Genomic DNA, 57,671 nt, shown 5'->3' with positions numbered 1-57,671 from the left:
AGGGGTTGTTGACGCCGCAATAACATCCGGCCGGGCTTGGAAGGTTAGAAGTGTGTTCCATACACTCGAGCCTAGACCCGGGCACTGACACTCACAGAACACCGGGGCTAGGAGGCTGGCTGTAGAGGCCTTCCACAATGTGGCTGGCCCGGCTGGTAAATGCGCTGCGCTTGAGCTTCATGGTGGGGGTTACGAATCCGTTGGCCTCACTCAGGTCGGTCAGCAACAAGACGAACCGGCGCACTTGCTCGGAGCGGGCGATTTTTGCGTTGGCAGCACTGACGGACTGCCCAATGACCGCGAGGAGACGGGCGTCGTCTATTTGGACTGCACCGCCGTCGTCCGGAATACGAAGTCCTTTGAGACCGGCAAGTCCCTCGCGCTCCGCCCAGGCCGCCAGGGACTCCGGATCCAGCAGCACCAGCCCGCCCAGATACGGCTTCCCCTCCCCCACCATCACGGCGTGGGCCACCAGGGGATCGCCTTCAACATAGCCCTCCCAGATGGACGGGGAGATGGTCTTTCCACCCGCGGTAACAATGACGTCCTTAATACGCCCCTTCAGGGTGAGCCGGCCGCTGTGGTCCAATTCGCCGAGGTCACCGGTTCGGAAATAACCGTCCACAAAGGCTTCCGCGTCATCGGCCGGCCTGCGGTAACCCGCAAAAACGCCCACACCCCGGGCCAGCACTTCGCCCTGGTCCGAAAGCCGCACACTGGTTCCGGGCATGGGGACTCCAACCGAGCCGGAAGTGATGGACCCCGGAAGGTTTCCCGTGAGCGGTGCCGTGGTTTCGGTGAGGCCGTAGCCCTCGATCACAGGAAGCCCAAGGCCCCGAAAGAAAAGGGACAGCTCGGCATCAAGAGCGCCGGCACCGGACAACAGGTAATCCAGGCGTCCACCCACCAACTGCCGCAGCCGCGAGTAAAAGAGACGATCGAACAATGCCCGCCTGAAGCGAAGGCCGGCCGAGGCACGCAGGCGGGGATCGGCGTCGTGCGCTTCAGCAAAACGGCCCCACTCCACAGCTGTGCGTTGCGCCGAAGCCCACACGCGTCCCAAGCGTTTCTGAGCTGCGGCAGCGGCCGCCGACGCCTGAATCTTCTGCAACACGCGCGGGACCACCACCAGGAACGTGGGTTTCAAGGCGCCCAGGGCCGGCACCACGTCGCGGGGATCGGACAGGTGGGCGATCCTCATGCCGTTTGCCAAGCAGATCAGCTGCAACCCACGGGCCAACACATGGGCCATGGGGAGGAAGATGATGGTGTTACCGCCTTCACGCACAACCTCGGTGTATGCCGCCGCCACGTTAAGGACCTGTCCCACAAAGTTGCCGTGCGTGATCAGCGCCCCCTTCGGAGCGGCCGTGGTTCCGGAGGTATAAACGATGGTGACTACAGAATCGAGGGTGGCCAGCAGACGGCGCTCCTCCACCGCACTGTCCGGAATCAGGGTTCCCTTTTCCACAAGATCAGCCAGGTCGGCGCCCGGCCGCGCATCAAGGGTCCAGACCCCCAATGCCGCCAACCCTGCGAGCGCGAAGCCTTGTTCCAGCAAGACCGCGTGTTCAGCGCTGCCGCCGATTGCGAGCCGGACATCGGCGTCGGCAAGAATGGCCGTCACCTGCGGTGCCGCTGAGGTTTCATAAACGGGAACCACGACGGCGCCGGCGAACCACGCCGCCATGTCCGTCAAGGCCCACTCGTACCGTGTAGGGGACATGATGGCCAACGACTCGCCCGGCTGGATTCCTGCAGCGATGAACCCCTTGGCCAGTGCCCGCACTTCATCAGCGAAGACGGCCGTGCTGACCTCGCGCCATGGATCGGTTACGGCACCACCAGGGGTTCTGACATCAAAAGCCGCATGATCCGGATTGCTGCGCACACGCTGCATAAGCAAATCCGTGGCGTTGCGGTGTGTGGAGGCCTCCACCAGCGGCGGTGAAGTGAACTCCCTCAACGGGCACCCTCTGCCGAAAGTGAATTCAAGTGGTCCTGCATGAGGTTCACCACGGAACCAAGGAAATCCGCGACGACGAGCTGATGGTCAGGCTCCAATGCATCCAATTGCGCTGCGGCGGCGGCGGCAAGAGGTTGCAGCAGCTCCTTCACCCTCGCCGATGCAGCCTCGGTTACGTTGACGTGCACCTGGCGCCTGTCTTCGGTACTGCGGGCACGCTCCACACATCCGTGCATCTCCAAGCGACCAACTATGGCCGTGGTAGTGGCAGCGGTGGCCCTGAGCTTCTCCGCCAAGGCTCCGACGGTGAGAGGGCCTGATTCCGAGAGGACAGTGAAAGCGCGGTAGTCAGTGAGGTTGAGTTCCAGGGCCCTGGCAACTTCGCGCTCAGTCTCATTGGCCAAGCCGAAGAGGGCCCGCAAGGTACTGGAAGCCGGGTGCTCCGGCACTCCAATGGCCTTTTCATGGTTTTGCATGGTTATATAGTAATCAAATTAATTTGAACATCAAACAGACTAGGTAAATCATGAAGGATACAGACAGGAAGGGCCTCATCGCTCTTCCGGTAGTAGTGGCGATGGGCGCTCTCATAGCGCTCGCAGGCAGCCACCACGGGGCAACACTGGGCGGCTTTCCGATTTTCGCGTCGGCAGTGGCAGCGGCGTTCCTCATTCAGTGGCTCGTGTTCATCCCGTCCTTCAAAGCGCAAACAGAGAAGTTCTTCGATCTCACCGGGTCCCTCACCTACGTGGCGATCACGGTGATGCTGGTGGCATTGACCCCCGGGGTAGACGCCCGAGGACTCCTGCTTGCCGGATTGGTGGCCGTTTGGGCCCTGCGCCTGGGCACGTTCCTCTCCCGCCGCATCAGCAAATCCGGCAAGGACGACCGCTTCGACGACATCAAACCTTCCTTTGTCCGCTTCCTCAACGTGTGGACAGTCCAAGGGCTCTGGGTAGTCTTCACAGCAGCTGCAGCCTGGATTGCCATCAGCAGTTCACGGCGCGTGGAACTCGACTGGTCGGCGCTGCTGGGCCTCCTGCTCTGGGCTGCAGGGTTTGGCATTGAGGTGCTGGCGGACCTGCAAAAGAGCCGTTTCAAGGCCGACCCCGCCAACAAGGGAAACTTCATCTCCACCGGATTGTGGTCCAAGTCCCGGCACCCGAACTACTTCGGCGAGATCCTCCTGTGGATCGGCGTCGCGGTCATTGCAGCGCCCGTGCTCCAAGGCTGGCAGTGGGTGGCCATGATCTCGCCTGTGTTCGTGGCGTTGCTGCTCATCAAAGTCAGCGGCATCCCTCTCCTCGAGAAAAAGGCCGACACGTCCTGGGGTGGCCAGGCTGACTACGAGGCCTACAAGAAGAGCACCCCCGTCCTCATTCCCAAGCTCGGATAACTCGCAAGGCCACCCACTTGCGGGGCCCGCTCTGCGCCCCTGACCCCACGAATAACACGCAAAGCGGGCCCCGCAACGCAAGGCCACCCAACGCAAAACGGCGCGTGCCCCCTGAAGGAGGCACGCGCCGTCGGGCGTTTGAAGCGTTGAAGCGTCTAGCTGAACAACTCGCTCTTGGGCTCGTTGTTCTTGACCTTCTGCCAACCGAGCCACAGCACCAGTGCGAAGAACGGGATGGTGGCAAGGGTCCACAGGCCCAGCAGGAAGACCTCGCCGGTTTCCTTGTCCGTCATGGAATCGAACCCGATCAGCACGGTAATGGCCAGCAGGGCAATGAGGCCCAACCAGCTGGTCCACGGGGAACCGGGCATCGGCAAGCTGGAGACATTTCCGCGCTTCTTCCGCAGCGCGATCTGGCTGGCGAAGATGGATCCCCAAGTGAAGATCACGCCGATGGACGCAGTGTTGAGGGCGAGGTCGAAGGCGTGCGAACCGCCCAACCAGATGTTGAGCAGGATGCCCACGAGGTACACGCCACCGATCGCCAGGATGGCTGCATACGGCACGTGGCGTGTGGACATCTTGGTGAGCCACTGCGGGGCGTGGCCGTTGTTGGCCATGGTGCGGAAGATGCGGCCGATCGAGTACAGGCCGGAGTTGCAGGAGGAGAGCGCGGCGGTGATGACGATCATGTTCATGACGTCGCCCATCCAGCCCAGGCCCATCTGACCGAACACGGTAACGAACGGCGAGGTGCCTGCTACGTACTGGTCGGACGGAAGGAGCATGGCGAGCAGCGTCACCGAACCGACGTAGAAGACCACAATACGGATCACGACGGCGCGGATCGCCTTGGGAACTTCGCGCTCCGGGTTCTCCATCTCACCGGCGGTGATACCAACGAGCTCGATGGCGTTGTAGGCGAAGATCACGGCGTTGAGGACCAGGATCATCACCAGGCCGCCCTTGGGGAACATGCCGCCGTCTTCGTGGAAGAGGTTGGCCACAGACGCATGGCCGTCGCCCACCTTGGCGTTGGTAACAACCATGAACGTGCCAACAGCCAGGAAGATCAGGATTGCCGCAACCTTGAGGCAGGATGCCCAGAATTCGAACTCGCCGAACGCCTTGACGCTGAACAGGTTCACGGCCACCAGCAGCACCAATGCTGCGATGGCGGACAGTTCGATTGGCACGTTGGGGAAGAAGAACTGGAAGTACAGGCCGATCGCGATCAGCTCAGCAATGCCTGTCATGGCCCAGTTGATGAAGTACATCCAACCGGAGAGGAAGGCGCCCTTCTTGCCGAACATCTCGCCGGCGTAGCTCACGAACGAGCCGGAGGTCTGGCGGTACATGATGAGTTCGCCGAGCGCGCGCATCAGCAGGTAAGCGATGACGCCGGCAATGGCGTAGGAGAAAATCAACGCCGGGCCGGTGGAGGCCAGGCGGCCACCGGCACCCATGAAGAGGCCGACGCCGATTGCGCCGCCCATGGCGATCATGGTGACGTGGCGGCGGCTCAGGGTCTTCTGATATCCCTCGGCGCTGAGGTTGGAGTCCGAGGCTGCAGATGAGGCCTTGGAGCTCTGGAGATCTGTGGGAGTACTTTGCGGCACAGCTGTTCCTTGTGGGTTGGGGTGTTGCTGTAGGTGTTACGCCAGTGCCGGAACACGGGCGGCTTTGGCACACATAATTCGAGCTTTTCCTCTTTGGAGGTCCTGAAGTGTGACAAAGAACGCAGAACGCCGAAGCTTCGCGCAACCCGTCTATCTTACGGGATTAACCGGAATGCCCGTGACGCAGGCAACAGCCTCGAACAACGCGGGGTCACTTGATGCCCTCATTTTCCGCCGGAAGGGGCCAGAAGTGACCCCGCGTTGCTGTGGGGAATGGTCCTGGTTCCCAAGTACATGGAACCGCGATCCGAGCCCGTGATGTGGTCAGCCAGCACAGCTGCCTGCTCCCACAACGGTGCCACCATCCCGTACACCTCGCCCCGGTGCTGGGCACACTCGCCCACGGCGTATACGTCTTCTTCGTCCATCACCCTCAGGTGGTCGTCCACCACGATTCCGCGCTCCACAGCCAAACCGCTGACGACGGCGAGGTCAACGTTTGGTCGGCTGCCTGCGGTAAGCACCACCATGTGGCAGTCCCTGTCAGCTTGGGTGCTTACGCTCACCCCGGTGATGGGGTCCGTCCCCAGGATCGCAGCGCCCCGGATACCGCTGAGAACCTCCACCTCCAAACCTTGTGCCCGCAGGCCCCGGGCCGCCTCCTGAGCCAACGAATCCCCACCGAAAACCACTGCACGGCGGATATGCTCCTGCCGGGCGAACACGATCATCCTGCGGGCATCATCCAAGGTGCGGAACGTGAAGACTCCGCGTCGGATGGTTCCACTGGGAGTGTAGAGCCCCTCCATGGGTGGCAGGAACGGGTGGCTGCCCGTGGCGATGATCAGCTGGTCATACTGGACCACCCGGCCGTCGGACGCGAAAACGTGGTGGCTGAACTTGTCCACCCGTTCCACCCGCACCCCGGCATGCAGGGTGATGTTGTTCTCCCTGAACCAACTCAGGGCATTGAGGAAGATGTCCTCCTCGCTGTCCTCCCCGGACAGGACGCGGCCGAGCCTGGTCCGGTTGTAGTTCCCGTGCGGCTCGTCGCCGAACACGGTGATGTCCAAACCGATGGAACCACCCTTGGCGAGGATCTCCTCCACGGCCCGGGCACCGGCCATTCCGTTGCCGATCACCACCAGCCGCTTCTTTACCTGCGGCTTCATCAGTGCTCCACCATCCCCAGATCCACCACCACGTATCCCCTGTTTCCGACCGGCGCAACGATGAAAAGCTCAAGTACCGATCCGCCGTCGGTGTCCTCCACTACCCTCAGCGGAATATGGACATCGCTCTTGGCTCCGATGGGGAAATATCGCATGGGGATGCGATCACGCATCAGCATCACCGTGACCAGCTCGGAGCTCGAATTGCCTCCGCGGAAGTACAGGGTCTGATTTATCACGCCGTCGGGTACGAAGTGGGCGAGCTCGGCATGGAGAGGAACCGGCTTATCCAGCCCTGCTCCTTCAAAGTGGTAGATGCCCTGCAGGAAGAGGTTCTGAATGATCACGGGAAATGTCCTTTCGGCAAGCTCCCTTCCCATGGTGCGCCGCCGTTGTTTCAGGACACTCGATTCCCTGTTGCCGGCTGCAGGCCACGGGGTAACGATCACTTTGCCAACAGCTCACCGGCATCAGGCCGGGGCGAGCCCTACACCACTTCGCCGCCCTGCATCCCGTGCCGTACCCATGCCCCCGGGGCGTTGCGCGAAGCAGTCTGATCGAACCACTCCCCTAGCGCACGGTCGTGGCTCACAATCACCACCGTCCCCTCAAATGAGGCAAGCGCTGCTTCCAGCTGCTCCACCAGCACCGGCGCCAGATGGTTGGTGGGCTCGTCCACGATCATGGTGGAGTAGCCACCCAGGAGGAGCCGGGCAAGGGCGAGCCGGCGCTGTTGACCTGCGGACAAGCCGCCCACCGGGACGTGGAACTCGGCCGGCCGGAACAGCCCAAGACGCAGCAAGCCCTCAGCATGTTCATCAATGTTTCCGCCCAGCCCGGCGGCAAAGGCGGGCAGCAGGCGCAGTCCCGGCCGGGCGGGCACTTGGAGTTCCTGCTGCAAATATCCCACGTTGCCGCTAACGCTTACCGTCCCGGCAGCTGGCTCCAGCGCCCCGGCAAGGACGGACAGCAGGGTGGATTTTCCCGCACCGTTGGGCCCGGTGATGAGAACTTTTTGTCCGGTTTCCACCCTAAGATCGGTGGGCTGCAGCCGGCCGGGGACGCTCACGCCGACGGCTTCCAGCGCAGGAGCTGACGCCACCTCCGCCACAGCCCCGGGCCGGGATGGTGCTGCCAGCTTCAAGGGAACCGGCGGCCGATCCACCGGGTTGTCCTCCAGCCTCCGCAGGCGCTCCTGGGCGTTGCGGACCTTGCTGGCCGCCGCGCTTTGCCAGGTTCCGGTCTTGAACCCGAAAGCCATCTTGTCGTTGTCCCGCTTACGGCCATAGCCCATGCCATCTGCCACCGTGGCAGCCTGGAGACGTTCGGCAGCCATGGCGTCAAGCCATTGATCGTATTCCTGGATCCAGCGGGCACGCTCAGCCGCCTTCTCACGAAGGTAGCCTTCATAGCCGTTCCCGTACCGGTTCACGGATCGCCGGTCGGCATCCACTTCGATGATGGTTGTGGCAACCCTGCGCAACAGCACGCGGTCGTGCGAGACCACCACCACGGTCCCCCGGTGCGCTGCCAACCTCGACTCAAGCCATGCCGTGCCGTTGGCATCCAAGTGGTTGGTGGGCTCGTCCAGCAGCAACGCTTCGGCCGGATCGGCCAGCAGGCAGGCCAGCGCTACCCGCTCCTGCTCGCCACCGGACAAAGACCCAAGCGCTCGACGCCGGTCCAAGCCTCCCAGCCCCAGCTTGTCCAGCGCTGATTCCACCCGGGATTCGGCTGCGTAGCCCTCACGGAGTTGATATTCGGTGTGCAGGCTTCCGTAGAGCTCCAGGTCCTCTGCGTCAGCGTCAGCCAGGCCGGATTCCAGCTCGGCAATGCGCGCCTCAAGGGAACGCAGCGAAGCCAGCGAAGTATCAATGGCGTCTCCTACGGTCTCAGCTTCGGAGAACCCGTGGGTTTGCGCGAGGTAACCCACGCGGTAGCCGGGGTTACCGGACAAACCCGCCGTGCCGTCGTCGGGCGTCTCAACACCGGCCAGCAAGCGCAGCATGGTGGATTTGCCGGCGCCGTTTTCGCCCACAATAGCCACGTGTTCGCCGTGGTGGATGGTGAGGTCAACGGTTGTCAGGAGTTGGCGGTCCCCGTAGCCATGGGAAACGCCGGAAAGGTGCAGGTGGTCAGTCAAGAGGAATCCTCGCAAGTCCGCAGTGGGTGGCAGAAAGCCATGTGGGTACTGGGGATGCAGCCGCAAAGAGGGGGCTGCGCTCAAGACTTCATTGCTCCAGCCTGACGGCGGATAAGGGATGCGTCAAGTTGCGGGCTTGGAAGCAAGGCGTCATAAATCGACCGGACCGCCTAAGTAAAACTTTTCGGCATGCCTAAATTTGGGTATTCTCGTACGTAGTGCCCCCAACGACGAGGAACCCTGATGGCTACCCCCACCCTGGAAACACGTGCCACCACCGGCAAAGTATGGTCCCGGCTGCTGCTGCTAGGGCCGGCATTCGTTGCAGCGATCGCCTACGTGGACCCGGGAAATGTTGCCGCGAACCTCACAGCAGGGGCCAACTACGGTTATTTGTTGGTCTGGGTACTGGTAGTGGCAAATGCCATGGCAGTCTTGGTGCAGTACCAATCGGCCAAGCTCGGCCTCGCCACCGGAATGAGCCTCCCGGAGATTCTTGGCAAGCGGCTGGGCAACAAGCGGCGTCGGCTGTACTGGGTCCAAGCTGAAGTTGTTGCCGGAGCTACGGATATGGCAGAGGTCATTGGTGGTGCCGTTGCCCTGAACCTGCTTTTCGGGCTTCCCCTGTTGGCCGGCGGGGTCATTGTTGGCATCGCTTCGATGATGTTGCTGGCGCTGCAGTCCCGGCGGGGACAGAGGTCGTTCGAGTACGCCATCCTGGTGTTGCTGGGGGTGATCGCGGTGGGCTTTGTCTCCGGACTGTTCGTCAATCCGCCGGATGCTGCCGGCGCCCTGGGTGGGTTGGTACCGCGATTCGAGGGCACGGACACCGTCCTTTTGGCGGCAAGCATGCTGGGAGCCACAGTGATGCCCCATGCCATCTACCTGCACTCCGCCCTGGCCCGCGACAGACACGGTTTCTCCCCCGATCCCTTGGTCCGGTCCCGGCTGATACGGGCAACCCGCGTGGACGTTGCTGGCGCCCTCCTCCTGGCCGGAGTGGTGAACATATCCATGCTCCTTCTTGCAGCCTCAAGCCTTCGTGGCATTGAAGGCACTGACACCATTGCGGGCGCTCACGCGGCAGTGACCTCCGCCCTTGGCCCTGCAATAGGAGTGATCTTCGCAATCGGACTGCTGGCTTCGGGACTGGCATCCACGTCCGTGGGTTGCTATGCCGGCGCCACCATCATGGGCGGCCTGCTCAAGATCCGGATTCCCTTGCTCACACGTCGGGTCATCACCCTGATTCCTGCGTTGATAGTCCTGGGGGCAGGCATTGAGCCAACACTTGCCCTGGTACTCAGCCAGGTCCTCCTCAGTTTCGGCATCCCGTTTGCCTTGATCCCGCTGATCCGCTTGACCGGCAAAAGGGACGTGATGGGTGTCCACAGGGACTCCATGCCGCTACGCATTGCCGGTTGGACCAGTGCCGTGCTGATCGTCGGCCTGAACTGCGTCCTCATCACATTGACCCTGGTTGGTCAGTCCTGACGACGGCCGCCCGTACGGATTGTTCGTGATCCAAAGGCGTCTGACCCGGGCGCCGGCAAAGCTAGGCTTGTCATATGGGCACTCTTTCCACCAAGGCATCTTTGTACAGATTCACTGCCTTGGACGGCGTCGCCGTTGCCGTATATGTAGGCTTCACCGCTTATTTCCTGCTGGCTGGCCAGACGCTCAACCACCTGATGCTCCAGCTTTTTACCAACCCGGCCACAGCGTCCTACGCCGTCAATGCGATCTTTTATGCCGGCGTCGGAATATTCGCTGTGGCTTCTGCCTGGCGAGTGGCCGGCCGGGACTTCAAAATTCTGGGGACCAGGCCGTGGTTCACGCTTGGCATGGTTCCGCTGGCCATCGTGGTGATGCTGATTCTCACGGCGCTGCTGGTGGCGGCCTTCGGGAGCGCCCAAAGCTCTGAGAACCAGTTGGGCATTCAGGGCATGCTGCAACAGGTACCGGCATGGTTGATGGTGCCGCTGCTGGTGATCATTGGTCCGTTCGTGGAGGAGTACCTTTTCCGGCACCTCCTGATCGGCAAATTGTCGCAATACCTGAACATTTGGATCTGCTGCGTCATCTCGGTGGTGGTCTTCGCGTCAATCCATGTGGTGGGTCGCGAGGGACTCGCTTTACCCGCGTTGGCTCCGTACTTGGGGATGGCCGTGGTGCTGGTGGGCGTTTATGTATGGACGGGCAAGAATTTGATGTTCTCCTACTTTGTCCATGCCGCAAAGAACCTCATGGCAGTTGTCCTCATTTACGCCGTCCCGCCCGAACTCCTACCCAACTAAGGGACAGCAAACGTTCCACCGGACCCCCATTGCGACATTTGCTGTCCCCTAGTTGGGGAACCCGGACGCAAGGTGACCGCGACCCACTACCCAGCCACCCGCCGTCGGAATAGTTTGAGGGCATGACGCTGAACATTCAGGTAGTAGTGGACTGCAAGAAGCCGCACGAACTCGCCGACTGGTGGGCAGAAACCCTCGAATGGACGGTAGAGCCCCAGGACGAGGCCTTCATCCGGTCCATGATCGAGCAGGGACATGCCACTGAAGACCAGACCATCACCCACAACGGCAAGCTGGTGTGGGCGGAAGGCTGCGCCATTGTGCCCGCCGAGGACACGGACACCAAGACCGGCAGGCGAATCCTGTTCCAAACCGATCCCAACCAAAAGACCGTCAAAAACCGGGTGCACTGGGACGTCCGGCTGGACGGCCGGGACAAGGATGACGTGCGGAAACAGCTGGAATCACGCGGGGCAAAACACCTGTGGACCGCCAATCAGGGTCCTCACGAATGGCACACCATGGCCGACCCCGAGGGCAACGAGTTCTGCATCAGCTAAGGCCATTACTAGACTCAGAGGGTGAACAACCAACTCCCTGCCAAGGTTTCCGACGTCTTTGACCCCTCACGCTGGCGCACAGTTTCCGGCTTTGACGACTTCAAGGACATGACCTACCACCGGCAGGTTGAGCGTTCAACGGACGGCACAGTCAAGGACCTCCCCACGGTCCGCATCGCCTTCAACCGCCCCGAAGTGCGCAACGCCTTTCGGCCGGGCACCGTGGACGAGCTCTACCGCGCCATGGACCATGCACGCATGACGCCGGACGTCGCCACTGTCCTGCTCACGGGCAACGGCCCGTCGGAAAAAGACGGCGGACACTCCTTCTGCTCGGGCGGCGACCAACGGATCCGTGGGCGGGACGGGTATCGCTACCAAGTAGAAGGTGCTGCAGGTGATTCCGCTGAATTCATTGATCCCGCCCGCGCAGGGCGCCTCCACATTCTTGAGGTCCAGCGGCTCATGCGCACCATGCCCAAGGTGGTCATCGCGGTGGTCAACGGTTGGGCGGCCGGCGGTGGCCACTCGCTGCACGTGGTCAGCGACCTCACCATCGCCTCCCGCGAGCACGGCAAATTCAAGCAGACGGATGCAACGGTGGGAAGTTTCGACGCCGGATACGGCTCTGCGCTGCTGGCCCGCCAGATCGGCCAGAAGGCCGCGCGGGAAATCTTCTTCCTTGCACGCGAATATTCCGCAGAGGACATGGTGAAGATGGGCGCAGTCAACGAGGCCGTTGATCATTCGCGCCTCGAAGAAGTGGCGTTGGAGTACGCCACTGACATCGCCCGCCAGTCCCCGCAGGCCATCCGCATGCTCAAGTTCGCTTTCAACCTGGCCGACGACGGACTCGCCGGGCAGCAGGTCTTCGCCGGCGAAGCCACCCGCCTTGCCTACATGACGGACGAAGCCGTGGAGGGCAAAGAAGCGTTCCTCCAGAAGCGCGACCCCGACTGGTCCAACTTCCCGTACTACTTCTAGGACCACTGTGAACATCGATCCCATTCTTAAAGCACTGATGGCTGCCCTCCATGGCGAGGGCCCCGCCGTCGAAATCGTCCTTGATGACGACGGCCAGCCGCAGGCGGTTCCGGTGCAGACCGACGTCGAAGAGGCAGCCGTGGTGGTCCGCACCTCCGGATCCACGGGCACGCCCAAGGCAACCATCCTCACCGTTGACGCACTCGCGGCCTCCTCGGTGTCCACTGCCGTGGCCTTGCACGGCGAGGGTCAGTGGCTGCTGGCGCTCCCGCTGCAGTATGTGGCAGGCGTGCAGGTGCTGGTCCGCTCGCTCTATGCAGGCACGCGTCCTTGGGTGATGGACCAGTCGAACGGCTTTACTCCCGAGGCCTTCACCGCTGCCGCCGAGGAACTGACGGACAAGATCCGCTTCACCTCCTTAGTGCCCACGCAGCTCCAACGGTTGCTGGACTCCCCCGCCCCGGAAACCCTCGCCGCACTGCGGCGCTTCAACGCGATCCTGCTGGGCGGCGCGCCCGCGTCTGCTGAACTCCTTGCCGCCGCCCACGCCCAAGGACTCAAGGTTGTCACCACCTACGGCTCGGCCGAGACCTGCGGCGGGTGCGTTTACGACGGCGAACCGTTGGACGGCGTCGAGGTCCGGATTGGTGAGGGCGAGCTGGAAGGCCGCATCCTGCTGGGCGGCCACACGGTGGCGGCAGGCTATTTGGACGCTGCCCGGGCCTCAAAGGCAGCGTTCTTCGAAGAAGACGGGGTCCGCTGGTACATCACCGGCGACCTGGGGGAACTGTCCGACGACGGCAAACTCACCGTGCTGGGCCGTGCCGATGACGTGATCATCACCGGTGGGGTCAAAGCTTCCGCCGCGTATATCCAAAGCAAGCTGGAAGGGCTCGACGGCGTCACCGCAGCTTTCGTAACCGGCGTCCAGTCGCGGGAATGGGGCCAGGCCGTGGCGGCATATGTTGCAGTGTCTGATCCATCGCCCGAAGGTTTGAAGGGTTTCACTGCCCGCCGTGAGGAAGCACTGGGTGTCCTGGCTCCCAAGACCGTGCTGGCTGTCAAGGATTTGCCCATGCTTCCCAACGGAAAACCGGACCGCATGGCCATGATTGACATGCTTTCCAATCTGCATCAGGGACAATAGACACGGCCTTCCTCCCGAGCCTGACAAAGATCAACCGCGAAATACACGAGGTACTACACGTGGCGACAGCTGCACAATGGATTCAAGGAGCCCGGCTCCGCACACTGCCCGCGGCCATCGCGCCGGTCCTCATCGGTTCGGCAGCGGCGTACGAGCTCCAGGCTTTCCGGTTGCCGAACGCCATCCTGGCAGCACTTGTGGCGCTCCTGCTTCAAATCGGCGTGAACTACGCCAACGACTACTCCGACGGCATCCGCGGCACGGACGAGGACCGCGTTGGTCCCCTTCGCCTGGTTGGTTCCGGTGCCGCAAAACCGGAGCAGGTGAAATGGGCGGCGTTCGCGCTGTTCGGAGCTGCCATGATTTGCGGCCTGATCCTGGTGATCATCACCCAGACGTGGTGGCTGATCCTGGTAGGCATCGGCTGCGTTATGGCCGCCTGGGGATACACCGGCGGCAAGAACCCGTATGGCTACCTGGGCCTGGGTGATGTGTTTGTCTTCGTGTTCTTCGGCCTTGTGGCCACGCTCGGAACCACCTACACGCAGGCCGGACAGGTCAGCCTCGCAGCGGTTATAGGTGCGATCGGAACCGGGCTCATTGCCTGCGCATTGCTGATGGCCAACAACGTGCGGGACATCCCCACCGATACTGCCGCAGGAAAGCGAACCCTGGCCGTCCGCTTGGGTGACCGGCACGCCCGCGAAAGCTACGTGCTGATGCTGGCAGTGGCCATCCTTCTGGTGATCGTCCTGGCACCCACCAAGCCGTGGATGCTCATTGTCCTGCTGCTGATCCCGGCCTGCCTCATGCCGGCCTGGCTCATGGTGAACGGCAAGAAGCGCAAGAGCCTCATCCCGGTACTCAAGCAGACCGGGCTGATCAACCTCGGCTACAGCCTGCTGTTCTCCCTGGGGCTGATCCTGAGCCGCGGCTTCTGAGCCTTTCCGTCCGAGTTCTTGTACAGATAACGCCCCTAAGAAGTTCTCTTAGGGGCGTTATCCGTACAAAAACTTAAACAGTGCCCGGGCGTTTGTCGTTGTTCACGGCGATGTCCGGGTTCTTCTCTACCAAGCTGTCCTCGGCGGCGGCGTCTTCAACCTCACCTGCGGTGCGAATCGGCTTGGCCCGCCCGGAGAAACGTTCGCGCATGGCCGCAGTGGCGGCGTCGCGCTGTTTCTGGAAGAAGAGGTAGCTGATGGCGAACGCGATCAGCCCGGCGAAGACCACCGCCAGAATCCATCCAACCCCCAAAAAGGCGAACAGAACGAACAACGGCACAAACAGCGCCAGACGGATGAGGGAATACTTCAGGAAAGCCACCATCCAAGTTTAGCCGTCCGGATGGTTGCACTCTGATCACAGCCGAAAGAGGGCGTCCAGTGATTGGCTTGCGGCGACTAGACTTGGTGCATGCTCCGGGTTGTAGGCGTCGTTATTGTTCTAGTCATCTTCGTCTATGCCTTGGTGGACGTCATACGTACTGATCGCCACCAAACACGCGGGATTTCCAAGACCGCATGGATCATTGTGATGATCGTCCTGCCACTGCTTGGCGCGGTCCTCTGGTTCATCTTCGGCCGGCCCTATAACAAGCCCCAGGCCAAACCCGTCCGCCGCCAGCCCACCGCCCCGGATGACGACCCCGAATTCCTCCGCAACCTGGAAACCCGCCGCCGCAACCAGGCTGAAGATGATCGCCTGAAGAAGCTCAAAGCGGACCTGGAAGCGAAGGAACGCGCTCTTGATGAGAAGCCTGCCGATGGCAGCGGCGACGCCAAAAACAACGGATTCAAGCCCGGCGATGCCAAGCGCACCGAGCCGGATCCCCATGATACGGACGAGCTGAAGTAGGGAACATGGCCCAGCAAGCTGATGGATCACGGCAGACACCTTCCTCCACGCCATCAGTCAACGGGCCCGCGTCACCCTCGGCGCCACCACCACGTCCAGGCATCTCCCTCTCCACGCCGCCGCCCATAGCAGCAGTGGTCAAGCCTCCCGCACTCGCGCGAATCTCCCGTTCCCTGTGGGTGGCCAGCTTCGTGGCGGGAATCGCTGTTGTGGCAACGGGCTTTCTGGGCCGCGACTCACACTTCGAACGCCTGAAGGGAGTCATCGGGGGCCTGGTTCCCGACGGCGACACCAACTCTGTGGACGGGGCCACAGCCGTAGTCTTCCTGGGCAGCCTCACCATGCTTGCCTTGGTGGTAGCCATGGAAGCGATTTTGCTGGCGGTGCTGTTCAAGCGTCGCATTTGGGCCCGTTGGGCGTTGGCCCCTCTGGTCCTCCTGCATGCGGTGGTCACAGTCATTACCGCCGACTTCGTGGTGGAGCCGGGAGCCGATGGCGCACTGACAACGGTGCTGTTGGCGGCCCAATTCATCCTGGCCGCGGCGGGCCTGATCCTGCTGTTCTTCCCGGCTACCACCACCTGGTTACTCAGCGAACGGTCGCCTCGGGGACGGGTCCCTTAGCGGGCCGCGGGAATAGCGGCAAGCATCCCTTCGCAACTGCGGAGGACTACGCGGCAGGCGTCCAGCGCGGATGGTTCAGTGAGCGGGTTTTCTGCGATCAGGCGCCAACGATTCAGGCGTTCCCGTGCAGCCTCGATGATCTGCTCCGGGCTTGCCTCCGGTTCCAGTCCCAGTCTCCGTGGCGGAGCACTGCCGCGGCCCCCTACCAACTGCTCGGCTTCTGCGGACAGCTCCGGGCTCAGGCTTAAGCCACCGGTCCGCAATGCAGCGAGGAGTTTCAATTCCCGGAATTCGTGTGCGCCGGCCTGAAATTTCTCCATGCCGGCTTCCAGCAGCAACGCTTCCTCTCGCGGTGAACTGTCCAGCAGGGCTTCCAAACCCACGACGGCGGCACGGGCCTTGAGTGCGTCCGCCCGCGTTTGGAACAAGTAGCCAATGTTGTCGATCAGCTGGCCGAGCCCGCTGCGCCGTGCCAGCTCATGGGCCAGTTCCGTTGGATTGCTGATCCCGCCCCGGATCAGGGCAACCCCCAGCCGGATGCCGAACAGCCCGAACCTTTGCACCAGGGACGCCTTGGCTTCCTTACCCAGCCCTGTTGGCTCGGCGGCACGGACAAAGAGGTCCGCAGACAACAGCAGCCTCTCCCGCTGGTTCCTGTCCATCCGGCCCAACAGCTGCATGGCTTCGAAGTCCGTTTGGCGCATGGTCCGCGAGCTTTGCGCCAGCAGACCGGCAACCGGGACAACCCCCAAGGCAAGTGGCCTGAGGTTCTCGTCCCGGCTGTATCTGTCGGCAATCACTGCGGCGGAAATGAGGGAATCTATTCTGCCTGCCCCGATCTCATCGGCACGGGACAGGACGGCCAGGGCATTGACGGTCCCGGATTGACCGGCGGCCGTGTCCTTGAAGGACTCCAGGAACCTGACATCAGAGGCGTGAAGATGGCGCATGAGATAGATGACGGCATCGGCGGCCATGGGGGCGTCTTCGGGGAGGAGGAACTCCGTGGACCGCCCTGACACATCCTGTGACAAAGAGGCGATTCCCGGGGTATCAATCAACGTCAGCTCCCGCAGGCTCGCGGCCGGCCAATCCACCACCAGGCGTTCCACGTCCTCGGCGCGGACATCGCCCAGAGAGAAGACAAGCCGGCCATCCTGACGGGTCACCGGGAGCGCTTGCGGCTCTCCGATGATGGGATGGAGCGTGATCCTGGGTGTGTGACCGTAGCGGTACCAGGTGACTATCCGGGTGCATTCCCCGGCGTCAGTGGGCGCGATCTCCTCTCCGATGATCGCGTTGAGAAGAGTGGATTTGCCGGCCTTGACCATACCGGCCACTGCTATCCGTAAGGGCCCTTCCAGCCTGCTCTCGAGCTCATCCACCACCGCGAGCGCCGCTGCGTCATGCTGGAAGATTTCCCTTGCTTGCCGGAGCAGGTCTGAGGCTCCGGCGATGCCGGAGTCCATCATCCTGCCGGGACCGTGGACGTTGCAGTGCTGGACTGGGATGCAGAGCTGGATTGAGGTGAAGTGCTTGCGGGTGGATCCTGATTCAGCTGTTGGGCGGCCTTGGCCAGGGCGTCCACTCCCTTGAGCTGGTTCCGAATGTCTCTGATCCTCATGTCCCGCTCCGCGGCGTAGGTGGCTGCCGCTTTCTGTGCGGCCGCCACGGATTCCGTCAGGGAACGGTGGTGCTCCTCGGCGATTTCCGTGAAGTGGTCCCGGGTGGCCCGTTGGACCAGACGCAGCCTGTCCTTGAGCTGTTTGCCCACTTGGAATACAACATCGTCCACGTGTTTCCGGACCAGGATCTTGGCTTCGGCCTGCCGTTGTTTGAGCCGTGCCTCTTTGTCTTCCCTGTAAGCTTTTCGGCCCAGCATCAGGCCGGCGCCTACAGATAGCGGATTGATGAGGGCCATCCCAAAGAGGCCTGTGAGGAGACCAAACATGAGCACACCACCGTAGGAGCCACGCATTCCGATCAGCACCTTCTGCAGCGGCCCAAGGCGGCCGTTCTGCATTTCCTGGATGTCGGCTACGGGGTCCAGCACGCCGCCGGTGTCTGCCACTTTCAGGGCGGGTAGTGCCACCTCGTCTTCGGAGAAGTGGTCCGCCACCTGGGTGGCCAACCATTGCGCGCGTTCGCTGGTCCACACGAAGGTATCCGATACCGCGGCTGCTGTGCTCTGTTCCAGCCATTGTGTGAACTGCTCCCACGCGGGACCGGGGTCACCCTCATCAATGGCTGTTTCTGCCTCGCGTTGAATCCTGCGCATCCTGTCCCTCAGGTCATACTCCATGTCCGCGATCAGGTCACCTATGCCGTCGTTGAGTGTTATCTGCCAACGGGCCGAGCGTTTGCGCAGCGAGTCCGCGTCCTCCTTTGCCGCGTTCAGGCCGGCGATCATCTGTGGGGTTCCTGCCGGATTTTCCAGGGCTTCAAGTTCGGACTGGAGGGCGAGCCTGAGGTTTTCGGTGACTGAGAACAGATCATTGCTCACGGATCTGCGTTGAATTCTGGCCGCCCCGCCCACAATGTTGTTCCGCAGATAGCTGATGAGTGCCGGAAACCCTGATTCGGCATTCAGTTCGGGGTCCTGGAGCCGTGCCGCATGGAGTCGCAGCTCCGAGGACACCGGAAACAGCGGAATATCCGGTCCGACGCCAGCCAGGTGCGTTTGATCAAGCTCAGCGATCCGGCGCCAACTGGGATAGAGGTCAGTCTTGGACAAGACGCACAGAACGTTGGGGCTGATGCGCATCGCTTGCCGCAGGAACCGCATTTCCGGTTCCGTGTATTCCTGCGACGCATCCGAGACGAAAACCATGGCGTGAGCAGACGGCAGCGCCGTCAGTGTGGTGAGGGTGTGCGTGGAGCCCAGACCACCGACCCCAGGAGAATCGACAATTGTCAGACCGCCCGCCAGCAGTTTCCGGGGCAGTGAAACCTCCGCTGCCACAATGTTCCTGGTGTTGCCGGGATTGCCCTTTTCGGAGACGTACTCCGCGAGCTGATCAAGTTGAACAGGCTGCCGTTCCAGCCTGCTTTCCTGCCCGCCGGTCTCTGCCTCCGGCTCCGGCCCGTTGCCGGGCTGGCCGGGAACCAGAACAACCGCCGACGCCGGATCCCCCTGCCGTACCACCGTTGGGACGGAGGTGGCGATGTCGTCATCAACCGGGCAGACAGGTGCGTTCACCAGGGCGTTGATGAGCTGGCTCTTGCCTTGTTTGAACTCGCCCACCACGATCACGCGGACACTGGGATCGCTGAGGCGGTGGAGGGTGCTTTCAAGCCTTCGCCGGAGATCGTTCCGGTCCCCTGCCAGCGCCATGCCCTGCTCAATCAAGGTGGTCATGCGTCCTGTTTCGGTCAACGTCTGTCCTTTGCTCCGGCTGCCTCGGCGATGAGGCCACGAAGTGCCCGGCAAACGCTTTGGCGTCTGCCGGGCACTGCTGGGGGGAAATACGGGTTGTGGTTTGCTACGAGGCGGGATCGAATTCGGCGGTGTTCTCGACCTCCACGTCCACTTCGTTATCGGCCACCACAAGCGAATGGTTGGCATCGATATCGGTGTAGTCGACATCAAGCTCGTTGTCTGCCACTACGGTGTTGCCTTCAATGTTTGTGTAGTCCACATCAACGTCGCCTACTTCGACAGAGTTGTCTACTGAATTGTCGATCTCCAGCTCGTTGTCCTGGACCACGATGGAATCGTTGATGAGCTGGACATCTTCGACGTCCACATCCGTGGAGTTGTCATTGAAGGAGTCGTTGACGTTCACGGAGTTGTTGGAGTTGTCCGAATTGTCGTTGAACGAGTCAGTGAACTCGGCGTCGACATCAACATCAACGTCCGTGGGGTTGTCCGTGGAGTTGTCGTTGAACGAATCACTGACGGTGGTGGTGTTCGTGGAGTGGTCATCGTTGAACGAGTCCTCGATCTCCACGTCGACGTCCACGTCCGTGTTGTAGGAGTCCTCCGTGTTGTAGGAATCCTTGGTCACCGAGTGATCGGAATTGTCGTTGAACGAATCGTTGACCTCGATGTCCGTGTTGCCAACTTCAACGTCGCCGTCACCGGATTCGGTAATGTTCACCGAGTTGTCCGTTGAATGGTCATCGGTGTTGGTGGTGGTAGTAGTTGTGTTGCCCGAATTCGTGACGTCGTCGCCGGCAGCAATGGCGCCATCACCGGAAGCAACTACGGCATCCTGGTTAAAGAATTGCGTGACGTCGCCGTCTGCCCAGATGTTCTGGTTGACCGACTGATCGGTGATCGTGTCACGGTCGTCAATATTGGTGGTGTACGAGTAGTTATTCACCACGTGGATCAGCTGTTGAACGGCGTGTGCGTGGTCGTCCCAGTCTCCGCCACCCTGGCCGGCGCCGTCATGGCCACCGCCGCCGTGTCCGCCGCCGTCGTGATCATCGTCGTCATGGTCGCCGCCACCCCAGCCACCACCGCCACCGCCGTGGCCGTCGTGCTCGTGATCGTCATCGTCGTGGTCCGGGTAGCCCCCGCCGCCGCCGTGTCCGCCGCCGTCGTGTCCGCCGCCGTCGTGCTCGTGATCGTCATCATCGTGGTCCGGGTAGCCACCGCCCGTACCGCCGCCACCGTGGGGGCGATCATCGTCGTCGTGGCCGCCCCAAGCGGCGCCGCCACCAGTGGAAGCGTGGTTGCCGCCGGTGTTGTATTCGCGGTCGAACGAGGAACGGGCGTTGATGGGTGCGTAGTCGAGGACTACCGGGCGTACGGCGTCGACGTCGGCACACGAAACGTCGCGCAGACCCGCTGCAGCGAGCGCAGCCTCGGGATCCCGGACGAACTCTTCAGCGGCATCGGGATCGTTGAACAGGCTCATCAGGAACTGCACGAGCTGTTGTGCGAGTGTTGGCATTGGAGTGCTCCCTCAAATTCTGTGATGGATGGTGATTGGCCCGGCTCCTTTGCCGGGCTTGCATTCAAGGTATTGCCGCCGCTGGTAACCGGGCATCGGGGGTGGGCCCCCAACCGGCTCCTCCACCGTTAGGGGATGGTGGGTTTTCGCGTTAGGGGGTGGAGGGGGTTGCCCCTTACGGGGGCGGGTACCCCTCCCCCAACGCAAGCCGCAGCCGGACCAGGAGTTCCGAGCGGTTTTCCGCACCGAGGCGCCGCCGCATCCGTGCCACATGGTGTTCAGCTGTGCGGGGTGAGATGTAGATGGCCTCACCGATCTCCCGGTAGGTCTTGCCTTCCAGGATGAGCCGGCCCACCTCGCGTTCGCGGGCACTGAGCCCTGAGGAGTCAGGCGCGCCGGGGCCACCGCCGTCGTCCGTGACTGGTTGAGCGGTAGGGGCGGTTCGGGCATTGTCAGGCCGCTGGGAGGCCATGGTGGAGGGTGCCGCGCCTTGGGGATGAATATCCCTGGCACACGCCAACAGCTTCACCATGTCGCGTCGCTCATCGGCATGCGCGGCCGCATGCCCCGCCAAGCGGGCGCCTTCCCACGGCATCCCGACGGCGGCCAGCCCGCGGGCCGCCGTTTCGACGTCGAACGCTTCAAAGCGGCCCGCCAGAACGGAGACCCAAGCCTTGCCGCCGGTAGCGAGCACGGATGCCAGGTGACTGTGTTCAGAGGCTCGCACAAGTGCTGCCGCGTGCGGTGCGAGCCCGGCTGGGTCCTCGGACAACAAGGACGCCTGGACCGCCGCCCAGTGCAACGGCACCGACCACAAGGGCGGGTCTCCCAGCCTGCCCAGTAGGTCCCAGGCGTTTTCCAGATAATGCGCGACCCTCCTTGATTCCCGCAAACGGGCTGCGGTAATCATGAGTTCGCCCCAAGGAAGGAGGCTATAAAGATCCACGGACACGTGCATCATCGCTTCGCGGGCCCTCTCCCAAGCCAGCACCAGCTCGTGCACATCACTGCCACGCCGGGCAAGGCCCACTTCCAATGCCGCCAACAAGAACTCATCCCTGGGGGCCAAGGCCCAGTGATTGGCTTTGACGGCCTCATTGATGGCCAGGCGGGCGTCATCGGCGTTGTCCCGTTGCATGGCGGACCACGCCTGCAACAGGAACAGCCGGGGACGGGCTGCGTCCCCGCCCTGGCCGGCAACCACAGCTGCTTTGAGCAAGGTGTCCGCTAACTCCGGCTCCCCGCTGTGCAGGGCACATAAGGCGGCAAGGGCGCCGGGTGTTTCCGGCAAAGGAATGGAAGTGCCTGCCGCGTTCATCATGTCCGAGGCCCTGATGAGCTCAGGCAGTGCCAATTCCGGCGCAGGTCCCAAGGTTCGGCGGAGACCTTCCTGGGTCAGCGACAAGGCCACCGCCAGAAGCGTGGGGGAACCGCTGGGCGGCGCAGCTGCCAGAAGCTCCTCGGCGGCCCCTGAGTTTCCCGATCCGATCATGGCCACCGCAGCCAGGGGGGCTGAGCCGGCAATCCGGTCCGCGCCGAGCCAGCTGTAAGTTTCGGCGCTCCGGGACAGCATTCCACGCTGCGCCCAGACGGCCGCGGCTACGTCCACTCCCAAGCGAAGGTCCGGCGCCCCGGTTACCGCGAGGAGCCGGTCCACCATTCGGCCTGCCGCGTCCAAGTCACCGGTAGCCGCTGAAGCCTGGGCGCGCCGTGCAGCCTTGGCAATTTCATCTCCCCCGGCCAAAAGTGCTTCAGCATACAGCTCGGCTGCCAACTGTGGGTCGGCATCCAACGCATCATCCGCGCACTGCTCGAGCTCAGCCACAACACGGGGATCTTTGAACCCTGTCCGGGCGAGGTCCCGGGCCAGTTCCCCCAACGGCTGACCGCCTTGAACCGTCTTGTCCACCAGCTCCTTTTGCAGGGAACGGATGCGGGCAGGCGGGGCTTCCTTCAGCAAGGCGTACCGCGCAGTCCCCACCACTGTCCCGTCAGGCGAGACCAGCCCTGTGTCCTTGGCCTCGGCCATGAGCTGCTCCAGCCCCTGCGCGTTATGCCCGTCAACGTAGTCCCTCAAGCTGTCCGGCAGAAGGGATGGGACGGAGAAGCCCACGGACAAGGCAAGGAGCAGCTCGCGAACCGCCGCAGTGCGCTCAGCCTGATTGTCATGGCCCGTCATGGGTTAGACCGCCGAGAGCAGCGCTGGATCCGCAGTAGGGCTCGTTTCCGATGGTATTGGCGCTGGCTCAGGGACGGCTGGTGGCGTGGTCTCCGGAGCCAGAGTTGGTTCCGGTGACGGCGGTGGAGGGTCTTGGACCACCGTGGGCTCGGGCGCCGGCACGGTTGGTTCCGGCGATGGCGGTGGGATCACCGGATCGCCGGGCGTGGTGGGAGGGGTTGTCGGTTCGCTTACCGGAGGCGTTGTGGGCTGCCCTACCGGGGGTGTGGTGGGCTCCACCACCGGGGGTGTGGTGGGAGGCGGAGTGGAAGGATCAGGTGTGGGCCCGCTGGCGGCACCTCCTGTGGGATCGGGCGCAGGGGTTGTTGGCGGGGTCTGGGTGCCCGGGGTCTGAGTCCCCGGCGTCTGGGTGCCTGGCGTCTGGGTGCCTGGCGTCTGGGTGCCTGGCGTCTGGGTGCCTGGCGTGGTGGACGTTCCTGGCGCAGCGGGTGGCGTGGTTCCAGCTGCACCCGTCCCGGCAGCGGCCCCGGAGCCGGAACCTGCCGTGTTCCCGGTGCCAGTACCCGCGCTACCCGTGCCCGCGTTCGCTCCCCCCGTGTTGGCACCCTGCTTGGCCGGTGCCCGTCCGTTGGATCCAGCCCTGGTGACGCCGGCCTTGGCACTCGCCTCGAGCCCTCCGGCCGGGCCTCCCAGCACCGGGGTGGATCCTGCCGCGCCTCCAGCAATGTTGCCCTGCGCGCCGGAGGCCTGTGCGCCGCCGGCTTCAGCACCGCCGTCGCGCATGACGTCCGCTGCCTGGTTGCCGAACATGGTGGCCAGCAGTCCCGGGCCGTTGGGGCTCTGGGCCGCCGTGGCGGTGGCGATGGTCAGCGCGGTTGCAGCAACTGCGGCGGCAGCTGCCATCCGGACACGGGGGCGCGGGGCATGCCTACCCGGTGTGGATGGCCCGGTTTTGAGGTTACTGAGCGCCGGAGCTCTGCCCGGAACGTGCGGCCTTCCCGTTGCAACGGGCGCACTTGCTCCCGCAGATCCGGCCACCGCAGACCCGGCCAGCGCTGATGCGGCCGAGGCCGAGGCTGCTGAGGCCGAGGCTGCCGCGGCGTCCACTGCCTCCGCCCCCTGGGAGCGAAGGCCAGCAACGGTGGCACCAAGGCAGATGGATGATTTGGGATCCGCGTCAACGGCGATCGGCCGGTCCAGTTCCACGGAAATGAGCTCTGCCACGAGGGGAATCCGGGATGAGCCTCCAATCAGCAGCACCGCGCTGAGGTCTTGGGCTTCGAGGTTGATGCTTCGCAGGCTGCGTTCCAGGGCGTCCACGGTGTCCCTGACAGGGGCCTCGATCATCGCCTCGAACTCGGAGCGGACCAGTCGCACTGATAGCTGGGTGCCGGGCAGGGATACAGCCACGCTGGCTTCGCTGTCCAGGGACAGGGCTTCCTTGGCTTCCCGGCATTCTCGCCTCAGCCGGGAAAGGGCTGCGAAGGTTTCGGGAGAACCTGGGTCCATGGCCGGGGCGTCACCCAGGTGAGCCATGACGTGGCGCAGGACGGCGGCGTCGAAATCAGCGCCGCCCAGGGTTTCAATGCCGTCAGGACGGCCCAACAGCTCAAAGTTGCCGGCTCCGGCTTTGCGGAGGACAGCGGTGTCAAAGGTACCGCCACCGAGGTCATACACCGCGATGATGCTGCCGTCCTCCACCCGCGTTTGGGACGCATAGTGCAGTGCCGCCGCTTCAGGCTCACTGATCAGGGTGATGTCCTGCAGACCTGCCATGTTGAGCGCTGCGAGGACCAGCGATGTGCGGTGCTGCCCCCACGCTGCGGGGTGGGTCATGATGATCGACGACGGGGCGCTGCCCTCACGTTCCCGGGCCTTGTCCACCACCCACCGGGCCATGGTGGCGTACACGTCCTCGGGGGCAAGCCACCTCTCACCCACGGAGAGAGGAACGGAATCACCAATCCGTCGTTTGAATTCCCGCACCATGCGCCGGGGGTCATCCAGTCCACGGCGTTCGGCCACTTCGCCCACCAAAACCCGGCCGTCGTCGGCATAAAACAGCACCGAGGGCACGGCACTGCCATGCATTCCCAGCGCGAGGATTTCAGGCGCCGGAGTGGGTCCTTGATGGGGTTTGACTAGGGCTGCGGCGGTAAAACTTGTTCCGACGTCAATGGCGAGAACATAGCTCATGGTTACCTCGAAAAGGTCACGGCACAACGCTAGCGGGCTGCATCACAAGCGGGTTCTGAACAAGTTAGCACCTGCCCCGGAAGGGCAAAAGGCTTAGGCGCTTCACCAAATTGTCATTATTGCTACACCGAATTGTCATATCCTAAGACCACCTTGGGCGGGGGCGGGTAAAGCCCCTGCTCAGGCGGTTAAGGTGGCGGTGCTGCGGTTTAGAGACCCGAGTAGGAATGCAGGCCGTTGAAAACCGTGTTGACGAGTGTGAAGTTGATAATGACGCAGGCGTAGCCAACTATGGACAACCATGCGGCACGTGTTCCGGTCCAACCCCGTGTTGCACGTGCATGAAGGTAGCCGGCGTAAACCACCCAGATCACAAAGGTCCAGACTTCCTTGGGGTCCCAGCCCCAGAAGCGGCCCCACGCCTTTTCCGCCCAGATCGCGCCGAACATCAGGGTGAACGTCCAGCCGATGAAAGCGATCGCGTTGATCCGGTAGGAAAGGTTCTCCAAGCTCAGCGCATTGGGCACCAGACGCATGAAGCCCAGGTTGTCCTTGCGGCCGGCAGCAAGGTTCTTCTGCCGGTACGACTGCAGCAGCTGCAGCACCGACATGGCAAACGTCAGGGTGAAAAGCGCGGAGGAGAGCACCGCGATGGAAACGTGAATGATCAGCCAGTAGCTCTGCAACGCCGGAACCAGGTGGCCCACGGGAGTCCAGAAAGCAGCCGAAGCGGCCACGAGCATGATGATGGCCAGCCCGATCACGAATGTGCCCAGGAACCGCAGGTCGCGGCGAATGAGGACCACCAGGAAGACAGCCACGGCAACGAACGCACCGGTAGTGAGGAACTCGTACATGTTGCCCCACGGCACGCGGCCGGCTCCGAAGGCACGGGTCACCACGCCCGCACCGTGGATAAGAACACCCAGTACCGACAACGCCACGGCCACTCGGGCGGGCGCGCGGCGTTCGCCCGCATACTTCATGTCGCCGGCAGCGGTGCCGCCCTCAACGGTGAGGCCCGACGTCGGACGCTCAGCGCGCCCGGCCGGCCCACCGGCGTCGGCGCCTCCGAGGCCTGCCGCTACGCGACCTGCAGCAACCGTCACCTTGTGGTCTGTGGTGCTGGCCGCGGCCTTCTGGTCCACGGCCCGGAGCATTTTGCTGCTCTTGGCCAGGTCCCAGGCGAAGGCGATGAACGCCACGGTGTACGTGCCGGCGGCCAACAGCATGAACAGCTCGCTGTACTGACCCAGGGTTTCGTTGATGACGGGCATTACTGGTCCTTCGAGGTTGAGGAAGATCCTGCAGTTGTTGTAGCTGTGTCCGGCGTTTCCGGGATGTTCCATTCCCGGGCAAAGATTTCGCGAAGGGCTGCTGCTTCACCGGCAAGGCGGTGGTCTTCGCCGCGAGCCAGCAGGCCGTACTCCACCATGGTGCGGCCGTCGGAGTGTGTCCCGGTGCGGACCCAGACGCGGCGGCGGTTGATGTACAGAGACATGACCAAGCCGGCCACGGCGAGGAAACCGAAAATCAGGGCGTACAGCTGGCCGGGGTTGTGGTGGATGTCCACGCCGATGTACTTCTTGACGCCATCGAAGGTGATACTGCCCTTGCCCTCGGGCAAGTCCACGGTGGCGCCGGGTTTCAAGGTGATGCCGCCAGCCGCGAGGTCGCGGGCGTTAAGGGGCTTAAGGTCCTTGACGTCCAGTTCGAACACGTTCTGGGGCACGCCCTTGTCCAGGCCGAGGTCGCCGTAGAACGAGTTCAGGCTCAGCTGCGGGTTGAACAGTTCCGGAGAAGCACTGAAGGAAACGCCGTTCTCGGACGGGAAAGCCGTGGGAAGGAAGAAGCCCACAAAACCGAGCTGTTCCGGCTTGGCGTCCGGCACCTTGATCACCACGGAGGAGTAGTAGTTATCGCCCTGGACCTTGGCGGTCACAGGGCCCTGGAAAGAGACGTTGCCTTCGCCATCGCGGACCGTGACCATGGGCGCGTAGCCGTTTCCGGTGAGATAGAGGCTGGTCCCTCCGAGGGAAACGGGGTCATTGACCTTCAGGGTTTCCTTCTTGGCCGGTGCATCCGGGGTTTCCTTGGTGGTCACCTCAGCGGTGTAGTCGATTGGCTGGCCGGCTTTGCCAGGAGACTCTCCGCGATCAAACGTGGCGTCGAACTTGTCCAATTGCATGGAGTACGGCTGGAGCGAACTGCTTTGGAAGTTGGTTCCCGGAGTGAATTGGTCATAGCCCACCAGGGTGTTGACGAACGTGTCGCCCTCCACCAGGATCCGCTGGCCGCTGTAGCCGTACAGGCCACCAATGGCCACGGACACCAGCACCCCGATCAGCGAAGTGTGGAACACCAGGTTGCCCACTTCCTTCAGGAAGCCGCGCTCGGCACCCAAGGACGGCAGGGCGCCGTCGACGTCCCTGACCTCCACGCGATAGCCGCGTTTCTTCAGCAGCCCGGCGGCATCGTTGATGGCCTTCGACGCCGGGATCCCGGCGTCGGCGGGCAGCGCCAGGGTGCCGTACTCCGGCAGGCGCGAAAGGCGCTTGGGGGTACGCGGCGGCTGCGACTTCATGGCCTTGTAATGGGCGATGGCGCGCGGAGTGACACAGCCGATCAGCGAGATGAACAGCAGGATGTAAATGGCAGAGAACCAGGCCGAGGAGTACACATCGAACATCTGGAGGGCATCCAGGAACGGGCCGGTGGTGGGGTTGTTCTTGATCCAGTCGGTCACAGTAACCGGGTTGGCCGGCCGCTGCGGAAACAGCGAGCCCGGCACCGCGCCAACGGCAAGCAGGAGCAACAGGAACAGAGCCGTGCGCATGCTGGTCAGCTGGGTCCAGGACCACCGGAGCATGCCCTTGAAACCAAGCGCGGGCAGGGCTGCCTCGGACTTGGCCTGGTGGAGTTTTCCTTCCGCTGTTTCAGTGCTTTCAGCGGCTGGTGACTTCTTCTTGGCTTTCACGGACTCGCTCATCAGATTGGCAACTTCACATCGTTTTGGAACCAGTACTGCAACTCGGTCACCCAGGTTCCCCACACGCCGGTGGCCATGAGGATGCCGAGCAAAATCAGGATGCCCCCGCCGATCCGCTGGATGGCCAGCCGATGCTTCCGGAAGAAGGACATGACCCCCATGCCACGGCGCACAGCCAACGCAATCAGGAGGAACGGAATGCCAAGGCCAAGGCTGTAAACGAACGCCAGGAGGGCTCCCTTGGCCGCCGACGAACCGCCGGACAAGCTCAGCAACTGTACCGCGGAGTACGTCGGACCAATACAGGGCGCCCAGCCCAATCCGAACGTGAGTCCCAGCAGCGGCGCACCCCACAGGCCAGCCGGCGGTTTGGCGTGGATCTTCGCGTCCCGCTGCAACCAACCGAAACCGCCCATGAACACCACGCCCATGACCATCACCAGGATGCCCAGCAATTGAGTGATCCAGGCGTTTTGCGGGCCCGTCAGCAGTGTTCCGAGCTGTCCGAAAGCACCACCCAAGAGAACAAAAATCACCGAGAATCCCAGGACAAACAACCCGATTCCGGCCAGCATGCGGCCACGCCGCTGCTTCTGGAGGTCGACGCCGGTCAGTCCCGTGACGTAGCCAAGGTACCCGGGGACCAAGGGCAGCACGCAGGGAGACAGGAAAGAGACCAGCCCGGCCAGCAAGGCCACCGGCACAGCCAGCAGCAGCGATCCGTTGAGGATCGTCTCGGCGAATGGACTGTTCATGGGTGCTACTCGGCCACTGCGGAGGTGATGAGGGCCTTCAGGGTGCTCTTCTCAATCTCGCCGAGTACGCGGGAGGCAACTTTGCCTTCCTTATCCAGGACCAGGGTGGTGGGAACTGCACCCGGAGGCACAATGCCGGACACGGACAGCAGCACTGCCCCGTCCTTGTCATTGAAGCTCGGGTAGGTGATGTTGAAGGTCTTGTCGAAAGCCTCAGCGGTGGCTTGTTCGTCGCGCAGGTTCACCCCGAAGAACTGGACACCCTGGTCCTTGAAGTCCTGGTGCAGGGCTTCAAGCTGGGGGGCTTCGATGCGGCACGGAGCGCAGGCGGCAAACCAGAAGTTGAGCACCGTGACCTTGCCCTGCAGGTCCTCCGGCTTGACGGTTTCGCCGTTGAACAGGGTGCCCTTGAGCGCTACAGGAGCGGCACGGTCTGCCTTGGCGAACTCTGTCACCGAGCCATCGCCGGCCACGTAGTTCTTGTTATCGCCCGCCTTGGCCTGCTTGGCGAGGGAGTCTTCCTGGGCGCAGGCGGACAGGCCCATGGTCAGTCCTGCCAGGAGGACGCCACCGGCGGTCAGCACGCCGCGGCGTGAAAGATTGTTGTCCATGTTTCTATGCCCCCGGGGTGCTCGCCGCGCCGGGGAGCAGCACGGCAGCAGGTTCGGTGTATTCGACGCGGACGATCTTGCCGTCGTCGTCCAGAGTCAGGGATGTCAGGGAGGTGAGGGTGCACTCGCGCTTGCGGGGATCATGAGCCAGGCGGCGGCCCTCGGCGGTCAACCGTGTTGACCAGATGGGGAGTTGGTGGCTGACCAGGATGGCCTCGGCGCCGTCGCCACCGAGTTCGATTGCCTTCACCCGCGCATCTTCAACTGCTGCCAGCATCCGGAGTGCTTGTTCCTTGTACGGCTCGCCCCAGGAAGGCCGCAGAGGATTGCGGAAGTAGATCCAGTGCTTGGGCTTCAAGAACTCGCTCTTGGTAGGGTGCAGTCCCTCAAAGTGGTTCTCGGCTTCGATGATGCGTGGCTCTGTGGTGATCTCAAGGTTCAACGCCTCGGCCGTGGGCATGGCCGTCTCCTGGGCGCGGGTCAGCGGGGAAGCTACCAAATGCACAATCTTGGCACCTTGGCTGACGCGGGCGGTGAAGTGGTCCGCCAGCATCCGGGCCATCTCCCGGCCACGTTCAGAGAGGTGGAATTCCGGCAGCCGGCCGTAGAGGACGGCGTCGGGATTGTGGACCTCGCCATGGCGAAGCAGATGGACAGTTGCTTGGGGCATGTTTACCAGTTTCTCAAAGAAGCGGGGCGATCCGAAATCTTCTACCGCTAGTAGAACTCAAAGTTTTCCCGAAATGTTCCGTGGAGTTGGAATAAAAGATGCATATGCATGTTTATACTGGATACGAAGCTCGGTTGACGCTTCAAGCAATGAGCTCAACCGGGCAAGCAAGCAGTACCCACCACTCAATATAGGAGCAACACCATGATGACTCTCCCCGCTTCCGTCACCACCGGCACCTGGACCCTCGACGCCTCGCACAGCGAAATCGGCTTCACCGTCCGCCACGCAGGAATCAGCAAGGTCCGCGGCCAGTTCAAGGACGCCTCGGCCACTCTGGAAGTTGGCGAAACCCTCACCGATTCCAAGGTCACCGCCACCATCCAGACCGCCAGCTTCGACTCCGGCGACGTCAACCGCGATGGCCACGTCAAGGGCGAAGACTTCTTTGACGTAGAGAAGTTCCCGGAAATCACCTTCGTGTCCCGCCACGTCAAGGCCAACGGAAACAGCTTCGACCTCGTGGGCGATCTCACAATCAAGGGTGTCACCAGGGAAGTTTCCATCGAGACCGAATTCAACGGCGTAGCAGTGGATCCCTTCGGCAACACCCGCGCCGGCGTTTCCGGTGAAACCACCATCAGCCGCAAGGACTTCGGCCTCACCTGGAACGCCGTCCTCGAAGCCGGTGGAGTCCTGGTCAGCGACAAGGTAGTCATCAACCTCGAGCTCGCGTTCATCGCGCCGGCCGCCGCGTAGTCCTTCTACTCCCGGCTTGCGCTGGCGGGTCCCGCCTTTGTTCCTCGTCCCCACCGCACAACGCGGAGGAAGACCAACAAGAGGTTGATCTCCGGCCGAGCCCGCCAAACGGCGCCCTACACAGTTCACGCTGTGGGGGCGCCGTTTCGCATATGGAGAAGTCACCCCGCAATTGTTCGGCAAAAAGCCTGTATTTAGCTGCGTGTTAGCTCCGAATTTCCTATGCATCCTTCTACCCGCGGTCTACAGTGATGCCATGAGTACCCCGGACGAAACACCACAGCCACAGCAGCCCGGCGCCCAGCCTCCGCAGCCCGGCGATGTTCCTGCTGCGGGTCACCAAAATCCGCAACCCGGCAGCACCCCTCCCCCCGGTTACCAACCACCCCAGGGTTACCAGCCTCCGCAGGGCTACCAGCCGCCGTCGCAACCGGGCCAATATTCACAACCCGGCCCGGCACAACCGGCACCCGGCCAGCCTGGTTTCCACTTTGAAATGCCTACTGATGGACCGCGCAGCTTCAACGACGTCATGCCCCAAGGCGGATTCTCGGGAATGTTCAAAACCCAAGGCCTGCCAACGGAACTGAAGGTCTCCTACTTCATCTGGGTGATCTCCGGACTCCTGGGCCTCCTGTTTGGGCTCATCGGGTTCTTCGCCATCATCACCGTCTTTGCTTTTGCCCCTGGAATTGCAGCCATCCTGCTGATCATCCTCATCCTCACCCTTGCGGTGGCCGCAGCTCAGGTAGTCCTGGCCATGAAGATGAAAGAAGGGAAAGAGTGGGCGCGCCTTGCCCTCACCATCGTGGCCGGCATCTCCTTGGTCCTCACCATTTTCAGCGCCGCCAGTGCGGGCGGATCCAGCACGGGTCTTGGCAGCAATTGGTTCGGTTTCCTCGTCAGCGCCGTGGCGGTTGTCCTGATGTGGCTTCCGAATTCCCAGCTCTGGTTCAAGGCAGTCAAGGGCCACGCTTAACACTTACCCAACTGCCGTCGTCGAGCATTACCGGCGGAAATGAGGGCTGAAGGCCGCGGTTGAAACCTCCGGGTTCCCGCGGCCTTCATCATGAAGGCGTAAGCCCACATGATGATTTTTTCCGTCAGCTTGAAATACCTGCGTGGGATCGTCTGCAGTGTCGGACGTGAGAGGTACGGTGGAAGCAGAACCACGCTGGGGGCAGGGTCGATTTGCTGATCCCGGCGGCCGTACCAGCAGTCGAACAAGCAAAGGAATGCCATGAGCAACCCTCCGTACCCGCCGTCAAACCCGGGCGATACCAACCAGCCCGAGACCAACGGCTCCCAGCCCTCTGCGCCGCAGCCCCCGGCTCCGCAGTACGGCCAGCAGTCCCCCGCCGCGCCACAGTACGGCCAGCAATCCCCCGCCGCGCCGCAGTACGGCCAGCAATCTTCGCCTTACGGCCAGCCCGCCGCGCCGCAGTACGGCCAGCAATCTTCGCCTTACGGCCAGCCCGCCGCGCCGCAATACGGCCAGGGCAACAACTGGCCCAGCCAGCAGCCCGGACCCACCACCATCCCGCAGATGGTCAACATTGGCTTCTGGCTGATTGTTGGCGCCGGAGTAATCTGGCTCATCTCGCTGTTCATTTCCATGGCCAGCATCAGCGATCCTGCGATGCGATCCATGATTGAAGATCAGATGGCAGCCGGAGGCGCAGCTGATGTGAGGTTCGAAGACATACAAGCCTTCGTGGTAGGCACCATGGTGGTCATGGCTATCATCGGAGCTGCACTCTACGCTGTGGTGGCTCTCAACGTCCGCAAGGGACGCAACTGGGCCCGAATCCTGGGAACAGTGCTGGCAGCAATCTCCATCTTCATGCTGGTGCCGCTGAGCCTCGCTACGCTCGCCGCGCTACTGGGGATTGCCGGAATCGTCCTGCTGTACCTGCCGGCGTCGGCCCCGTACTTCCGTAAGGCGCAGCCGTTCGGCAACACGTATCAGAACCCCTACGGCCGCTAAACAAGCAGGCTTACACATACAAAACTCGGGCGCGGACCCGGCAAAGGCTAAACAGCCTGGCCCGGTGTCTGCGCCCGTTGTGCGTGGTAGGCCAGGATCTGGAGCTCGGTTGCCATGTCCACCTTGCGGAGGTTGACGTGCGGAGGGACCTGCAACAGGACAGGGGCGAAGCTGAGGATGCTCCGGATCCCGGCGGCAATGACGCGGTCGCACACTGCCTGGGCCACGGTAGCGGGAAGCGCCAGCACCACCATGTTGGTGTGAGTTCGCTCCAGCACCCGTTCGAGTTCGGCTGAGTCACTGACCCGCAGCCAGCCCACCTCATTACCGATCACCATGGGGTCGGCGTCGAAAATGGCTACTACGTCGAAGCCGCGGGACTCAAAACCGCCATACCTGGCAAGGGCCTTGCCGAGGTTACCGGCACCAACAATCGCAACCTTCCAGTCATGGGTCAACCCAAGGGCTGCGGCGATGTGGCGGCTCAGGTACTGGACCTCATATCCGACGCCGCGGGTCCCGTAAGAGCCGACGTAGGAGACGTCCTTGCGGAGCGTGGACGAGCTGACGCCCGAGGCTTCCGCCAAGGCCTCAGAGGAAACCCGTTCAACACCTTCAGCCAGAAGCGAGTTGAGCGCGCGCAAATAGAGGGTCATCCGGGCCACTGCCGCGGGCGGGATCTGCTTTGCGGCAGGCTCATTGTCTCCGGTTGTTGCTTCCGGGGACGGTTCCAGCGCAGTCACGGTATTCTCCATTGCGTCGCTTTGTTGTTCCACTCTATGACCCTCGGCCGGGCTCAACAAAAGCCGTTACTTGCGGGTAATTCCACCCTCAGCCCTCCAGGACTTTCTTCAAGGTCCGGGTAAGCCGCTCCTCGTCGATCTTCCAGAAATCGCGTTGGATGCCGTCCACCAGTACCACTGGGATCTCCTCAGCGAACCGCTCCTGCAGTTGGGGGTCGCCGTCAATCGTCTGCTCGGACCACTGGACGCCGAGACTTTTTGTGACGCGCTCGACGGCGGCACGCGCCTCCGTGCAGAGGTGGCAGTCAGCTTTGGTGAGGAGAACGACGTCGGGAATAGCCATGCCTCAAACTTACCGGCCCATCGCCCGCTCACATCCCACCCCCATCGGTGGCTCCGCCGTGCGTCCTCAACGCGTCTCTCCGCGATTGACTAGACTCAAGGCATGCCCGAGGAGAAGAACGCCGCCGTGGTCGCAGATGCCTTGGTGCAGCAGGACGCCGTGCAGAGGAGCGCGGCCAAGATGGACATCGCCCGGAAGTACGCCGGCGAAGCGGCTTTCTTCGACGTCGACAATACGTTGATGAAGGGTGCAAGCCTCTTCCATGTGGCTCGCAAAATGTACGAACGCAAAGCGTTCACTCTCTCCCAAGCAGCCGGATTCGCTTGGAAGCAGTTCAAGTTCGTCATGCGCGGCGAGAACATGGAAGATGTCCACTCGGTACGCGACTCCGCGCTGACACTTGCTGCAGGCATCACCGTGGACGACATCAAGGCCCTGGGCGAAGAGGTCTATGACGAAATGATCGAGTCACGGATCTGGCCTGGAACCAAGGCGCTTGCCGAGCAGCACCTTCGGGTCGGCCGGAAGGTGTGGCTCGTGACGGCCACGCCCATCGAAGTAGCCACAGTCATTTCCACTCGGCTAGGTCTTACGGGCGCTTTGGGCACTGTGGGTGAGGTGGACGAAGGCGTTTACACCGGAAAGCTGGTTGGCGACATCCTTCACGGTCCTGCCAAGGCAATCGCTGTCCAACTCGTGGCAGACCGCGAAGGGCTGGATCTGGACCATTGCTGGGCCTACAGCGATTCCGCCAACGACATCCCTCTGCTCACCATGGTGGGGCATCCTGTGGTCATCAACCCGGATGCAAAGTTGCGGCGCCATGCCCGTGAGAACAACTGGCCCGTTTACGATTTCCGTTCCGGACGCCGGGCCGCAACACTCGGGCTCAAGGCCGCTACCGTTGGCGGAGCCGTCTATGGCCTATGGCGCGGCTTCTCAAAGTTCCGCGGCCCCCGCATCTAACGCTCACTCACATCCCTCGGGCTTCAACCCGTCCCTCACTCACATCCCTCGGGCTTCAACCCGTCCCTCACTCACATCCCTCGGGGACCTCTTGGGGCCTGTGGATAACTTTCGATGCCGCGAACGTTTCTGGGCAAGAATGCCGTTATGCAGAATTCCGCCCCACTTCCTCCCCGACTAACGACTGCACCCTTCACTCTCGACGAAGCCGAGGCCGCGGGGATGAAGCAGTCGCTCCTATGGAACCGCGTCAAAATCCACGGGGTTAGCCGAGGCGTCTACCGACCGTCCGATTGGGATTTCGAGTTGTCGGCGGCCGCAAGATCGCTGTCAGCTGTAACTCCGGGCGCCTGGATCTCGCATGTGACTGCTGCGAGGCTCCATGGCTTATGCCTTCCACCCTGGTTGGCAGATTCCAACGAATTGCACCTCAGCAAGCCGAGGCAATTCCCCGGAGTTCGACGCAAAGGAGTCATCGGACACACGGTAATAGCCGCCGAGGATGAGATCGAATACGTCAAAGGCATCAGAATGAGCACTAGATCGAGGACCTGGTTGGATCTCGCGCGACGTCTTCCGGTCCCGCACCTCGTCTGCATGGGCGACGAACTCATTCGAACCCCCAGACCGGAATTCGAAGAACGCGGGACACCCTTCACTACAGTTGAAGCTCTCCGCAAGCTGGTGGATAGACACAAAAATCTGCAAGGCGTTGTTCGGGCAAGAGAAGCATTGGACCTTATGCGCGTGGGCGCCGATTCCGCCCCCGAGTCCTTGCTCCGCCTGGCGATGCTGGACGCAGGCATTCCCGAACCCGAACTGCAGGTGCAGCTCCGACTGAACGATCCGTTCTCCCCAACTGCCGACCTGGGCTTCCGTGATCGGCGAGTTGCAATACAGTACGACGGCGGCCATCACCTTGAGCAGGACCAGATATTCAGTGATCGGCGACGCGACAAAGCCTTTGAAGCGGCAGGTTGGACAGTCCTCAAATTTGGAAAGGATGACCTGACGGACAACTTTTCGTCAGCCACAAAAAGGATAAAGAGCGCTCTGCGATCAGCTTGGGTAGATCCCGCGGTCCGTTCGGGCTTTACCCGAGGGATGTGAGCGAGCGTGCAGCCCATACCCGAGGGACGTGAGCGAGCGTGCAGCCCAACCACGCGGGATGTGAGCGAGCGTGCAACCCAAACCCGAGGGACATGAGCGAGGGATGGGTGCAAAAATGCCCGCCACCTCGAGAGGCAACGGGCATTCACGCTTGATGAAGTATCTTTACTTCTTATTGCGGCGCTGGTGGCGAGTCTTGCGAAGCAGCTTGCGGTGCTTCTTCTTGGCCATACGCTTGCGGCGCTTCTTAATAACTGAACCCACGAAAGTTCCTTACAAACTAGAAGTTCCTGTCTGTTGGAACCGATCCGCGGAAGCAGACAGTACAACTGACAGATTCTTACATTGACGTAAAACGTTCCTTAACAGAGTACCGCTTCAAAGGGGCACCCCATGACCACGGTCCGGAGGACGGACCCCGGCAGGTCTCAGGCGGTCTCGGATTGACCGTCCACCACGGCACCTTTGAGGTACTGGGCAACAGCCTCTTCAGGGACCCGGAAGGAACGGCCGAACCTCACGGCGGGCATTTCCCCTGAGTGGACCAGGCGATACACGGTCATTTTGGAAACACGCAAGACGTCGGCCACTTCGGCCACCGTCATGAAACGCGCATTCGAGAAGTTAGTCTCCGCGGACATTTCCCATATTCCTTTGCTCTCAGACAGTAGGACACCCCCAGTGGAACGGTGTGCCGATGCTGAGCCATCAAACAACCATGTGCTAGATACTCTAGAGGCTGATGGGGCCAATGTGAAAGAGCCCGCGGGCCCGGATCTGCCCATTTAGTAGGTTCCCTGCCAGCAATGCCGCGCGCACGGCATCTCCAGCAGGGAACCCCCGAAACGGGCGCACACCCTACGCCGCAACCCCTACGCCGCGACCACTGCCCGACGCTTCCGCGCCGATGCCGCGAGCTGTTCCAATACCGACGCCGTAACATCCCACTCCATGCAGGCATCCGTAACACTCTGGCCGTAAACGAGCTCCTGCTCCCCCGCAAGCTGCTTAGCTACATCCAGGTTCTGCGCCCCGCCAACAAGGAAACTCTCCAGCATCACACCGGCCACGGGCGAGGAAGCACCAGCTTCGAGCTGAGCACCGATTTCCAGAGCAACCTCAGCCTGACGGTGGTGGCTCTTGCCGCTGTTGGCGTGGCTCGCATCCACAATGAGCCGCGGGTTCAGTCCCTTGGCAGCAAGCTTGGCCGAAGCAGCTGCAACGTCATCGGCAGAGTAGTTGGGTCCCTTGCGTCCGCCGCGCAGGATCACGTGGGTATCCGGGTTGCCGGACGTAGCCACCAAAGCCGCGCGGCCGTCGTCGTCGATTCCCAGGAAGGCTTGCTCGGCAGCGGAGGCGCCGCAAGCGTCGATGGCTACTTGCAGATCACCGTCGGTGCCGTTCTTGAAGCCGATGGGCATGGACAGTCCGGACGCGAGCTGGCGGTGGATCTGGCTTTCCGTGGTGCGGGCACCAATGGCACCCCAGGAAACAAGGTCTGCCATGTATTGCGGGCTGATGGGTTCCAGGAATTCCGTGGCTGTGGGCAGACCCAACGCGGTGACCTGCTTCAGGAAACCGCGGGCGGCGCGCAGGCCTGCGGCGATGTCGTGGCTGCCGTCCAGATGGGGATCGTTGATGAGACCCTTCCAGCCAACGGTGGTGCGGGGCTTCTCGAAGTAGGTCCGCATGACGATCAGCAGGTCTTCCTTGTGCTTCTCGGCCTGGCTGACCAAGCGGCGGGCGTATTCAAGGCCGGCTTTGGGATCGTGGATGGAGCATGGCCCAACGATCACCAGGAGGCGGTCATCCACGCCGTCCATGATGGCGCGGACTTGATCACGGCCGCGGTCGACGACGGCAGCTGAGCGGGCGTCCAACGGCAACTCTGCGATGAGGTCCTGGGGCGCCGGAAGCGGCTCGAAGCGGGCCACCCGGAGGTTGGAGGTAGCGGGCTGAGTCGCGTCAGCCGACTGGAGCGGTGCGGGTTCTGCGGAGATGCTGGTCATTTTCTTGGGTCCTGTCCGGGATGCGGAGCGGGCCCCTTTTCAGAACCCGCCGGATATGGCGAAGGGCAGAGAATGATCTCTGCCCTGTTGGCTCTGAAGGAAAGTTGGATGCGTGTCAGTTAGACGCGGGCCCCTCCAGAGCCAACGAAAAATACGCATACCAACGGTTTGTCATAGCCACACCCTAATCACGACCGGTCACAGGCGGCAAATTGTGTCCACTATGAGGACAGCACCTTGCGGAGGAACTGCAATTGCTTGATCCAGTGGTGCTCCTGGCCGCCTTCGTGGTTGTTGAAGCGGTAGACGTCGATGTCCTTTTCAGGCGCGCCGCCCTGACCACTGGAGCCGGTGCCGTAGTTGTTGAAGCTCGCGAAAACCGTTGATGGAGGGCAAATATCGTCCATTTGCGCGGCGGAGAACAAGGCGGGAACGGTGGCGGCGCGGCCCAGGTGAACGCCGTCGAAGTAGTTCAGGACTGCCAGTATGGGCTCATATTTCTCGCGGTGCCGACCAAGGAAGGACGCGATTTCCGGGTACGGGCCGCGAGGGGTGATGTCGATCGCACGGGGGAAGTCCTGCAGGAACGGGACGTCGGGCAGCGCGGCGATAACGCCGTCGAGCCTTCCGGCCGTCAGCCCGGCAGCAGCAACGGTGATGCCACCGCCCTGACTCACGCCTGTGAGCACCACTCTTGAGGGGTCGACGGCGGGATGGCTCTGCGCCGCTTCCACCGCACGGAACGCATCCACGTAGACCCGGCGGAAGTAGTAGTTGTCCTGGTGATCGGCACCCCGGGTCATGAGGCCCGCATAGTTGATGCCGCCGGCCGAGGGGTGCGGATCCGGAGTGTCCCCGGAAACCCCGCCGTAGCCTTGCCCTCGCGTATCCATGATGAAGTGCGCGTAGCCCGCCTGGGCCCAACGGGTGTTCTGGTTGACCAGGCCACGTCCACCGGAGTAGCCGATGTACTCCACCACCACTGGAAGCTGTTCCCCAGGGTGGAGTTGTGCGGGGAGATGCAGCCAGCCCTTGATGCGGTCTCCCCCGAACCCGGAGAACGCGACGTCGAAGGTGTTGATCACGCTGAGGTAGTTATCGACTGGCTCAAATACGGCATTGAGCGGAAGCGCACGGGCCTCTGCAATGGTGTTTTCCCAGAACTCGTCGAAGTCGGCAGGTGCTAAGGCTGTGGAGGAGTAGTTGCGGAGCTGGTCAAGGGGAAGGTCAAAGAGGGGCATGGTCCATTCCGGTTCAGGTGGGCTGAGTGGCTGGTTCGGGTGAGCGGCTATCACCAAGGGTCTAGCCGAGGACATCCTACGTCATCGTTAACCTCTTGGCGCTCGTATTGAATCGTTACATTTTGGCGGGGGTGTGGCTAAACTAAGAACAGTCGAACGCGGGAAAGCGCTTGCTGAGGTGTAGCCTAAACCCGCCCGAACAGTTTTGTGAATACCTTGACGACGCCGTCGCGCGCCATCGTCGCCGCGCCACCTTTAGGAGAGCCATGGACACCGCTTCCACCGAGTCCGCCCAGAGTCCAATACGCCTTAGGGCCGCAGGCGCATCCAACACTGGGCCTGCCAGGATCGCCCTGGTGGGTGTTCACGGCTTCGGCACGCACCACTTGCGCAACCTTGAGCGCCTCATCGGTCAAGGCAAAGTAAACCTCGTAGCGGTGGCTGACCCCAATCCGCCGGCCCCCGGAGCCCTGCCGGAAAGCACCGCTGTCCACGCAAACCTGGACGGGCTTCTGGCCGGGAATCACCGACCGGACATCATCATTGTGGCAACTCCCATTCAGACACACGCACCGTTGGCCCTGTCCGTGCTCGCTTCCGAGGCGGATCTCTACCTGGAGAAACCTCCCGTGGCCTCAATGAGCGATTTCCTTCGCCTCCAGGAAGCTGCAGCCGAGGCCGGCCGGAGTGTCCAGATCGGTTTCCAGAGTCTGGGTTCCCATGCGCTGGCGGCCTTGGAAAGGCTGGCAAACGGGGAGGGCTCGGGCGAATTGCCAGGCATCGGCACTTTGAAGGGAATTTCCGCTACGGGCCGCTGGGTACGGGATCGTGCCTACTACAAGCGGTCCCGCTGGGCAGGTAAGCGCAGCCTCGACGGCGTGGATGTGGTGGACGGCGTTGCCACCAACCCGCTGGCGCATGCGATCGCCACAGCACTACGGATCGCCGGAGCACGCACTGCAGAGGACCTCGCCTCCGTGGAAACGGACCTCTACCGCGTAAACGACATCGAAGCGGATGACACCTCAGTGATCCGTCTGCGCACCACAAACGGCCTACCCATCACGTGCGCCCTCACGCTCTGCGCCACCGAGCCGGTGGAACCATACGTCACACTGCACGGCACTGAAGGCACAGCAGTTTTCCATTACACAGAGGATCGCGTCACCGTCCGCACCGAAGCAGGGGAAACCACTCACACATTCGGGCGCGACGACCTCATCGAGAACCTCCTCGAGCACCTCTCAGACGGCACTCCCCTGCTCAGCCCGCTCAATCACAGCGGCGCATTCATGCGTGTCCTGGAAGCCATCCGAACAGCCCCGGCACCCGCTCTGATCCCCACGAAATGCGTGAAGTGGGTGGGTGCCGGCGATCAGGCACATGCAGTAATCCCCAACATCGAGGACATCCTGGAACGAGCCACCCGCGCCCACGCCACCTTCTCAGAGCTGGGACTGGCTTGGGCACGCCCGGTCCCCGAGGGCACTCAAGCCCTCTTTTCTCCCGAAGCCGGTGAGGCCACCGCCGGTGAGGCCAGGGCCGGTGAGGCCGCCAACGGCAACGCCATCGCAGTCCTCCGTTCCGGAAGCACCCTCCAGCCGGATCTCTCCCCACGCCCCTACTTGCACCCGGTAACCACGGCGGCCGGGGTAGTGGTAACTGACCACCTGCCCTCGGACCACGCGTGGCACCTGGGTGCTGGATTCGCGCTGCAGGACGTCAATGGAAGTAATTTCTGGGGTGGCCGCAGCTACCGCAGAACGGCGGGAAAGTACGTGGATCTGAAGGATCACGGAAGGATCGAGATCACGGATGTCTCCCGCGACGAAGATCTCACCACGCTCCACCTCGATTGGTTCGGGGCCGATGGCAGCCTGCTCCTCAAAGAGCGACGCACCTTTGCCCGCACTTTCCTGAATGAGCGCACCTGGCGACTCGACCTCCAGACCCGGCTCACCGCCGTCGTGGATGTTTCCTTGGGCAGCCCGGGTTCGCATGGTGCCGCGGGCAGCGGTTACGGCGGTTTCTTCTGGCGTCTCCCCGTCAATTCTTCGCCGCGCGTCTTTTCCTCCACAGCCGAGGGCGAGCCGTCTGTGCATGGCTCGGTATCGCCGTGGCTTGCTTGGACCGGAGAGTTCGACGGCGGCCCTGCCACTTTGGTGTTCGGCGCACCTGAGGAGTCGGCGGACCCGTGGTTCGTGCGGTGCAGCGACTACCCTGCGGTGGGTTCTGCGCTGGCATGGGATAAAGCAGTTGAGCTGGCGGCCGGCGAGTCCCTCACCCGGACCACCACGGTGTGGATCAGCGACGGAACCATGGGCGAAGCGGAGATCCACGCCCTGGTGGACGGCGTCGGGCTGTGAGTTCCCGCCCTTGTCCGTCCTCCTCACCGTACAACTGTGAGGAGGACGAACAAGGGCAGGCTCCGAAGGAGATAACTAAGCGCGGCGAGCCACAGAGGCCGAGTAGCGCCACAGCAGGAAGCCAATCACGCCAGCCGAGACCATCCCCAACGCTCCCGTGACCACCAGCCCGGTCCGTACCCCGAAGTCCTCCGTGAGCCAACCGGCCAGCAAGCCACCCAAGGCGTGGCCGCCCAGCAACAGCGGGAAATACAGCGCAAGGACCCTGCCGCGTACGCTGGCACCGGCCTCAAGCTGTACCGCGGTTGCAGCGCTGGTGAGGAACACCAGGGTCATGAATCCCACCACAATGAGCATCACCACAAACCATTCCTGCGTGGGCATCAAGGCAGCCAGAGCTTGGGTCAGACCGAACAGTCCGGCACTGGCCACGATCCCTTTCCGGCCAAAGCGCTTGATCCGGGTGGCCACCAACGCACCTGCCAGGGCCCCCAATGCGCTGACAGTGTTGAAGAGGCCAAAGCCTGCGGGACCGCTGTGCCAGACTCCGTCCGCGAACGCCGCGAGAACCACCGGGCCGTTCATGCCGAAGGCACCCAGCAAGCCTGCCAACAGCATGGTCAGCAGCAGGGGCGGCCGGGCTATGACGAAGCGGAAGCCGGCCAGGATCTGGCCTTTCCGGGCCTTGGGATCGGGCGCTTCGGGGGCATGGTGAAGTTCGCCCGGCCTGATGGTGGCGATCATCACCATGACGGATACGCCTATCAAAGAGTTGGCAGCGAAGGCCGCCGCCGGACCTGATTGGGCAATGACTACGCCCGCCAATGCCGGGCCGGCCATAGCCCCCAATTGGCCTATTGCACTGTTGAGGCCGATTGCGGCGGGCAGTCCGGCGTCGCCCACTACCTCGTTGACGAACACCTGCCGGGCCGGTCCATCGATCGCGCTGGTGATGCCCAGGGCAATGCAGGACGCATAGACCACCCACACATCGGTGCCGCCCATCGCGTTCCAAACAGCCAAGGCGGCCGCCAGCAGCACGGCGACGGCCTGGCAGGCCAGGAGGATGCGCCGCTTGGGGAAAAGGTCCACCAGCACGCCGCTGAGCGGACCCACCACCAGCATGGGGAGGAACTGGAGGGCAACTGCGACGCCGACTGCGGCCGGACTGCCCGTCAGTTGCAGCACCAGCCAATCCTGGGCGAGCCGCTGCATCCACACCCCGCCACTCCCTACAAGGGAGAGGGTTACGAAGATCCGGTAGTTGTGATGCCTAAGGGGGTAGTGCCAGCTTTCCGTGGAGCGGGCACGTGGTGTGGTGGATTTGGGGCGCAGTGGGAACGGGCGCGGCGACACGGAGTGTTTTGCTCGATTCAGCGGGTTGGGGCGGATTCTCTTGGAGTTTGTGTACAGCTGATGCCCTTAAGGAGGCTCCTGAAGGGCATCAGCTGTACAAAAAATCAACGGTTGGAACGGATTTTGATGGCGGCGGCGGCCAGGACCAAGGTCCCGGGAACGATCACGAACAAGGCCTGCAGCATCCACACGAACACCACGGCCATGAACACCGCAGCGAGCAACAGGAGCGAGCCGGTCCAGTCGCGCAACGCGTCTGCCTTGGCCTGCGAGTAGGCAAGCGCCCACCGCTGCGGACCGGGAACCCCGGCAGGTTGCGGGCTGGCGTCACCGCTCCAATCGGCGCCGCTCCAGTTGGCGGCGGTCCAATTGGCGGCGGTCCGCAGGAACAGCACCGCACCTGCCGCGGCCAATACCAGCGTGGCTGGCAGGATAAAGGCCCGGCCGGGCAGTTGCCCCACCAGCGCGAGCAACAGGTTCAGGACAATCACGACGCCGGCTACCGCCGTCGTTATTCCCGGCTTCCAACTGCCGGGAAGCGCGCGCCGGAAGTTGCCCCACAGGCTGCGGAGGGAATCATCCCTGCCGCTGAGGTGCCTTTCGAGGTGCGCGACGCCGGCCGCATAGGCAGCCGGCGCCGTCACCAATGGGACGGAGAGGAGGAGCACGATGACTCCCGCCAGAATGGTCTCGGCGAAGAGGGCGAAGCGGTTGACCGGGATCCCGGGGGTGGGCGACGGCTTGCCTGTGGCGTTCATAGTGCTCATTTTCTTTGTCCTTAGCCCTTGAGACCCTGTGTGGAGACGCCTTCGACGATGTAGCGCTGGAAGATCAGGAAGAAGACCAGCACGGGCATCAGCGCCAGGACGGACATGGCGATCATGGCTCCGTAGTCCGAGCTCTGGGTCTGGTCCACGAAGAGCCGCAACGCCAACGGGAGCGGGTATTTTTCCGGGGTGTTGAGGTAGAGCAGCGGGCCCAGGAAGTCGTTCCAGCTCCAGATGAAGGAGAAGATGGACGTGGAAATCAGGGCCGGCTTCATCAGCGGAAGCATGATGGACCCGAAGATCCGCACGTGCCCTGCGCCGTCGATTCTGGCTGCTTCATCAAGTTCGGCCGGGAGGCCTCGCATGAACTGAACCATGAGGAACACGAAGAACGCATCCGCGGCAAGGAACTTGCCGATCAGCAGCGGTACGTAGGTGTCCACCAGGCCAAGCTGCTGGAACACGATGTACTGCGGGATGATCACCACGTGGAATGGCAGGAGCAGGGTGGCGATCATCATGCCGAAGAACAGTCCGCGGCCAGGAAAGTTGATCCGGGCGAAGGCGTAGGCGGAGATGGATGCCGAGAGGACCGTTCCCACCACGGCGCCGACGGCCAGGATCAGGGAGTTGGTAAAGAACGTCAGTGTTGAGACGCCACCGATTCCCTCCATGGCTGTGACGAAGTTGTCCAAGCTGAAGTTGTTCGACCACAATGCGTTGTTGGCGCCGCCGATCTCGGAGTTCGGCTTGAAGGAGGCCGAGATCATCCAGATGGCCGGGTAGAGGACCATGGCCACCAACGCCAAAGCAACAATGTGGAAGATGGTGCTCTTGATGCGCTTGGCCGCGGTGGACTCGGACTTCGGGTTGTAGACCTGCTCCGCTGACGGTTTAGTGGGAGCGGGTTGGGTGGGTGTTGCCATGGTTGTCATTTCGAATCACCGCTGTAGTGGACCCAGGACTTGGAGGTTTTGAAGAAGATCAGCGTAATGATGCCGACCACGATCACCAGGAGCCAGGCCATTGCCGAGGCGTAGCCCATCCGGAAGTCGCTGAAACCGCGCAAGTACAGGTAGAGGGTGTAGAAGAGGGTTGATCCGGCAGGGCCGCCTTCACCGTTGGAGATGATGTAGGCCGAAGCGAAGATCTGGAACGCGTGAATGGTTTCCATCAACAGGTTGAAGAAGATCACCGGGGAGAGCATGGGCCAGGTGATGTTCAGGAACTTGCGGACCGGCCCTGCACCGTCCATGGATGCTGCTTCGTAGAGGTCGGCGGGGATTTGTTTGAGGCCGGCCAGGAAGATCACCATGGGGGCACCGAACTGCCAGACGGTCAGCAGGATCATCATGGGCATGGTCATGGACGGGTTGCCCACCCAGCCGCCAAGGTTGATCCCGAAGAACGACAGGCCCTGGTCCACGGGACCGGAGTCACCGAACATCGCCTTCCAGACGATGGCAATGGACACGGACGCACCAATGAGCGACGGCGCGTAGAAGGCCGAGCGATAGAACCCCTGGCCCTTGCGCTTGCTGTTGAGCAACATGGCGATGGCCAATGCGGCGGCAAGTTTCAGTGGCGTACCGAAGCCCACATACTGCAGGGTCACTCCTACCGACTGCAGGAAACGCTCATCCTGGAAGAGGGTGGCGTAGTTGTCCAGGCCGATCCATTTTGGAGCTTCGAACAGGTTGTAGTTGGTGAAGGAAAGGTAGAGCGAGGAAATCATGGGGCCCACAGTCAGGGCGATGAATCCCAGCAGCCAGGGCAACAGGAACGTGTAGCCGGCGCGGGCATCCGCTCCACGCCGCCGCGACTTGCGCGGCTGCGGGGAAGCGGACGACGACGAGCGCCTGCTCAGTGTTGGGCTTTGAGTCACGAGATCAGTCCGTCAGTCGGGAAAGCCGGGATCAGGCGCATCCTGATCAGGCGTTCTGCTTGATAAGGTCTTCGGCTTCCTTGAACCATGCATCTGCTGCGCCGTCCAGGGTCAACTTGCCGTAGTTAAGATCGGAACTAACCCGCTTGAAGGAGGATTCAAGCGTGCCGAAACCGACGATGGGCGGCTCGGGGGCGTCCTTGAGGTACTTCTCGATGGACTTCTCGTAATCCACCACGAGCTTGTCAGTACCTTCGAACGTGGTTCCGTCGCGCTGGGTCTTCGACGCCGGGACACCGCGGGAGGTCTTGAAGATCTGGCCAACCTCAGGATCGTTGACCATGAAGTCGATAAAGCGGGCAGCGGCGTCCTTGTACTTGGTCTTGGCGCTGGCCACCATGAGCATGGAAGGCTTGAGGAAGAGGCCCAGGTTATCGGGGTCATCCGAGGGAACCGGCACCAGCTTCAGTTCCTTGGCGCCACTATCGCCGAGGTAACCGGCCATGAAGTTGTCCCAGGTGACCTCACTGGCGGTGACGTTTGATCCCATGGCGGACTTGGGAGCGAGCTGGGTAACCCGCTCTTCGGGAACCAGTGCAGGGGTACCGCGAAGCTCGGCGGTGGTGTTCCACCACTTCTTGAGGTCATCCTTGGTGAATCCGAGCTTGCCGTCATCGGTGAACGCCTGGATGTTGTTCTGCCGTAGCCAGATATTGAACATCCACCACACACCGGTGTAATCGGTGCCGCCGTACAGCGCTCCGTTGCCCTTCTGTCCTACCTCGGACATGAAGGTGTTGAACTCTTTGTACGTCCACTGGCCATCCGGCTCCGCAACACCCATGCTCTGGAGCTTGGCGGGATCGTAGTACACCGCGAAGGCATTGGTGCTGGTGGGGATGCCGTAGGTCTTGCCGCGGATCTGCCCCGAGGGAAGGAGCGACTTGTCAAAGGCGTCCGTGTTGATCTTTACGGTGCTCAGGTCAAGGAGCTGGTTCCGCTGGCCGTAGTCGCGAAGGTAGGAAAGGTCCCACTGCATGACGTCAGGCAAGCCACCACCGGCAGCTTCCGTGGCGCGCTTCTGCCAGTATCCGGCGAAGTCGGTGAAGTTGCCGTTGACCTTGATGTCCGGATTCTTGGACTCGAACAGGGCAATCGCCTTGCGGGTACGTTCTGCGCGGTCATCGTTGCCCCACCAGGTGTAGTTGATGGTGACGGGGTTGTCCGCGGAACCCGTCTGTCCTGCGGTTGAGGATTGGCCACAAGCGGAGAGGAAAGCGGCAGATGCAGTGCCGAGAGCCACCGTGGTGAGGAATTTCCTTCTGTCAATCATGAGAGCCTCCTTGCTCAGTTGGTGCAAGCTTCCAAGTTCTCTACAACGTGGCAGTGATCTCGCTTACACTCGTTCTGAATCGATACAATATCCCTATTCCGGAATCTGGGCAAGCGTTTTCCAAAGAACGCGTTTTCCCCGATACGCTGCACCTATACCCTCAGTACCAGCACGGCCAACCCGACGAAGGAGTCCTCTTGACCTCCCCCGAAACCCCAAACCGCCCATCCGTCTGGAGCAGACTCGACGGCCTCGCCTATGGTGGCGACTACAACCCGGAGCAGTGGCCCGAAGAGATCCGGCTCGAGGACATTGAGCTCATGAAGGAAGCGGGAGTCAACTTCCTGAGCGTTGGCATCTTCTCCTGGGGACTCCTGGAACCCACCGAAGGAAACTATGATTTCGGGTGGCTGGACGATGTGATGGACAACCTCCACGGAGCCGGAATCAAGGTTGCCCTGGCCACAGCCACTGCCTCTCCCCCGGCCTGGCTGGCCCGCAAATACCCGGAAATCCTCCCCGTCACTGCGGAAGGAGTCCGGCTGGAGCGTGGCTCGCGACGCCACTACACGCCGTCGTCGTCCGTGTACCGCAAGTACGCCACCGCCATGACGCGGGTGATCGCCGAACGCTACAAAAACCACCCGGCCCTGGCACTTTGGCACGTGGACAACGAACTTGGCTGCCACGTTGGTGAGTTCCACGGCGAGGAGGACGCCGCCGCTTTCCGCGCATGGCTGGAACGGCGATACGGTTCCATCGAAGCCCTCAACGAGGCGTGGGGAACGGCATTCTGGTCGCAGCACTATGCTTCGTTCGACGAGATCCTTCCGCCGGGCGCAGCTCCCACCACACTCAACCCCGGGCAGCAGCTGGACTTCGCGCGCTTCAACTCCTGGGTGTTCATTGACTACTACCGCGAACTGTTGGCCGTGATCCGCGAAGTCACCCCAGACGTCCCGGCAACCACCAACTTCATGGTTTCCAGCGCTACCAAGACGCTGGATTACTTCGATTGGTCCAAGGACATGGACGTTATTGCCAACGACCACTACCTCGTGGCCGCTGACCCGGAGCGGAACATCGAACTGGCGTTCAGCGCGGACCTGACCCGCGGCGTTTCGGGCGGCGAGCCGTGGATCCTCATGGAACACTCGACGTCGGCGGTCAACTGGCAGCCCCACAACCAGCCCAAGATGCCTGGCGAAATGCTCCGGAATTCACTGACGCACGTGGCGCGTGGCGCCGACGCCGTGATGTTCTTCCAGTGGCGGCAAAGCAAGGCCGGCTCGGAGAAGTTCCACTCCGCCATGGTTCCCCACGGCGGCCGCGACACGCAGGTATGGCGGAACGTGGTGGACCTCGGGGACGCGTTGACCAAGCTGGAACCCGTCAAGGGCTCGCGCGTGGAATCCCGCGTTGCGATCGTGTTCGACTATGAAGCCTGGTGGGCTTCTGAGCTGGACTCGCACCCCAACAATTCGCTGAAATACCTGGACACCATGCGGGCCTTCCACCGTTCGTTGTACCTGCGCGGCATTACCGCGGACTTCGTGCACCCGTCCGCGGACCTTTCCGGCTATGACCTCATCCTGGTATGCACTTTGTACGCCGTTACAGACGCGGATGCCGCTTCCATTGCTGCCGCGGCGGCTGCCGGCGCTACGGTGCTCATCAGCTACTTCAGTGGAATCGTTGACGAGCAGGATCACGTCCGGCTGGGCGGCTACCCGGGCGCTTTCCGCGAACTGCTGGGTATCCGGAGCGAGGAATTCCACCCGCTCTTCCCGGGCACCTCTGTCGCGTTGAGCGACGGAAAGATCGGGTCGGTGTGGAGCGAGCACGTCCACGCTGCCGCGGATACGGAAGTTCTTGCAACCTTCACCGACTTCCCGCTGGGCGATGTTCCGGCCCTGACCCGGCGCAGCGTGGGCACCGGTTCGGCCTGGTACCTCGCAACCCTCCCCGACGCCGACGGCATCGACGCCCTGACCGCCCGACTGGTGGACGAGGCCGGGGTGACATCGGCAACCGAGGCCTCCACCGGCGTCGAACTTGTCCGTCGACGCGGCGCTGACGGACGCAGCTTCCTGTTCGCCATCAATCACAGCCGGGAAGACGTCACCGTGAAGGCCGACGGCGGCGAACTGCTCAGCGGCGAACGCTTCACCGGCGTCGTACCCGCCGGAGCCGTGGCCGTGATCGCGGAAGACTGACCCAAGTAAGGGACAGCACATGTCGCAATGGGCCGCCAATACGACATGTGCTGTCCCCCAGTTGGGCGCGCACACGAAAAACCGCGCCCCGGCTGATCCTGGCGGACCAATCCGGGGCGCGGTTTCTGTTTCGACAAAGCTAGCTGATTGCGGACTTCATTTCGTCCACGGCCTTCTTGCCGGCTTCCTCTGTTGAAAGCCTTTCGAACAGGACTTCCGAGGTGTAACGCTTCACGATTTCCTGGATGGCACCGGCGCCCTTCGGGGGTGCGGCCGGTGCGTCACCGAGCTCTTCCTTGATTCCGGCGATGAAGTCCACCACCTTCACGTCTGCCTTGGCGAGCTTGGGTGCAATGGCGTCGCGTACTTCGGAGTTGGGGTAGACGCCGCGGTCTGCCAGAAGTGCCTCGCCGGCCTTGACGTTGTTGGTCAGGAAGTCGATGAACTTGGCCGTCTCTTCAGGGTGCTTGGTGCGCGAAGATGCGGACCAGAACTGGGAGGCCTTGTACCAAAGCTTGGCGTCATCTGCCTTGCCTGTCTTGGACGGGAAGCGCAGGATCTGCAGTTCGCCGCCGGCAGCCTTTTCAAGGGCAGGAAGCTGGTTGGACCACCAGAAGGCCAAGCCGTTCTTGCCGGTTGCCAGGCCGCTCTGGTCAAGCGGGGCTGCCTCGGCTTCAACAACCTCTGATGCGGAGGGGACCGCCTTCTTTTCGCTGAGTTCCTTCAGGAAAGCCCACCACTGCGCAATATCCGAGGGTTCGAAGCCAAGCTTGCCGTCCTCGGTGTAAAGGGACTTCCCGTTCTGACGCAGCCACACACCCAGCGAGGCTTCATCGGTGCCGTAGGCAGCAGCGCCGTACGTTCCCTTGGGCGACTTTGCAGTGACCTCCGCAGAGATGCGCTCGAAGTCTTCCCAGGTCCAGGTTTTGTCGTCAGGGATTGCGACGCCGGCAGCCTGGAAGACTGCCGGGTTGGCCAGGATGGTAGCTGCGTTGATGCCGGCGGCGATGCCGGTGAGGCCCTTCTCGCCCTTGCCCGCATCCAGGGCAGCGGCATCAAGCTTTGAAGTGTCAATGTCGTACTTGGACAGATCCAGCAGCGCGCCGCGGGTGGAGTACTCGGTGATGTACTTCTCGTCCATCTGGATGATGTCCGGAGCATCGTTGGCCGCAACCTGGGTAGCCAGCTTGTCCCAGTAGCCGCTCCAGTCGCCGTACTCGGGCTTGATCTTGATGTTGGGATTCTCGGCCTCGAAGGCAGCAATGGCAGCCTGCGTTACCTGGGCGCGCTTGTCGCCGCCCCACCATGCGAAGCGAAGCTCCACTTTTCCATCGGCGCTCTTCGCGTCGGACCCTCCGCCACCACCGCAGGCAGTGAGGGCGAGAACTGCTGCAGCTGTGGCTGCTACGAGGGCGGATGCGCGAAGCTTGCGCTTGGCCTTCGGCGCTGATGTGCGGGTTGGCGAGGCAGCTGCGAGGGCGACTGCTTCACCCTTTGGGTTTACCGGCACTGTTGTCTCCGATCTTCTTTGATCCTGATGCGAACTGAGAAAGCGTTTTCCCGTCGCGTTTATGATACAAGTCACAATCTTGTATTACAAGATGCTTACTTGTTCTAGTTGTTTTATTTGATACCTGTGGTGGCGATGCCCTTGATGAGGAACCGCTGGCCGAAGAGGAACACCAGGAACACCGGGAGCAGGGACACGATGGACATGGCAAAGAGCGATCCCCAGCTGGTGGCCGACTGCGAGTCCACAAAGGCGCGCAGCGCTACCGGAACGGTGAACATATCCGGGTCCGTGAGGTAAATCAGTGCGCCGAAGAAGTCGTTCCATGTCCAGATGAACGTGAAAATGGTGGTGGTGGCCAGCGCCGGAACCATCAGGGGCAGGATCACGCGGAGGAAGATCCTGGGGTGGCCGGCGCCGTCAATGCGCGCAGCTTCGTCAAGATCCTTGGGAATACCGCGAATGAACTGAACCATCAGGAACACGAAGAACGCGTCCGTTGCCAGCAGCTTGGGCACAATCAGCGGCCAGAACGTGTTGACCCAGCCGATCTGCGAGAACAGGATGTACTGCGGCACAATCACCACGTGGAACGGAAGCATGATGGTCAGCAGCATGATGCCGAAGAAGATCTTTTTGCCGCTGAACTGCAAGCGGGCGAAAGCGTAGGCGGCCATGGAGCAGGAGATCAGGTTTCCGAGAATCGAGCCGAGGACAACGATCGCGGAGTTGATCATGTAGTGCCCGAACGGGTGCGTCAGGGCGGACCAACCATCGGTGTAATTGCTCATTTCCAGGCTCTCCAGCCACAGGCCGGGTTCGCGGAAGATGAGGTCGTTGGGCCGAAGTGAGGAAACCACCATCCACAGCAGCGGATAGATCATCACCGCACCAACAAGGATCAGGATGGCGTGTTTGATCAGGCCTTTGATGCGGGCGCTGCGGCTGAAGGCCAGGCTGCCGCGTGACTCGCGGCGTCGCGGGCTCTTGCCGTCCTTACCGGACTTGCCTGAGGAGGAACCGGACGCGGCGGGAAGGGTCTGGAGTTTAGTCATCGTAGAACACCCAATACTTTGAAGCGATGAAGTTGATGGCGGTGAAGACGCCGATGATGACCAGCAGGAACCAGGCCATCGCTGAGGCGTAGCCCATATCAAACTGGCCGAAGCCCTTTTGGTAGAGGTACAGGGTGAAGAACATGGTGGAGTCGGACGGACCGCCATTGCCGCCGGAGACGATGAACGCCTGGGTGAACGACTGGAAGGATCCGATGATCTGAAGCACCAGGTTGAAGAAGATGATGGGGCTCAGCATCGGCAGGGTGATCCGCCAGAACTGCTGAAGGGTAGTTGCGCCATCCACCTTGGCTGCCTCGTAGTACATCACCGGGATCTGGCGAAGGCCGGCCAGGAAGATGATCATGGGGCTGCCGAAGGTCCAGACGTGCAGCAGGATGATGGAGCCAAGGGCGGTGTTGGGGTCAGAAATCCAGCCCGGCCCTTCGATGCCAACCATTGCCAGTACTTGGTTTACCAGGCCGGTGGTGCCGAAGATCTGCTTCCACAGGATGGCAACTGCTACTGAGCCGCCCAGCAGGGAGGGCAAGTAGAAGATGGAGCGGTAGAACGGAAGGCCGCGCAAGCCCTTGTCCAGGACCAGGGCGATCAGCAGGGCCACGCCCAACTGGAGGGGCACACCCACCAGCACGTAGGTGAACGTGACGCGGAGGGAGTTGTGGAGGCGGGCATCGCCGAACATGCGGATGAAGTTATCCAGGCCCACCCATTCAGGAGGCTGGAGGAGGTTGTAGTCCGTGAAGGAAAGGTACAAGGACATCAGCATGGGTCCCACGGTGATCACGGCAAGACCGATCAGCCATGGAAGGAGGAAAATGTAGGCGGCTTTGTTGTCGCGACCGTTCGCCTTCTTCTCTTCTTTGCTCATGGGACCCTTGCGCCGGGTCATTGTGGAGAGTTCGCCTATAGCGCTCATTGCTTCCCCCTCGCCGGAGCGCGAACGCCTTGCGGCGTCCCCGTGCGTAGTACAGCGGCCATGTGGTCTCCTTTGGTCATCGTGGCCATCCACGGAAGTTCGAGTCTGGTTGGTACTTGCCGTCCGGAACGCCGTCCATCTACTGGCGCTACCCGTGAATTGCCAGGATTGCGGTCCGGACGTTCAGCGGCTCCGTATCAAAGTAAACGTTTTCTTGACCCTTGTACAGCCTTTTGCTAATTTTTGAGAAAGCGTTTTCTTAGGAAGTCGCCTCACCTTGTTTTTCCACGCTGACGAAGCCCGGCGTGCGCTGCAGCATTCGATAAGGCAGGACACTATTGTTCCCCACCCACCCCGCCTGCCATGACCAGCGCTGACATGGCAGCATCGCTCACCCGACCCAGCGCGCTGGCTGGCTATGAGGATTGGCCGGCCTACGTTGCCCGGCACAGGCTCACTGCTGATTTCACTGCTGACTCCGTGAAGACCAGCCAACTTGCTGACACACTTGGCGTGCCCGCCGTAACACCGGACCTTGAGTACTCGGTGCTCTCAGAATCGGAGCACGACGGCGTCATCACCTCTCACTTGCAGTGGCAGTTGGGCTTCGGCCCGGCCACCTCCGCCTGGTTGGTGCGACCAGCCTGCACCACAGGCCCGCTTCCCGGGCTCCTCGCCCTTCACTGCCATGGCGGGATCAAGGCTTACGGCGCTGAGCGGCTTGTGCGGTTCGCTCACGAATCGGCCCCCTACGAATCGGACCCCTACATATCGGACCATGACGACGGCGGCGCCCCCGGTTCTCCTGCAAGGAACCTGCCGCCCTTGGACGTCAGGGCAAAACTTTACGGCGGCCGGGCCCTCGCCACGTGGCTGGCTCAAGAGGGCTTCGCCGTCCTTGCCCACGACACCTTCATGTGGGGCAGCCGCCGCTTCGGACTCGATCCCCTTCCCTGGCGGACTGCCAACGCCGTGGACGGCCAGCAGGCACTACGGCGGGAGGCCGGCGTCGAACTTTCCGCAGCGGAACAGTATGAGGCAGCGGCTGCCGCTCACGAGGAAACCGTGGCGAAAGCCGCAACGCTCATAGGCACCACCGTTGCCGGGACCGTGGCGCATGACGACCTCGCGGCCTTGGGTGTCCTTGCGTCGCTGCCTGGCGTGGATGCGGATCGGCTCGGTTGCCTGGGCTTCTCCGGCGGCGGCGGACGGGCGCTGGTGCTCGCCGCCCTCAGCCCGCTGATCCGCAGCTACGTGGTCACGTGCATGATGACCACATTCGGATCACTCCTGCCTGCGTACCTGGACGCCCACTCGTGGCTGCTGCACTCCCCCGGCCTGGCGAGGTTGGGTGACTGGCCGGACCTGGCCGTCCGTTCAACAGCTGAAAGGGTGCTGGTCCAGTACGCCCTGGACGATCCCCTCTTCCCGGAGCAAGGAATGCGCGAAGCCCATCAGCATCTGGTGAAGGACATCCCCGGCCGCTACACCGGCAGTTTTTGGCAGGAACCCCACATCTTCACCCACGCCATGCAGGACGAGGCCGCCGCGTTCCTCGCCTCCGCGTTGCAGCCCCGCAATCCCACCCATACCCACGCACCTGATCCCGCTAGGACAGCCCCATGACACAACCCTTGACCGCCGCCGCCACGGAGGGCAATGCCCGGCTCCCCCGCATAGCGCTGGTGGGCGTGCATGGCTTCGGCGAACGACACCTGGAAAACCTTGGCCGACTCAGTGCCACCGGTGCTTTGGAACTGGTGGCCGTCGCCGATCCGCATCCCCCGGCAAAGGGAGCCCTTGGCCCGGATGTGAACGTCTTCGCTTCCCTTGAGGAGCTCCTGGCTGGAGGCAGCGCCCCGGACGTGGTGATCATCTCCACGCCCATCCAAACCCATGCACCGCTTGCTCTCGCTGCCCTCAAATCAGGGGCGCACGTGTACTTGGAAAAGCCGCCGGTGGCTTCCATGGCGCAATTCGAGGACCTCCTGGCGGCCGCTGCGAGCGCCGGTCGTCTGGTGCAGGTGGGCTTCCAGAGCCTGGGTTCACTGGCCCTGCCCGCGATCGAAGCCATGGTGGCTTCCGGTGAGATAGGCGATGTCCGCGGCATCAGCGCCACGGGGCAGTGGTTGCGGAACAAGGCGTACTTCAAACGGTCCCGATGGGCCGGCAGGCGCAGCCTGAACGGGACGGATGTGGTGGACGGAGTGGCCACCAACGCCTTGGCTCACGCTGTGGCCACCGGCCTGAGACTGGCCGGTGCGCGGACTGTAGCGGACGTTGAATCCGTGGAGACGGACCTGTACCGCGCCAACGACACCGAAAGTGACGACACGTCCGTGGTGCGGGTCCGGATTGCGGGCGGCACTGGATTTGGCGGCGGCACTGGGTCCGCGGGAAGCACAGTCTTGACGTGCGCCTTGACGCTGTGTGCCCCCGCGCAGTCCGCGCCGTCGGTTACCGTCTACGGGACGCTCGGGCAGCTCACGCTCTTTTACACGGAGGACCGCCTGGAGATCACCTCTCCGCAGGGCACCCGGACGGAGACGTTCGGGCGGACCGACCTCTTGGAGAACCTGCTGGCTGCCCGCACGGAGGACGATCTTCTCAGCCCGTTGTCCGGATCGGGTGCGTACGTCTCCGTATTGGAAGCGATCCGCACAGCAGAGGCACCCCGGCAGATCCCCCCGGAGTTCATCACATGGGAAGGGGAAGGCGACGCAGCCCACCCCGTGGTTCATGGGATCGATTCGCTGATCCGCCGGGCAGCTTTGGGGCAGGCAACTTTCGCTGAGCTGGGTGCACCCTGGACTGTCTCCGGCGAGCCCAGCCTGAACACCAACGGAACTCTGGACATTAACGGCATAACCGTGGCTACCCTCCAGAACGGTTCCCGGATCCGGCCCGCATCCTCGCCGCGGCCTTACCTGCACCCTGTACGCACCCTCGCGGGAACAGTAGTCACGGACCACATCCCGGAAGACCACGTCTGGCATTTGGGAGTGGGCGTGGCCCTCCAGGACGTTGACGGAATCAATTTCTGGGGCGGCCGGACCTACACCCGGGATGCCGGGGCATACGTGTGGCGCAAGGATCACGGCAGGATCGTCACGGAATCCGCAGAGCACCATGACGGGCACAGGCGCGAACAGCTGAGCTGGCTCGGTCCTGACGGCACACCGGTACTCCGCGAACAGCGCGAGTGGCGCTGGTCCGCCGTCGGGCCTTCAGGGTGGAAGCTGACCCTGGACTTTACCTTGGCGTCAGCCACGGGACGACCGGTGCTGTTGGCTAGCCCCGGCTCCAACGGGCGTCCGCAAGGCGGTTACGGCGGCTTCTTTTGGCGGCTCCCCAAGGTTGGCGACGCCACCATCTGGACACCTGAGGCACGCGGCGAGGACGCGGTACACGGGACCGTGGCGCCCTGGCTGGCTTGGTCCGGAACGTTCGACGCCGGAACAACCGGCCCAGCCAGTGTCGCCGGCGACCCCGGGCTGGGGCACCCGGCAACCCTGGTGTTCCTGGCCTCACCGCAGGCGCCTGACCCGTGGTTTGTCCGGCATTCTGGGTACCCGGGGGTCGGGCTGTCCTTGGCTTGGGACGCCCCGGTGACCACCGAGCCGGGCCGCCCTGTCCACAGGACCGTGACCGTCCTCGTCATGGATGGCTTCCTGGCAACACAAGACATTGAACAACTCATCACAACTTTGGGGGAACCGGCATGACAACGCCTACTCAATTCACGCCGGCTCTGACTGCGGTCACTGTACCCCGTCCACTCACAGCACCCGGCAACGTGGCCGACCGCGCAGTGAAGCGCCAGCGGGTGCTGGACATCATGGACGCCGCCGGCCGGGAGTCGCTGTTGCTGACTTCCAACACGGCCCTGACTTGGTACTTGGACGGCAGCCGCGTGCACATCAGCCTGGCCGGCGACCCCATCGCGGCCCTCTTGGTGGACCGCTCCGGTGACCACTTGGTGACGTTCAACAACGAGGCCGGACGGATCGCAGCGGAGGAGCTCCCGGACGGCGTCAGCCTGGACAGTGTTCCGTGGAACGGCCAGTTGCATGCCTTCGCAGCAGGGATGGCCGTTGACGGCGACCCCTTGGTGGAAGCGGCCGTCACCGCAGAACTGCGGGCAGCCCGCCAGCAGCTCCTGCCCGGCGAGACGGCCCGTTACGCCGAGCTTTCCGCCGACGCCGCAGCCGCCATGACCGATGTCCTCACTGCGGCGACGCCGGAAACCACGGAATTCCAGCTCGTCTCGGAACTGGCCGCACGGATTGTTTCAGTGGGCGCCGAGCCGCTGGTCCTGCTCTGCAACGGAGCTTCCCGCAGCGATTTCCGCCATCCGCTGGCCACGCACTCCCCTATCGGGCGCCGCGCCATGGCTGTGGTGTGTGCCCGCCGGAACGGTTTGGTTGCCAACGTCACCAGGTGGATAGCGTTCGACGCCGGAACTCCCCAAGAGCTCGACGCCGAAGCCCGGATCGCCGCAGTTGAGGCCGACATCTTCCGCGCCACCGTTCCGGGTGCCCGGCTCAATGACATCTTCGCCGAGATTAAGCAGGCTTACGCCCGGCACGGTTTCGGCGAGGACCAGTGGACGCTCCACCACCAAGGCGGGCCGGCCGGTTATGCAGGCCGCGATCCCCGGGTCACCGCAGACGTCACGGATACGGTGGTGCTGAACCAGCCCTTCACGTGGAACCCGTCCGGTCCCGGAGTGAAGATCGAGGACACCGTGCTGCTCACGGATTCCGGCTTGCGGGTCCTGACCACTGACGACCGTTGGCCCACCACCCAAGTGGACGGTCGTCGTCGTCCGCTGACGCTTCGCCCGTAGCGCCGGGCCGCCCGCACTAACCCGACTCAAACGAAAGGGGCGGGGTCACCGTGATGGTGACCCCGCCCCTTTTTCGTGTGCGCCTACCCAAGTAGGGGACAGTAAACGTCGCAATGAGGGCTCATACCGACGGTTACTGTCCCCTAGTTGGGTAAGCGGGGGTGGGTAAGCGGGGGT

50 protein-coding genes are annotated in these 57,671 nt (G+C 62.6%); 19 read left to right on the top strand and 31 right to left on the bottom strand.

Features of this window, described 5'->3' with window-relative positions; genetic code table 11:
* Positions 1-91: 91 nt before the first annotated feature.
* Positions 92-1,966 carry an AMP-dependent synthetase/ligase gene (locus BACI9J_RS04000; RefSeq protein WP_159733270.1) on the bottom strand — a complete coding sequence of 625 codons (1,875 nt, stop codon included), beginning with the start codon at positions 1,964-1,966 and terminating at the stop codon, positions 92-94.
* Positions 1,963-2,442, bottom strand: a complete 480-nt coding sequence (locus tag BACI9J_RS03995) for a MarR family transcriptional regulator (protein WP_159733269.1) — start codon at positions 2,440-2,442, stop codon at positions 1,963-1,965. Before BACI9J_RS03995 ends, BACI9J_RS04000 begins: the two co-directional genes overlap by 4 nt.
* 50 nt (positions 2,443-2,492) lie before the next feature.
* Between BACI9J_RS03995 and BACI9J_RS03990 the strand changes: the two genes are divergently transcribed.
* A complete protein-coding gene (locus BACI9J_RS03990; protein WP_159733268.1) occupies positions 2,493-3,362 on the top strand; it encodes a DUF1295 domain-containing protein in 870 nt (289 codons plus the stop codon).
* A gap of 155 nt (positions 3,363-3,517) precedes the next feature.
* On the opposite strand, the gene BACI9J_RS03985 is transcribed toward BACI9J_RS03990, so the two are convergent.
* The 4 genes from BACI9J_RS03985 to BACI9J_RS03970 form a co-directional block, all read right to left on the bottom strand.
* Positions 3,518-4,981, bottom strand: coding sequence for an amino acid permease (locus BACI9J_RS03985; protein ID WP_159733267.1), 1,464 nt, complete (start codon positions 4,979-4,981; stop codon positions 3,518-3,520).
* 224 nt (positions 4,982-5,205) lie between these two features.
* Positions 5,206-6,153, bottom strand: coding sequence for an NAD(P)/FAD-dependent oxidoreductase (locus BACI9J_RS03980; protein WP_159733266.1), 948 nt, complete (start codon positions 6,151-6,153; stop codon positions 5,206-5,208).
* On the bottom strand, positions 6,153-6,500 hold the full coding sequence (locus tag BACI9J_RS03975) for a molybdopterin oxidoreductase (protein WP_159733265.1): 348 nt from the start codon (positions 6,498-6,500) through the stop codon (positions 6,153-6,155). Before BACI9J_RS03975 ends, BACI9J_RS03980 begins: the two co-directional genes overlap by 1 nt.
* Before the next feature lie 140 nt (positions 6,501-6,640).
* Entirely contained in the window at positions 6,641-8,296 is a 1,656-nt protein-coding gene (locus BACI9J_RS03970; protein WP_159733264.1) for an ABC-F family ATP-binding cassette domain-containing protein, read from the bottom strand.
* Positions 8,297-8,539: 243 nt separating this feature from the next.
* On the opposite strand from BACI9J_RS03970, the gene BACI9J_RS03965 reads away from it, so the two are divergent.
* From BACI9J_RS03965 to BACI9J_RS03940, 6 genes are all read left to right on the top strand, one after another.
* Positions 8,540-9,790 carry an Nramp family divalent metal transporter gene (locus BACI9J_RS03965; RefSeq protein WP_159733263.1) on the top strand — a complete coding sequence of 417 codons (1,251 nt, stop codon included), beginning with the start codon at positions 8,540-8,542 and terminating at the stop codon, positions 9,788-9,790.
* 74 nt (positions 9,791-9,864) lie between these two features.
* On the top strand, positions 9,865-10,593 hold the full coding sequence (locus BACI9J_RS03960; RefSeq protein WP_159733262.1) for a CPBP family intramembrane glutamic endopeptidase: 729 nt from the start codon (positions 9,865-9,867) through the stop codon (positions 10,591-10,593).
* 122 nt (positions 10,594-10,715) lie between these two features.
* The gene (locus tag BACI9J_RS03955; protein ID WP_159733261.1) at positions 10,716-11,153 is read left to right on the top strand and encodes a VOC family protein; all 438 of its coding nucleotides are present in this window, start codon (positions 10,716-10,718) and stop codon (positions 11,151-11,153) included.
* A 21-nt stretch (positions 11,154-11,174) separates the two neighbouring features.
* Positions 11,175-12,137: a 1,4-dihydroxy-2-naphthoyl-CoA synthase gene (locus tag BACI9J_RS03950; RefSeq protein WP_159733260.1), complete on the top strand. Its 963-nt coding sequence runs from the start codon at positions 11,175-11,177 to the stop codon at positions 12,135-12,137.
* Between the two features lie 7 nt (positions 12,138-12,144).
* The gene (locus tag BACI9J_RS03945; protein ID WP_159733259.1) at positions 12,145-13,284 is read left to right on the top strand and encodes an AMP-binding protein; all 1,140 of its coding nucleotides are present in this window, start codon (positions 12,145-12,147) and stop codon (positions 13,282-13,284) included.
* Between the two features lie 59 nt (positions 13,285-13,343).
* Entirely contained in the window at positions 13,344-14,225 is an 882-nt protein-coding gene (locus BACI9J_RS03940; protein WP_159733258.1) for a 1,4-dihydroxy-2-naphthoate polyprenyltransferase, read from the top strand.
* Positions 14,226-14,298: 73 nt separating this feature from the next.
* Here BACI9J_RS03940 and BACI9J_RS03935 read toward each other — a convergent pair whose 3' ends face one another.
* Positions 14,299-14,610 (bottom strand): DUF4229 domain-containing protein, encoded by a 312-nt coding sequence (locus BACI9J_RS03935; RefSeq protein ID WP_159733257.1) that lies wholly within the window; start codon positions 14,608-14,610, stop codon positions 14,299-14,301.
* 87 nt (positions 14,611-14,697) lie between these two features.
* Between BACI9J_RS03935 and BACI9J_RS03930 the strand changes: the two genes are divergently transcribed.
* Together BACI9J_RS03930 and BACI9J_RS03925 are read left to right on the top strand one after the other, a co-directional pair.
* The gene (locus tag BACI9J_RS03930; protein ID WP_159733256.1) at positions 14,698-15,138 is read left to right on the top strand and encodes a PLD nuclease N-terminal domain-containing protein; all 441 of its coding nucleotides are present in this window, start codon (positions 14,698-14,700) and stop codon (positions 15,136-15,138) included.
* A 5-nt stretch (positions 15,139-15,143) separates the two neighbouring features.
* Complete coding sequence (locus BACI9J_RS03925; RefSeq protein ID WP_159733255.1) at positions 15,144-15,761, top strand: hypothetical protein; 618 nt, start codon at positions 15,144-15,146, stop codon at positions 15,759-15,761.
* Here the strand turns inward: BACI9J_RS03925 and BACI9J_RS03920 are convergent.
* The 10 genes from BACI9J_RS03920 to BACI9J_RS03875 form a co-directional block, all read right to left on the bottom strand.
* Positions 15,758-17,233 carry a dynamin family protein gene (locus BACI9J_RS03920; RefSeq protein ID WP_159733254.1) on the bottom strand — a complete coding sequence of 492 codons (1,476 nt, stop codon included), beginning with the start codon at positions 17,231-17,233 and terminating at the stop codon, positions 15,758-15,760. The genes BACI9J_RS03925 and BACI9J_RS03920 overlap by 4 nt on opposite strands.
* Complete coding sequence (locus BACI9J_RS03915) at positions 17,230-19,119, bottom strand: dynamin family protein (protein ID WP_236558386.1); 1,890 nt, start codon at positions 19,117-19,119, stop codon at positions 17,230-17,232. The genes BACI9J_RS03920 and BACI9J_RS03915 overlap by 4 nt, the downstream gene beginning before the upstream one ends.
* A 124-nt stretch (positions 19,120-19,243) precedes the next feature.
* Positions 19,244-20,662 carry an IniB N-terminal domain-containing protein gene (locus BACI9J_RS03910; RefSeq protein ID WP_201296501.1) on the bottom strand — a complete coding sequence of 473 codons (1,419 nt, stop codon included), beginning with the start codon at positions 20,660-20,662 and terminating at the stop codon, positions 19,244-19,246.
* Between the two features lie 175 nt (positions 20,663-20,837).
* Complete coding sequence (locus tag BACI9J_RS03905) at positions 20,838-22,841, bottom strand: LuxR C-terminal-related transcriptional regulator (RefSeq protein ID WP_159733252.1); 2,004 nt, start codon at positions 22,839-22,841, stop codon at positions 20,838-20,840.
* Between the two features lie 3 nt (positions 22,842-22,844).
* The gene (locus BACI9J_RS03900) at positions 22,845-25,037 is read right to left on the bottom strand and encodes an Hsp70 family protein (RefSeq protein ID WP_159733251.1); all 2,193 of its coding nucleotides are present in this window, start codon (positions 25,035-25,037) and stop codon (positions 22,845-22,847) included.
* Positions 25,038-25,246: 209 nt separating this feature from the next.
* Positions 25,247-26,314, bottom strand: a complete 1,068-nt coding sequence (gene ccsB / locus BACI9J_RS03895; RefSeq protein WP_159733250.1) for a c-type cytochrome biogenesis protein CcsB — start codon at positions 26,312-26,314, stop codon at positions 25,247-25,249.
* A complete protein-coding gene (resB, locus tag BACI9J_RS03890; RefSeq protein ID WP_159733249.1) occupies positions 26,314-28,026 on the bottom strand; it encodes a cytochrome c biogenesis protein ResB in 1,713 nt (570 codons plus the stop codon). Before resB ends, ccsB begins: the two co-directional genes overlap by 1 nt.
* The gene (locus BACI9J_RS03885; RefSeq protein ID WP_159733248.1) at positions 28,026-28,781 is read right to left on the bottom strand and encodes a cytochrome c biogenesis CcdA family protein; all 756 of its coding nucleotides are present in this window, start codon (positions 28,779-28,781) and stop codon (positions 28,026-28,028) included. Before BACI9J_RS03885 ends, resB begins: the two co-directional genes overlap by 1 nt.
* A 5-nt stretch (positions 28,782-28,786) precedes the next feature.
* The gene (locus tag BACI9J_RS03880; RefSeq protein WP_159733247.1) at positions 28,787-29,392 is read right to left on the bottom strand and encodes a TlpA family protein disulfide reductase; all 606 of its coding nucleotides are present in this window, start codon (positions 29,390-29,392) and stop codon (positions 28,787-28,789) included.
* 4 nt (positions 29,393-29,396) lie between these two features.
* Positions 29,397-30,062 carry a histidine phosphatase family protein gene (locus BACI9J_RS03875; protein ID WP_159733246.1) on the bottom strand — a complete coding sequence of 222 codons (666 nt, stop codon included), beginning with the start codon at positions 30,060-30,062 and terminating at the stop codon, positions 29,397-29,399.
* A gap of 207 nt (positions 30,063-30,269) precedes the next feature.
* On the opposite strand from BACI9J_RS03875, the gene BACI9J_RS03870 reads away from it, so the two are divergent.
* From BACI9J_RS03870 to BACI9J_RS03860, 3 genes are all read left to right on the top strand, one after another.
* On the top strand, positions 30,270-30,821 hold the full coding sequence (locus BACI9J_RS03870; RefSeq protein ID WP_159736348.1) for a YceI family protein: 552 nt from the start codon (positions 30,270-30,272) through the stop codon (positions 30,819-30,821).
* A gap of 256 nt (positions 30,822-31,077) precedes the next feature.
* Positions 31,078-31,800, top strand: coding sequence for a hypothetical protein (locus tag BACI9J_RS03865; RefSeq protein WP_159733245.1), 723 nt, complete (start codon positions 31,078-31,080; stop codon positions 31,798-31,800).
* Between the two features lie 261 nt (positions 31,801-32,061).
* Positions 32,062-32,808, top strand: coding sequence for a hypothetical protein (locus BACI9J_RS03860; RefSeq protein ID WP_159733244.1), 747 nt, complete (start codon positions 32,062-32,064; stop codon positions 32,806-32,808).
* A gap of 47 nt (positions 32,809-32,855) precedes the next feature.
* Here BACI9J_RS03860 and BACI9J_RS03855 read toward each other — a convergent pair whose 3' ends face one another.
* Complete coding sequence (locus BACI9J_RS03855; RefSeq protein ID WP_159736347.1) at positions 32,856-33,563, bottom strand: redox-sensing transcriptional repressor Rex; 708 nt, start codon at positions 33,561-33,563, stop codon at positions 32,856-32,858.
* A gap of 76 nt (positions 33,564-33,639) precedes the next feature.
* Positions 33,640-33,894: a glutaredoxin family protein gene (locus tag BACI9J_RS03850; RefSeq protein ID WP_159733243.1), complete on the bottom strand. Its 255-nt coding sequence runs from the start codon at positions 33,892-33,894 to the stop codon at positions 33,640-33,642.
* A gap of 102 nt (positions 33,895-33,996) precedes the next feature.
* Between BACI9J_RS03850 and BACI9J_RS03845 the strand changes: the two genes are divergently transcribed.
* Positions 33,997-34,860, top strand: coding sequence for an HAD family hydrolase (locus BACI9J_RS03845; RefSeq protein WP_159733242.1), 864 nt, complete (start codon positions 33,997-33,999; stop codon positions 34,858-34,860).
* Between the two features lie 531 nt (positions 34,861-35,391).
* On the top strand, positions 35,392-35,970 hold the full coding sequence (locus BACI9J_RS24685) for an endonuclease domain-containing protein (protein WP_328699789.1): 579 nt from the start codon (positions 35,392-35,394) through the stop codon (positions 35,968-35,970).
* A 165-nt stretch (positions 35,971-36,135) separates the two neighbouring features.
* Here the strand turns inward: BACI9J_RS24685 and BACI9J_RS03835 are convergent, their stop codons facing one another.
* The 4 genes from BACI9J_RS03835 to BACI9J_RS03820 all read right to left on the bottom strand — a co-directional run bounded on the left by BACI9J_RS03835 (position 36,136) and on the right by BACI9J_RS03820 (position 39,220).
* Positions 36,136-36,234, bottom strand: coding sequence for a 30S ribosomal protein bS22 (locus BACI9J_RS03835; protein WP_003792170.1), 99 nt, complete (start codon positions 36,232-36,234; stop codon positions 36,136-36,138).
* 164 nt (positions 36,235-36,398) lie between these two features.
* Positions 36,399-36,611 (bottom strand): helix-turn-helix domain-containing protein, encoded by a 213-nt coding sequence (locus BACI9J_RS03830; protein ID WP_017199160.1) that lies wholly within the window; start codon positions 36,609-36,611, stop codon positions 36,399-36,401.
* A gap of 231 nt (positions 36,612-36,842) precedes the next feature.
* Positions 36,843-37,979 (bottom strand): 3-deoxy-7-phosphoheptulonate synthase, encoded by a 1,137-nt coding sequence (locus BACI9J_RS03825; protein ID WP_159733240.1) that lies wholly within the window; start codon positions 37,977-37,979, stop codon positions 36,843-36,845.
* Positions 37,980-38,200: 221 nt separating this feature from the next.
* Positions 38,201-39,220 carry an acetylxylan esterase gene (locus BACI9J_RS03820; protein WP_159733239.1) on the bottom strand — a complete coding sequence of 340 codons (1,020 nt, stop codon included), beginning with the start codon at positions 39,218-39,220 and terminating at the stop codon, positions 38,201-38,203.
* Between the two features lie 266 nt (positions 39,221-39,486).
* Between BACI9J_RS03820 and BACI9J_RS03815 the strand changes: the two genes are divergently transcribed.
* Positions 39,487-41,586, top strand: a complete 2,100-nt coding sequence (locus tag BACI9J_RS03815) for a DUF6807 family protein (protein WP_159733238.1) — start codon at positions 39,487-39,489, stop codon at positions 41,584-41,586.
* Positions 41,587-41,661: 75 nt separating this feature from the next.
* Here BACI9J_RS03815 and BACI9J_RS03810 read toward each other — a convergent pair whose 3' ends face one another.
* The 5 genes from BACI9J_RS03810 to BACI9J_RS03790 all read right to left on the bottom strand — a co-directional run bounded on the left by BACI9J_RS03810 (position 41,662) and on the right by BACI9J_RS03790 (position 46,927).
* Positions 41,662-42,942, bottom strand: coding sequence for an MFS transporter (locus BACI9J_RS03810; protein ID WP_159733237.1), 1,281 nt, complete (start codon positions 42,940-42,942; stop codon positions 41,662-41,664).
* Between the two features lie 104 nt (positions 42,943-43,046).
* A complete protein-coding gene (locus BACI9J_RS03805) occupies positions 43,047-43,700 on the bottom strand; it encodes a Poxvirus protein I5 (RefSeq protein ID WP_159736346.1) in 654 nt (217 codons plus the stop codon).
* 20 nt (positions 43,701-43,720) lie between these two features.
* The gene (locus tag BACI9J_RS03800) at positions 43,721-44,644 is read right to left on the bottom strand and encodes a carbohydrate ABC transporter permease (protein ID WP_159733236.1); all 924 of its coding nucleotides are present in this window, start codon (positions 44,642-44,644) and stop codon (positions 43,721-43,723) included.
* On the bottom strand, positions 44,641-45,594 hold the full coding sequence (locus BACI9J_RS03795; protein ID WP_159733235.1) for a carbohydrate ABC transporter permease: 954 nt from the start codon (positions 45,592-45,594) through the stop codon (positions 44,641-44,643). Before BACI9J_RS03795 ends, BACI9J_RS03800 begins: the two co-directional genes overlap by 4 nt.
* A gap of 46 nt (positions 45,595-45,640) precedes the next feature.
* Positions 45,641-46,927 carry an ABC transporter substrate-binding protein gene (locus BACI9J_RS03790; protein WP_159733234.1) on the bottom strand — a complete coding sequence of 429 codons (1,287 nt, stop codon included), beginning with the start codon at positions 46,925-46,927 and terminating at the stop codon, positions 45,641-45,643.
* Positions 46,928-47,124: 197 nt separating this feature from the next.
* Between BACI9J_RS03790 and BACI9J_RS03785 the strand changes: the two genes are divergently transcribed.
* Positions 47,125-49,143 (top strand): beta-galactosidase, encoded by a 2,019-nt coding sequence (locus BACI9J_RS03785; protein ID WP_159733233.1) that lies wholly within the window; start codon positions 47,125-47,127, stop codon positions 49,141-49,143.
* Between the two features lie 139 nt (positions 49,144-49,282).
* Here BACI9J_RS03785 and BACI9J_RS03780 read toward each other — a convergent pair whose 3' ends face one another.
* The 3 genes from BACI9J_RS03780 to BACI9J_RS03770 form a co-directional block, all read right to left on the bottom strand.
* Positions 49,283-50,653, bottom strand: a complete 1,371-nt coding sequence (locus BACI9J_RS03780; RefSeq protein ID WP_159733232.1) for an ABC transporter substrate-binding protein — start codon at positions 50,651-50,653, stop codon at positions 49,283-49,285.
* A gap of 113 nt (positions 50,654-50,766) precedes the next feature.
* Positions 50,767-51,708 carry a carbohydrate ABC transporter permease gene (locus BACI9J_RS03775; RefSeq protein WP_159733231.1) on the bottom strand — a complete coding sequence of 314 codons (942 nt, stop codon included), beginning with the start codon at positions 51,706-51,708 and terminating at the stop codon, positions 50,767-50,769.
* Positions 51,701-52,645: a carbohydrate ABC transporter permease gene (locus tag BACI9J_RS03770; protein WP_159733230.1), complete on the bottom strand. Its 945-nt coding sequence runs from the start codon at positions 52,643-52,645 to the stop codon at positions 51,701-51,703. Before BACI9J_RS03770 ends, BACI9J_RS03775 begins: the two co-directional genes overlap by 8 nt.
* 363 nt (positions 52,646-53,008) lie before the next feature.
* Here BACI9J_RS03770 and BACI9J_RS03765 point away from each other — a divergent pair, with 363 nt between their 5' ends.
* Genes BACI9J_RS03765 through BACI9J_RS03755 form a run of 3 tightly spaced genes read left to right on the top strand, consistent with a single transcriptional unit; the run spans position 53,009 to position 57,494 of the window.
* Entirely contained in the window at positions 53,009-54,271 is a 1,263-nt protein-coding gene (locus BACI9J_RS03765) for an acetylxylan esterase (protein ID WP_201296499.1), read from the top strand.
* Positions 54,268-56,370 (top strand): DUF6807 family protein, encoded by a 2,103-nt coding sequence (locus tag BACI9J_RS03760; RefSeq protein WP_159733229.1) that lies wholly within the window; start codon positions 54,268-54,270, stop codon positions 56,368-56,370. The genes BACI9J_RS03765 and BACI9J_RS03760 overlap by 4 nt, the downstream gene beginning before the upstream one ends.
* Positions 56,367-57,494, top strand: coding sequence for a M24 family metallopeptidase (locus BACI9J_RS03755; RefSeq protein ID WP_159733228.1), 1,128 nt, complete (start codon positions 56,367-56,369; stop codon positions 57,492-57,494). Before BACI9J_RS03760 ends, BACI9J_RS03755 begins: the two co-directional genes overlap by 4 nt.
* The last annotated feature ends 177 nt before the right edge of the window (positions 57,495-57,671 follow it).

The sequence above is a fragment of the Arthrobacter sp. 9V genome, from assembly GCF_902506065.1.
Classification (GTDB): Bacteria; Actinomycetota; Actinomycetes; order Actinomycetales; family Micrococcaceae; genus Arthrobacter.
Note: the sequence above shows the minus strand (reverse complement) of the source record. Positions and strands in the feature narration are given on the sequence as shown.

Bases quoted from the DNA above. Each gene is read 5' to 3' on its own strand.
- BACI9J_RS03995 (WP_159733269.1), bottom strand. From the start codon at position 2,442: ATGCAAAACCATGAAAAGGCCATTGGAGTGCCGGAGCACCCGGCTTCC.
- BACI9J_RS03990 (WP_159733268.1), top strand. From the start codon at position 2,493: ATGAAGGATACAGACAGGAAGGGCCTCATCGCTCTTCCGGTAGTAGTG.
- BACI9J_RS03980 (WP_159733266.1), bottom strand. From the start codon at position 6,153: ATGAAGCCGCAGGTAAAGAAGCGGCTGGTGGTGATCGGCAACGGAATG.
- BACI9J_RS03965 (WP_159733263.1), top strand. From the start codon at position 8,540: ATGGCTACCCCCACCCTGGAAACACGTGCCACCACCGGCAAAGTATGG.
- BACI9J_RS03960 (WP_159733262.1), top strand. From the start codon at position 9,865: ATGGGCACTCTTTCCACCAAGGCATCTTTGTACAGATTCACTGCCTTG.
- BACI9J_RS03955 (WP_159733261.1), top strand. From the start codon at position 10,716: ATGACGCTGAACATTCAGGTAGTAGTGGACTGCAAGAAGCCGCACGAA.
- BACI9J_RS03935 (WP_159733257.1), bottom strand. From the start codon at position 14,610: ATGGTGGCTTTCCTGAAGTATTCCCTCATCCGTCTGGCGCTGTTTGTG.
- BACI9J_RS03930 (WP_159733256.1), top strand. From the start codon at position 14,698: ATGCTCCGGGTTGTAGGCGTCGTTATTGTTCTAGTCATCTTCGTCTAT.
- BACI9J_RS03925 (WP_159733255.1), top strand. From the start codon at position 15,144: ATGGCCCAGCAAGCTGATGGATCACGGCAGACACCTTCCTCCACGCCA.
- BACI9J_RS03920 (WP_159733254.1), bottom strand. From the start codon at position 17,233: ATGATGGACTCCGGCATCGCCGGAGCCTCAGACCTGCTCCGGCAAGCA.
- BACI9J_RS03915 (WP_236558386.1), bottom strand. From the start codon at position 19,119: ATGACCACCTTGATTGAGCAGGGCATGGCGCTGGCAGGGGACCGGAAC.
- BACI9J_RS03910 (WP_201296501.1), bottom strand. From the start codon at position 20,662: ATGCCAACACTCGCACAACAGCTCGTGCAGTTCCTGATGAGCCTGTTC.
- BACI9J_RS03905 (WP_159733252.1), bottom strand. From the start codon at position 22,841: ATGACGGGCCATGACAATCAGGCTGAGCGCACTGCGGCGGTTCGCGAG.
- BACI9J_RS03900 (WP_159733251.1), bottom strand. From the start codon at position 25,037: ATGAGCTATGTTCTCGCCATTGACGTCGGAACAAGTTTTACCGCCGCA.
- ccsB (WP_159733250.1), bottom strand. From the start codon at position 26,314: ATGCCCGTCATCAACGAAACCCTGGGTCAGTACAGCGAGCTGTTCATG.
- resB (WP_159733249.1), bottom strand. From the start codon at position 28,026: ATGAGCGAGTCCGTGAAAGCCAAGAAGAAGTCACCAGCCGCTGAAAGC.
- BACI9J_RS03885 (WP_159733248.1), bottom strand. From the start codon at position 28,781: ATGAACAGTCCATTCGCCGAGACGATCCTCAACGGATCGCTGCTGCTG.
- BACI9J_RS03880 (WP_159733247.1), bottom strand. From the start codon at position 29,392: ATGGACAACAATCTTTCACGCCGCGGCGTGCTGACCGCCGGTGGCGTC.
- BACI9J_RS03875 (WP_159733246.1), bottom strand. From the start codon at position 30,062: ATGCCCCAAGCAACTGTCCATCTGCTTCGCCATGGCGAGGTCCACAAT.
- BACI9J_RS03870 (WP_159736348.1), top strand. From the start codon at position 30,270: ATGACTCTCCCCGCTTCCGTCACCACCGGCACCTGGACCCTCGACGCC.
- BACI9J_RS03865 (WP_159733245.1), top strand. From the start codon at position 31,078: ATGAGTACCCCGGACGAAACACCACAGCCACAGCAGCCCGGCGCCCAG.
- BACI9J_RS03860 (WP_159733244.1), top strand. From the start codon at position 32,062: ATGAGCAACCCTCCGTACCCGCCGTCAAACCCGGGCGATACCAACCAG.
- BACI9J_RS03855 (WP_159736347.1), bottom strand. From the start codon at position 33,563: ATGGAGAATACCGTGACTGCGCTGGAACCGTCCCCGGAAGCAACAACC.
- BACI9J_RS03850 (WP_159733243.1), bottom strand. From the start codon at position 33,894: ATGGCTATTCCCGACGTCGTTCTCCTCACCAAAGCTGACTGCCACCTC.
- BACI9J_RS03845 (WP_159733242.1), top strand. From the start codon at position 33,997: ATGCCCGAGGAGAAGAACGCCGCCGTGGTCGCAGATGCCTTGGTGCAG.
- BACI9J_RS24685 (WP_328699789.1), top strand. From the start codon at position 35,392: ATGAGCACTAGATCGAGGACCTGGTTGGATCTCGCGCGACGTCTTCCG.
- BACI9J_RS03830 (WP_017199160.1), bottom strand. From the start codon at position 36,611: ATGTCCGCGGAGACTAACTTCTCGAATGCGCGTTTCATGACGGTGGCC.
- BACI9J_RS03825 (WP_159733240.1), bottom strand. From the start codon at position 37,979: ATGACCAGCATCTCCGCAGAACCCGCACCGCTCCAGTCGGCTGACGCG.
- BACI9J_RS03820 (WP_159733239.1), bottom strand. From the start codon at position 39,220: ATGCCCCTCTTTGACCTTCCCCTTGACCAGCTCCGCAACTACTCCTCC.
- BACI9J_RS03815 (WP_159733238.1), top strand. From the start codon at position 39,487: ATGGACACCGCTTCCACCGAGTCCGCCCAGAGTCCAATACGCCTTAGG.
- BACI9J_RS03805 (WP_159736346.1), bottom strand. From the start codon at position 43,700: ATGAACGCCACAGGCAAGCCGTCGCCCACCCCCGGGATCCCGGTCAAC.
- BACI9J_RS03800 (WP_159733236.1), bottom strand. From the start codon at position 44,644: ATGACAACCATGGCAACACCCACCCAACCCGCTCCCACTAAACCGTCA.
- BACI9J_RS03790 (WP_159733234.1), bottom strand. From the start codon at position 46,927: ATGATTGACAGAAGGAAATTCCTCACCACGGTGGCTCTCGGCACTGCA.
- BACI9J_RS03775 (WP_159733231.1), bottom strand. From the start codon at position 51,708: ATGACTAAACTCCAGACCCTTCCCGCCGCGTCCGGTTCCTCCTCAGGC.
- BACI9J_RS03770 (WP_159733230.1), bottom strand. From the start codon at position 52,645: ATGAGCGCTATAGGCGAACTCTCCACAATGACCCGGCGCAAGGGTCCC.
- BACI9J_RS03765 (WP_201296499.1), top strand. From the start codon at position 53,009: ATGACCAGCGCTGACATGGCAGCATCGCTCACCCGACCCAGCGCGCTG.
- BACI9J_RS03760 (WP_159733229.1), top strand. From the start codon at position 54,268: ATGACACAACCCTTGACCGCCGCCGCCACGGAGGGCAATGCCCGGCTC.
- BACI9J_RS03755 (WP_159733228.1), top strand. From the start codon at position 56,367: ATGACAACGCCTACTCAATTCACGCCGGCTCTGACTGCGGTCACTGTA.